Origin of the sequence: Thermoclostridium caenicola (assembly GCF_900142095.1) — a bacterium.
Classification (GTDB): Bacteria; Bacillota; Clostridia; order DSM-8532; family DSM-8532; genus Thermoclostridium_A; species Thermoclostridium_A caenicola.
Window position 1 is genome coordinate 57,672 of sequence record NZ_FQZP01000007.1, and the last position, 43,230, is coordinate 100,901.

30 protein-coding genes, 1 pseudogene and 1 riboswitch (1 of these 32 cut by a window edge) are annotated in these 43,230 nt (G+C 52.3%); of the genes and pseudogenes, 8 read left to right on the plus strand and 23 right to left on the minus strand.

Going from position 1 to position 43,230, the window contains the following annotated elements:
- From F3H12_RS03685 to F3H12_RS03700, 4 genes are all read right to left on the minus strand, one after another.
- Positions 1-312: the 5' portion of a GNAT family N-acetyltransferase gene (locus F3H12_RS03685; protein WP_149678008.1), read on the minus strand. The gene continues 216 nt to the left of window position 1, outside the view; the window shows 312 of its 528 coding nt (coding positions 1-312); it begins with the start codon at positions 310-312; its stop codon lies beyond the left edge, outside the window.
- Between the two features lie 241 nt (positions 313-553).
- Complete coding sequence (locus F3H12_RS03690; protein ID WP_149678009.1) at positions 554-2,227, minus strand: extracellular solute-binding protein; 1,674 nt, start codon at positions 2,225-2,227, stop codon at positions 554-556.
- 64 nt (positions 2,228-2,291) lie between these two features.
- Complete coding sequence (locus tag F3H12_RS03695) at positions 2,292-3,167, minus strand: carbohydrate ABC transporter permease (RefSeq protein WP_243133180.1); 876 nt, start codon at positions 3,165-3,167, stop codon at positions 2,292-2,294.
- A 38-nt stretch (positions 3,168-3,205) separates the two neighbouring features.
- On the minus strand, positions 3,206-4,180 hold the full coding sequence (locus F3H12_RS03700; RefSeq protein WP_149678010.1) for an ABC transporter permease: 975 nt from the start codon (positions 4,178-4,180) through the stop codon (positions 3,206-3,208).
- 374 nt (positions 4,181-4,554) lie between these two features.
- Here F3H12_RS03700 and F3H12_RS03705 point away from each other — a divergent pair, with 374 nt between their 5' ends.
- Positions 4,555-7,707, plus strand: a complete 3,153-nt coding sequence (locus tag F3H12_RS03705; protein WP_188118353.1) for a glycoside hydrolase family 2 TIM barrel-domain containing protein — start codon at positions 4,555-4,557, stop codon at positions 7,705-7,707.
- 59 nt (positions 7,708-7,766) lie between these two features.
- Positions 7,767-9,314: a sialate O-acetylesterase gene (locus F3H12_RS03710; protein ID WP_149678011.1), complete on the plus strand. Its 1,548-nt coding sequence runs from the start codon at positions 7,767-7,769 to the stop codon at positions 9,312-9,314.
- Here F3H12_RS03710 and F3H12_RS03715 read toward each other — a convergent pair.
- From F3H12_RS03715 to F3H12_RS03745, 7 genes and pseudogenes are all read right to left on the minus strand, one after another.
- A complete protein-coding gene (locus F3H12_RS03715; RefSeq protein WP_149678012.1) occupies positions 9,311-9,502 on the minus strand; it encodes a hypothetical protein in 192 nt (63 codons plus the stop codon). The two genes, F3H12_RS03710 and F3H12_RS03715, sit on opposite strands and share 4 nt — an antisense overlap.
- A 3-nt stretch (positions 9,503-9,505) precedes the next feature.
- Entirely contained in the window at positions 9,506-9,778 is a 273-nt protein-coding gene (locus F3H12_RS03720) for a GNAT family N-acetyltransferase (protein WP_188118349.1), read from the minus strand.
- Between the two features lie 131 nt (positions 9,779-9,909).
- A pseudogene (locus tag F3H12_RS03725) lies at positions 9,910-11,278 on the minus strand (aldehyde dehydrogenase).
- Positions 11,279-11,429: 151 nt separating this feature from the next.
- Positions 11,430-11,936, minus strand: coding sequence for a hypothetical protein (locus F3H12_RS03730; protein WP_149678015.1), 507 nt, complete (start codon positions 11,934-11,936; stop codon positions 11,430-11,432).
- A gap of 186 nt (positions 11,937-12,122) precedes the next feature.
- On the minus strand, positions 12,123-13,298 hold the full coding sequence (locus tag F3H12_RS03735; RefSeq protein ID WP_149678016.1) for an ABC transporter permease: 1,176 nt from the start codon (positions 13,296-13,298) through the stop codon (positions 12,123-12,125).
- On the minus strand, positions 13,264-14,433 hold the full coding sequence (locus F3H12_RS03740) for an ABC transporter permease (protein ID WP_149678017.1): 1,170 nt from the start codon (positions 14,431-14,433) through the stop codon (positions 13,264-13,266). The genes F3H12_RS03735 and F3H12_RS03740 overlap by 35 nt, the downstream gene beginning before the upstream one ends.
- A gap of 13 nt (positions 14,434-14,446) precedes the next feature.
- The gene (locus tag F3H12_RS03745) at positions 14,447-15,379 is read right to left on the minus strand and encodes an ABC transporter ATP-binding protein (protein ID WP_149678018.1); all 933 of its coding nucleotides are present in this window, start codon (positions 15,377-15,379) and stop codon (positions 14,447-14,449) included.
- A 139-nt stretch (positions 15,380-15,518) separates the two neighbouring features.
- Here F3H12_RS03745 and F3H12_RS03750 point away from each other — a divergent pair, with 139 nt between their 5' ends.
- Both F3H12_RS03750 and F3H12_RS03755 read left to right on the plus strand, forming a co-directional pair.
- Positions 15,519-16,661 (plus strand): sensor histidine kinase, encoded by a 1,143-nt coding sequence (locus F3H12_RS03750; RefSeq protein ID WP_188118350.1) that lies wholly within the window; start codon positions 15,519-15,521, stop codon positions 16,659-16,661.
- Positions 16,662-16,664: 3 nt separating this feature from the next.
- A complete protein-coding gene (locus F3H12_RS03755) occupies positions 16,665-17,285 on the plus strand; it encodes a response regulator (protein ID WP_149678020.1) in 621 nt (206 codons plus the stop codon).
- A gap of 252 nt (positions 17,286-17,537) precedes the next feature.
- Here F3H12_RS03755 and nifJ read toward each other — a convergent pair whose 3' ends face one another.
- Positions 17,538-21,068, minus strand: coding sequence for a pyruvate:ferredoxin (flavodoxin) oxidoreductase (gene nifJ, locus F3H12_RS03760; protein ID WP_149678021.1), 3,531 nt, complete (start codon positions 21,066-21,068; stop codon positions 17,538-17,540).
- A 794-nt stretch (positions 21,069-21,862) separates the two neighbouring features.
- Between nifJ and F3H12_RS03765 the strand changes: the two genes are divergently transcribed.
- Positions 21,863-23,122 (plus strand): 6-phosphofructokinase, encoded by a 1,260-nt coding sequence (locus F3H12_RS03765; RefSeq protein WP_149678022.1) that lies wholly within the window; start codon positions 21,863-21,865, stop codon positions 23,120-23,122.
- A gap of 75 nt (positions 23,123-23,197) precedes the next feature.
- Here the strand turns inward: F3H12_RS03765 and F3H12_RS03770 are convergent, their stop codons facing one another.
- The 3 genes from F3H12_RS03770 to F3H12_RS03780 all read right to left on the minus strand — a co-directional run bounded on the left by F3H12_RS03770 (position 23,198) and on the right by F3H12_RS03780 (position 27,760).
- Positions 23,198-24,373, minus strand: a complete 1,176-nt coding sequence (locus F3H12_RS03770; protein WP_149678023.1) for a tetratricopeptide repeat protein — start codon at positions 24,371-24,373, stop codon at positions 23,198-23,200.
- A 297-nt stretch (positions 24,374-24,670) separates the two neighbouring features.
- Positions 24,671-27,409: a preprotein translocase subunit SecA gene (secA, locus tag F3H12_RS03775; protein ID WP_149678024.1), complete on the minus strand. Its 2,739-nt coding sequence runs from the start codon at positions 27,407-27,409 to the stop codon at positions 24,671-24,673.
- A gap of 36 nt (positions 27,410-27,445) precedes the next feature.
- The gene (locus F3H12_RS03780) at positions 27,446-27,760 is read right to left on the minus strand and encodes a YerC/YecD family TrpR-related protein (RefSeq protein ID WP_149678041.1); all 315 of its coding nucleotides are present in this window, start codon (positions 27,758-27,760) and stop codon (positions 27,446-27,448) included.
- A gap of 266 nt (positions 27,761-28,026) precedes the next feature.
- Here F3H12_RS03780 and F3H12_RS03785 point away from each other — a divergent pair, with 266 nt between their 5' ends.
- The 3 genes from F3H12_RS03785 (at position 28,027) to F3H12_RS03795 (ending at position 32,201) form a co-directional block, all read left to right on the plus strand.
- Positions 28,027-30,306, plus strand: a complete 2,280-nt coding sequence (locus F3H12_RS03785) for a HelD family protein (RefSeq protein ID WP_149678025.1) — start codon at positions 28,027-28,029, stop codon at positions 30,304-30,306.
- Positions 30,307-30,451: 145 nt separating this feature from the next.
- Positions 30,452-31,648, plus strand: coding sequence for a bifunctional glutamate N-acetyltransferase/amino-acid acetyltransferase ArgJ (gene argJ / locus F3H12_RS03790; RefSeq protein ID WP_149678026.1), 1,197 nt, complete (start codon positions 30,452-30,454; stop codon positions 31,646-31,648).
- Positions 31,649-31,718: 70 nt separating this feature from the next.
- Positions 31,719-32,201, plus strand: a complete 483-nt coding sequence (locus tag F3H12_RS03795; RefSeq protein WP_149678027.1) for a chemotaxis protein CheW — start codon at positions 31,719-31,721, stop codon at positions 32,199-32,201.
- 21 nt (positions 32,202-32,222) lie between these two features.
- Here the strand turns inward: F3H12_RS03795 and F3H12_RS03800 are convergent, their stop codons facing one another.
- The 8 genes from F3H12_RS03800 to rpsO form a co-directional block, all read right to left on the minus strand.
- Complete coding sequence (locus F3H12_RS03800) at positions 32,223-33,977, minus strand: sensor domain-containing diguanylate cyclase (protein WP_149678028.1); 1,755 nt, start codon at positions 33,975-33,977, stop codon at positions 32,223-32,225.
- Between the two features lie 52 nt (positions 33,978-34,029).
- Entirely contained in the window at positions 34,030-36,201 is a 2,172-nt protein-coding gene (locus tag F3H12_RS03805) for a cell division protein FtsA (protein WP_188118351.1), read from the minus strand.
- 76 nt (positions 36,202-36,277) lie between these two features.
- On the minus strand, positions 36,278-36,913 hold the full coding sequence (nth, locus tag F3H12_RS03810) for an endonuclease III (protein ID WP_149678030.1): 636 nt from the start codon (positions 36,911-36,913) through the stop codon (positions 36,278-36,280).
- A 73-nt stretch (positions 36,914-36,986) separates the two neighbouring features.
- Positions 36,987-37,670 (minus strand): endonuclease III, encoded by a 684-nt coding sequence (nth, locus tag F3H12_RS03815; RefSeq protein ID WP_243133181.1) that lies wholly within the window; start codon positions 37,668-37,670, stop codon positions 36,987-36,989.
- Complete coding sequence (locus F3H12_RS03820) at positions 37,652-39,127, minus strand: glycogen synthase (RefSeq protein ID WP_149678031.1); 1,476 nt, start codon at positions 39,125-39,127, stop codon at positions 37,652-37,654. Before F3H12_RS03820 ends, nth (F3H12_RS03815) begins: the two co-directional genes overlap by 19 nt.
- Before the next feature lie 113 nt (positions 39,128-39,240).
- The gene (locus F3H12_RS03825) at positions 39,241-40,032 is read right to left on the minus strand and encodes a folate family ECF transporter S component (RefSeq protein WP_149678032.1); all 792 of its coding nucleotides are present in this window, start codon (positions 40,030-40,032) and stop codon (positions 39,241-39,243) included.
- Between the two features lie 69 nt (positions 40,033-40,101).
- Positions 40,102-40,204: riboswitch (THF riboswitch) on the minus strand.
- A gap of 150 nt (positions 40,205-40,354) precedes the next feature.
- A complete protein-coding gene (locus F3H12_RS03830; RefSeq protein ID WP_149678033.1) occupies positions 40,355-42,487 on the minus strand; it encodes a polyribonucleotide nucleotidyltransferase in 2,133 nt (710 codons plus the stop codon).
- A 227-nt stretch (positions 42,488-42,714) separates the two neighbouring features.
- Positions 42,715-42,978 carry a 30S ribosomal protein S15 gene (gene rpsO / locus F3H12_RS03835; RefSeq protein WP_149678034.1) on the minus strand — a complete coding sequence of 88 codons (264 nt, stop codon included), beginning with the start codon at positions 42,976-42,978 and terminating at the stop codon, positions 42,715-42,717.
- Between the last annotated feature and the right edge of the window lie 252 nt (positions 42,979-43,230).

A 43,230-nucleotide genomic window follows, 5' to 3' on the forward strand; every position in this document is an offset into this window, starting at 1 on the left:
CAGGGCTGTCCCAACTCCCATGTTCTGGTAGTCCTTATGGACCATAATGCCCAAAGTGGCGCTGTGACGCATGCGTGGGCTGGGGGATACGGACAGGGCGGCGGATCCGATAACCAGTTCCTCACCGGGCCGGATCTCGGTCACGGCAACAAAATGATGCGTATTGCTATCCTGACGCACTATGAACTCCTCGGTCCTGCTGACCTTCTCGGAAGGGATCGCCAGCAGGTTTTCAAAAACGCCGGGCATCCGCCTGATCTGGTTGATTCCTTTTGCGTCGCCTGCTTCAATGGGTCGAATGTAAAAATCCATCGCACTCCCTCCCTAGATATAATTGAAGCCATTATAACACCTTTTGGCAGATGCGTACAATCCTGTTACAATCATTGCCGTAAACCATTGCAGCAATTGCCAGCCAATCAAAAACCATGTCGGAAGCCAAAGTAAAACACCGGGTTACGGCTTTTGTCCTTTCACTTTCAGGCAAAAAAAGATGGGGAATCACCATCTGCAATTCCCCATCTCGTTTTTATAATGGAGGCTAGTCTAAGGCTTATTTTTCATAGAACTGGGCAAACTTGGCGGCACGCTCGTCGATGATCGCCTGTCCGCCGGAGTTCAGGTAGTCCTGCATACCGGCATCCCATACGGCGTCAAACTGATCGGGCGGGCAGCACACGGCCTGAACGAGGAAGTTGTCACGCTTTGAAGCGAGGGCCGGACCCATACCCTCTTCAGCCTTGATCTCGCCAACGTTGAACTGAGGAATGATACGGCCGTCCTTCTTTGAAAGTTCAAATGCCCTTTCAATGTATCTCGCATCAACACCGGCATAGTTGAGGGCCAACGACTTGGCGTTCAGCTCGGGATCACCGAGATCCAGACCGTTGATGGTGATGGTATAGTCGATATTGTTGGGCGAGTTCATGATTTTCTCACCGGTAACAGCAAGCGTCTTAATGGCGCCGTCCGGCATGACTTCATGGGTTACGCCCTCTTCACCAATCTGCAGGAACCTGCGGTTTTCAAGCTTGCTTATCCAGTCGAGATACAACAGGGATGCAAGCGGCTCGTCGTTGGTGCTGGGGAAGAATATCTTACGATCAATAGGATTGGCAAGGAACTTCCTGTAAACGCCTGCGTCGTTCTTGAACGGAGCAACTGCGATATACGCGGCATCCGGACCAACCAGCTTCTGCAGGTTGGCCTGAATACCCTCTTCGCCATTACGATAAGGATAGTCCCAGTTGTGGATGAAGGAACCGACATAACCGGCCTTCATCAGGTTATCCTCTGTGGTGTCGCCTGCACCATAGAGGTTGAAGTCCTGCCAGATGAGGCCTTCATTGTACCATTTGTTGAGTACCCTGACACCTTCCTTGATGCCGGGATACAGGATGTGTCTGTCGTCAAAGCCGTTTATGTAAGCTTCCTTGTCGGTCATGCTGTCGGGAACGAATGCAGCCAGAAGATGATCTGCGCGCCAACCGATATCATAGCTGATGGAGAAAGGAATCATTTGTTTTGCTTCAGATCCCAGGAGCAACTGGGCGTTGTTCTTGAAAGCCCTCAGCATGTTCTCGAATTCCTCGAGAGTGGTGGGTTCGGGAAGATTCAGCTTCTTCAGCCAGTCCTCACGCACGAAGGTATTGATGCGCGCGTTATTGAACAGCAATGCTTCAATGGCCCATACGGTACCGGTCTCAGGATCTTCGTTCCAGAACAGGTTTCTCTCTGTGAGCAGTCCGTACAGGTTGGGCAGCAGATCCTTATACTCCCTGAGATAAGGTCCCATATCCAGAACACCGCCCATGTTGGCGTAGGTCTGGATGGTCGGATAGCTGTAGGTTACGCAGATATCGGGAGCATCGCCTGCGGCAAGCAGGTTGTTGATCTCCTCCACCTCGGTCCAGCGGCCAACCGGAACGAACGTCACTTCTACATTGTGATCACGGAGCATGCCTTCCTTGATGAAATTGGTGTAGAAGTTGTTTTCCGGAGGCGTACCGCCATCATTACCGCGGTCATAGACCTCAACGGTGATGGAACGGGTCTTTGTGAACTTACGATCGACAAGTTCAGCGTCCTGTGCCGATCCGGCTGATGTGCTTTCAGCAGGTGCCGACGTATCCGGAGAAGGAGACGTAGAAGCCGGCTCACTGCCGCAGCCTGCCAGAAGCCCGACCAGCATGAAGCAAACGAGCAGGATGGAAATCGTTCTTCTCATAAGAATCCTCCTTTTATTTTTTAGACACATTTGAATACATTGTGTCCGGGGCACGGATTGATAGTTATTCCTTTATGGCTCCAAGGGTCGCACCTGTGATGAAGTATTTCTGCAGCCAGGGATAGACAAACAGGATGGGCACAGTGGCAAACATGACCGTAGCGGCTTTGAGGGTCTCGGAAAGTCCCGGTGGCGAAAATCCCTCCTGCGTTGCCACTTCGATCTTGGTCATACTGTTGATGATGTTATAGAGCAAGAGCTGAATGGGATAATACTTCTTTTCCTTCACAAACATCAGCGCATCGGAAAAACCGTTCCAACGCCCTACCGCATAGAAGAGGGCAAGGGTGGCGATAACCGGCGTGGACATGGGCAAGTAGATGCTCACCAGTATCCGAACCGGTCCTGCGCCGTCCAGTTCCGCCGATTCCCGCAGGCTGTCCGGTATATTGTAGAAAAAGCTGCGCATGATGATCATGTTGAACACGCTCAGACAATAGGGAACAACCAATACCACCGGTTTGTTCAGCATGTTCAGGTCCTTGAGCAGCAGGTACATGGGGATGGTACCTGCATTGAAGTACATGGTGAAAATAATGATGGTATTGATAAGGCGACGTCCCTTGAGATGATCATAGATGAGCGGATAGGCGCAGATGGTGGTCATGAACAGGGACAGGCATGTGCCGACAACCGTCAGAATGGCAGTCCATACCAGGGACCAGGTATATTTGCTGTCGCTCAAGACCATCTTGTATGCTTCAAAATTGAGACCAACGGGCCAGAGCCAGACCTTGTTCTTTATCAGCGCTTCGGAAGAGCTCAATGAACGTGCCAATACATTCAGCATCGGCAGCAAGCAAACCAGTATCAAGAGGAAACAGAGGAAGGCGACGATAAAATCGCCGAATCTTGTCTTTCTGGATTTAATCATGCTCATGCTGTACAACCTCCTCAATGCAAGGGCGTTCCTCGTCCTTACCAGACACCGCGCTCACCGAATTTCTTGGCAAGAGCGTTTGCCGCGAACAGGAAGATAACACATACTACGGACTGGAACAGCCCAACCGCTGTGGCCAGCGAGAACTGGAGTCCCTGGATACCATATTTGTAAACAAAGATGGAGATAACGTTGGATACATTGTTGACCATGTGGTTGCTCAGGGCATAAGGCCTGTCGAACTCGCTGCCCAGGATTCGCCCCAGGCTCAGGATAAGCAGGGTCACAATGGTAGGGCGAATGCCCGGCAGAGTGATATGCCACATCTTTCGGAAACGGCCGGCGCCATCCATCTCGGCAGCCTCATACAATTCAGGATTGATGGCTGTGATGGCTGCAAGATAAATAATGGTATTCCAGCCTACGCTCTGCCAGATTCCCAAAAAGATATAGGTGATCACCCAGTATGTGGGATCGTTCAGAAATTCGACACGCCCCAGCCCTAACGCGTCCAGCGCATTGTTCACCAGTCCGGTGGAAGGCGCAAACAATTGCTTGGCCATACCGGCGATGATGATCCAGGAGAGGAAGTGCGGCATGTAGGCAATGGTCTGGGTCACACGCTTGTATCTCGGGAACGGCAGCTCATTAAGCAGCAGCGCAAGGATGATCGGTGCGGGGAAACCACAAAGCAGATCCAGGAAGTTGAGCATGATGGTATTCCGCAATGCATTCAGGAAATCCTTGTTGCTGAAAGCCTTGATGAAATACTCAAATCCGTTGTTGGCTGCCCAGGGCATCTCCCAAACGGACTGGACAATGCTGTACTTCTTGAATGCTATCAGGATATAGTGCATGGGTATGTACTTGAAGATGATGAAGTAGGTCATGGGAAGAAGCAGCAGCAGGTAAAGCGTCCAGTAACGTTTAAAATAAGCAAGAGCCTTGTAGCCCCTTCCGGGTGAGCTTTGCAAGGAAACCGTTTTCACTGTCGTATCCCCTTTACTTTCCATATTTTGAACGCCCGGGGCAGAAAATACCTTGATATCCAGCCAGGCTTGCACCAGCTTTGGCACACAATTTTGTGGCCTTCCCTTGAATTAAGATTACCACGAACCCTGCCAAGTGTCAATACTAGGATACTAAAATATCACACATAATTAACAATAATAAAAACGGTCTAAAAGCGCTTTATTGCGCATAATGCACAAAAATACTTTTTCGCTCATATTCCTGTATACTAAAATATCTTGTTTTTTCCAGGCTGAAGGCCTATAATGAGTTCAACCGGCCAGTGCTTGAGTTCCCCTTCGGCACAAAGTAAGAACCAGAAGCTTTACTATGCATCTCAGGCCTTCCTAATCTGAGCAAGAAGAGTGTGAGCTTTATGTTGCTGCGATTCAATGACGGATGGGAATTTGCCAAGGGTGAGCCGGTCCACTTTGCACCGGTGGAGCTTCCCCACGACTGGTTGATTGCCGATACGTCCAATCTGTACCAAAGCGGAGTCGGCTGGTACAGGCGCGAGCTGGACGCAGGCTTTTTGAAGGAAGGCCAGCGGCTCTTCCTGAGGTTTGACGGCGTCTATATGGACAGCACGCTCTATGTCAACGACCAATACGTCGGCGAATGGAAATACGGCTACACCGCCTTCGAGTTCGATATCACCGAGCACATCCACAAAGGGCCCGGCAATATACTGCTGTTCAGAGTCAACTACCAGACACCCTGCGAACGCTGGTACACCGGCGCGGGCATTTACCGGGATGTCTTTCTGAAAGTTAAAAATTCCTGCCATTTCGTATCCGACGGCATTTACATCACCACTTTCCTGAAGGATGGACGCTGGCATTATGAAGTGGACGCCGAGGTTGAAACAGGCGGCAGACCTTATGAAGTACGGCACACCCTGCTGGGTGCCGAAAACGGGATCAAGGCGTGGGACGTGGACGCTCCGCACCTGTACATGCTGCGCTCGGAGTTGATCGTGGACGGCGAAGTGACGGATATCGAGGAAACCCGTTTTGGCTTCAGGACCATCGCTTTTGACCCCGATGAAGGCTTTTTCCTGAACGGACGGCACATGAAGCTGAAGGGCATCTGTCTGCATCATGACCTGGGGGCCCTGGGCGCCGCTGTCCACCCGGACGCCATACGGCGGCAACTGACCCTCTTCAAGGCCATGGGGGCAAATGCCATTCGGACTGCCCACAATCCGCCGGCCAAAGTCTTCATGGACATCGCTGATGAAATGGGGTTCCTGGTGATGTCGGAACTCCTGGATGTCTGGCGGCAGCCCAAAAACCCTTATGATTACGCACGGTTTTTTGATGCATGGATAGAGAAGGACGTGGCTTCATGGATACGCCGCGACCGGAATCATCCGTCGGTCATTATGTGGAGCATCGGAAACGAGATCCCCGACACCCACAACGATGCCGAAGGCGGAGTCGAAACACTGCGAAGGCTCATGGCTCTTGTCAGGCAGCATGATCCGAAGGGGCATGCACCCATAACCCTCTGCTCCAACTACATGCCCTGGGAAAACACGCAAAAATGTGCCGACATCATTAAACTTATCGGGTACAACTATGGCGAAAAACTCTACCATGAGCATCATTTGGCGCATCCCGACTGGATCATCTACGGCAGCGAAACCTGTTCCACCGCGCAGAGCCGGGGTATATACCACTTTCCATTAAGCAAATCCATTCTGTCCGACGACGACCTTCAGTGCTCGGCCCTGGGCAACAGTGCCACCAGTTGGGGAGCAAAAAGCGTTGAGGCCTGCATCAGGGCAGATCGCGACGCATCTTTTTCCCTGGGGCATTTCATTTGGGCCGGGCAGGATTATATCGGAGAACCTACTCCCTACCACACCAAGAATTCCTACCTGGGCCATGTGGATACGGCAGGCTTTCCAAAAGATTCCTATTACCTGTTCCAGGCAGCATGGACCGACTATAAAAAAGCGCCCATGGTGCACCTTTTCCCCTACTGGGATTTCTCCCCGGGCCAGATGATCGATGTGCGGGTGTGCTCCAACGCACCCTGGGTGGAGCTGTTTCTCAATGGTAACAGCCTGGGGAAGCGGGCTTTGGGAGACAGCATCGTGACAGACTGGCAGATACCCTATGAGCCCGGCACCTTACGCGCTGTCGCCTATGATGAAAACCATTGCATGGTTGCGCAGACCTGCAGGCAGTCCTTTGGCGACGTGGAAAGCCTCAGGCTCAGCAGCGAAACCTTCGGAGAACTGATGTTTGTCACTATCACAGCCGTGGACAAGGAGGGTCGCCTGGTGGAAAACGCGAACTGCCGGGTCCGGGTCTCTGTGTCCGGCGGAAAATTACTTGGTCTGGACAACGGCGACGCCACCGATTACGAGCAGTACCAAACCGACAACAAGCGACTTTTCAGCGGGAAACTCCTGGCCATCATCAGGCTTCAGGACGGCTCAACACCGCAAATCACGGCTACAATTGACCCCTCCGATATTCCCGTTCGCAAGATAGAGTTGACCGCCCGGGGATACACGGTGACGGCCAGGGTATTCCCGGAAAATGCCACCTACAAAGATCTTTACTGGCGGCTCACCGATGCCGGCGGCATTGATAGCCCTTTGGGCAGTCTGGAAGTCTCGGAGAACGGCCTGAGCGCTACCGTAACCCCCAAGGGGGATGGGGACGTTTATGTGCGGTGTGCCGCGAAAAACGGGCGCGGGCATATCACGCTCATCTCTCAGTGCAAACTGACCATCACCGGTATGGGCAAGCCGTTTCTGGATCCCTATGCTTTCATATCAGGCGGGTTATACAATTGCAGCAACACGGAACTGACAAACGGCAATGAGCGCGGTGTAGCCACGCTCAGGGATGGCGAAAGCCATGTAGGCTTCAAGGATCTGGACTTCGGAGATTATGGCTCCGACGAGCTTACCCTGTGGCTTTTCCCGCTGGATAAGGATCCTTTCACCTTCGAGGTATGGGAAGGGATGCCCCTTGAAGGAGGATCCCTCCTCCTGACGGCATTTTATGACAAGGGCTCCATCTGGAACACCTATCAGGAGGTCACCTATAAGCTGCCGCGCCGGCTTCGGGGCATCACCACACTATGCCTGGTATTCAGGCAAAAAGTCCATATCAAGGGTTTCAGGTTCAGAAAATTTGAAAAAGCCTTCCAAAGGCTTCAGGCTGCGGAATGTGACCATATTTCCGGGGATTCGTTCCTCATCAGGGACGGCGCTGTTGAGCAGATCGGCAACAACGTGACCCTGGTCTATGATAACATGGATTTCGGGGAAACTGGTGCAGGCCGTATTGAGCTATGCTGGCGGACGCATCTTTCAAAAAACCCGATCACCATCGTCTTTTCAGGCGATGGAGAAGAACTCCGGCAAATGGTTGAGATCAGTCGGGCGGACAACTGGGATACCCGCGTTTTCACACTGGACAGCAGGGTTTACGGAAAAAAAACAGTCTCTTTCATCTTTCTGCCCGGATGCAGCCTGGATCTGGCCTGGTTCCGTTTCCTTGAGTAGCCGTTTCGGCAAATGGAATCCCGAAATTTATTGAAAACTTTTCCGAAAGGACGGTTAGCATGAGCGTTATACTTCCTCAACTCATTTCCGACGGCATGGTGCTTCAAAGGCATGCCGAGGTTAAAATCTGGGGAAAGGCCGATAGGCCCGTTACCCTCACGTTTTTAGGAAAGCAATATAAGGCATTTCCCGATGCCTCCGGCCATTGGGAGATCCTTCTGCGTGACCTGGCTCCCGGAGGGCCCCATACCATGTTTATCAATGAGATCACCATCCGGGATGTTTTCATCGGCGATGTATGGCTTTGCTCAGGCCAGTCCAACATGCAGATCCCCATGGCCCGGGTCAGGCATATGTATCCGGAGGAGATAGCCTCCCCCAATCCCAACATCCGGCAGTTCACGGTTCCCCAGCGCTTCAATTTCCATGGGCCCCAGGATGATCTGGAAGGAGGCCGGTGGGCCGCCGCGACACCTGAAACCATCCAGGATTTCTCCGCCGTGGGCTATTTTTTTGCCAAACGCCTTTATGAACGCTATCACGTCCCCGTCGGACTGATCCTGTCGGCTGTGGGCGGCACTCCCATCCACGCCTGGATGAGCAAGGGCGCTTTGGCGGATTTTCCGGAGCTCATTAAGGAAGCCGAACAGTGCGCGGACGACGGTTATGTGGCAAGGGTTCAGGCCAAAGAAGCCAAACGCTGGGAAAGCTTCTTCAATGGAATCGATGCCTCCGATCCCGGGCTTCATGAAAAATGGCATGCGCCCGAGTACGACGACGGGGACTGGGAGGAGCGGCAGCTTCTCGAGCCCTGGCCCGGCTGCGGTTCGGTATGGTTCAGGAAGACCCTTTACATCCCGCCCGAGCTTGCGGGAAAAAAGGCCACCCTTTTTCTCGGAACTTTACTTGACTGGGATATGGTCTATGTCAACGGACAGCCGGTGGGAAACACCACCTACAGATATCCTCCCAGGGAATATGTGATACCCGCGCTGCCTGAGGGGCGCTGCGTGATAGCCATCCGCGTCATCAGCAAGGACGGCGGGTGTTTCACACCGGGAAAGCAATATCTGCTGGTCACCGACGCCGGATCCGTCAATTTAAACGATACCTGGCGATTCCGCCGCGGCGCGACGACGATCCCTCCCGCTCCGGAGGTCTTTTTCCAATACAAGCCGACCGGTCTCTACAACGGTATGATAGCCCCCTTGCGGCGTTTCGCCGTGAAAGGGGTGATCTGGTACCAGGGCGAGGCCGATGCCGAAAACCCTGAAAGATACGCGGAAAAATTCAGAAGGATGGTTAACATCTGGCGTGCGGATTGGGGTCAGGAACTCCCCTTCCTGTTCGTGGAACTTCCCCATTGGGAAGGCGGACCCAACTGGCACCTGATGAGACAGCAGCAATGGCTTGCGCTGGATATTCCAAAAACCGCCATAGCAGCGGCCTTTGACCTGGGCGAGCACAACGATCTGCATCCCCAGGGCAAGCAAATAGTGGGCGATCGTCTGGCCCGCTGCGCCATGCGCCTGGTGTACGGTGAAAAGCTTCCCCACTCCCCCTTTGAGATCGCGGGCAAGCTGGATCTCTCACATCATCAGTCTTAACCGATGTATTTTGCCAGGAACGGGCAGGGGTTTTCCTCATTCCAGAATAGCGGGAAGACTTCCAGCGGATAAAACCCGTTTTTGAAGTAAAAAGCCCGGGTTCGGTCATAGGGCTCATAATCGGCCGAAGCGTCGAGGGTTTTGACGGTGATGAACTTGAACCCGTTTCTCCGGCCATAATCTTCCACCGCCTATAGCAAGGCGCCGCCCACCCCCTGCCTATGGTATTCCTTCAGCACACCCAGGTTATACATGTCCATGGTATACGCATTTTGTATTTTCAATGCGATGAAGCCGATGGCCCTATCCCCGTCAAAGGCGGCGAAAAAAGGCATCTCCCTGTGTGTCACCGACTTTCTGTCGATATCCTCCGGCGGACTGAACCATTCCGGCAGCGCATGCATGATCTCAAGGGTGATGCTGGTTTTCTGGTCTTTATTGTGAATTTCTCTTACTTCAAACAATTCAGATACCTCCATTTACGTTAAACTGGACGGTCCGTTCCATATAGCAGACGCTGAAGGGCAGATACGGGAACAGTAAATACCTGGGATATGTCAGCCTGAAGCCGCCATTTTCCCCTTGTAGTGGCAGGCTACATGAACTTCTTAAGCAAACCCAGCTTATCCCTATATGGCGGGTACCTGAGCCTGATGTCCGGCCAAATGGACTTTTTCATGATGCTTTTGTAGTGGGTAAAGGTATCGAAGCTCCATTTTCCGTGGTAGCTTCCCATCCCGCTTTCTCCCACGCCGCCAAAGGGCATGTAGGATGTTGCAAGGTGGACAATGGTATCGTTGATACACCCGCCGCCAAAGGAAATGCTTTTGATGATCCGCTTTTCCACATTTTTGTCGTTGGTGAAAAGATACAGCGCCAGAGGTTTGGGACGGCTGTTTACTGCTGTAATCACTTCATGGATACCCTCAAACTCCAGGACCGGCAGGATGGGGCCAAAGATTTCCTCCTGCATGACCGGAGATTCCCAGCTGACCTGATCCACAATGGTGGGCGCTATCTGAAGCGTCGCCTCATTGACATCACCGCCCACCAGGATTCTCCCGTCGCTGAGCAGCCCTTTCAGGCGGTTGAAGTGCTTTTCGTTGATGATTCTGGGATATTCGGGGTTCCGGCATGGTGTGTCGCCGAAAAACTCGGTTATGGCTTTTTCCATGGCCATGATAAGCCTGTCTTTTACATCCCTGTGAACCAGCAGGTAATCGGGCGCAACACATGTCTGCCCGCTGTTCAGGCATTTGCCCCAGATAATCCTTCTTGCCGCAAGTTCAAGGTCTACATTCTTATCCACGATACACGGGCTTTTCCCGCCCAGTTCCAGCGTGACCGGGGTCAAATGCCTGGATGCGGCTTCCATCACGGTCCTTCCGACGCCGACGCTTCCTGTGAAGAAGATGTAGTCGAACTTCTGTTTCAGAAGCTCCTGGTTGGCCTCCCTTCCGCCCTCAATGACGGCAATATATTCTTCCGGAAAGCATCCGCCCAGTATTTTCGCAATCAGGGATGAGGTATGGGGCGAATAGGACGAGGGCTTCACTACCGCGCAATTTCCTGCGGCCATGGCTCCGATGAGGGGCGCGAAGGCCAGCTGAAAAGGATAGTTCCACGGGGACATGATCAACACAACGCCATAGGGCTCCGGCACCCTATACGAAGAGGATTTGAAATGCATGATGGGTGTCCTTACCCGCTTTTTCCCCGCCCATTTGGGAAGATGCCTGATGGCATCATCCAGTTCGGCATAAACGATACCAAGTTCAGTGGCATAAGCTTCAAAAGCCGACTTGTTCAGATCCTGCTTCAGGGCATCCAGAATGTCCTGTTCATGGGCCTTGATGGCAGATTTCAGCTTCCTGAGGGTATCCATCCGAAACGAAATATCCTTGGTGCCATCGCTTAAAAAAAAGGGCTCTCTGCCGCTCGATGACAGAATTTATGTTGGTCATGGCAATTTCTCCTCATGATACCGGCAGCAAAATGCGACATGTTCATAATGCTCATGGATTTAGGGCCGGGCCACACACTGATTCGGTTTACTCTTATTATACACCCACAGTCTGAATACCGGATACCAGATTCGAAAGCCGTTTTCACCGGTTATACGTTCTTTCCGGAGTACCGCCGTTTGAACCATAACATAGCAAAAATAAAAGCTGCGCCTGCTGAACTGATCAGCATGATCATCAAACGTCTGTTGAGGGTAGAATCCTTATATTTCAATACGTAATCGGTTATATCGTATACTGTCTCATAGGGTATACCCTCTGCTATGAGCACACCGCTGAAATCAGGTCTGGAGTAATCGGCATAGGACGCAAACCGGTAACGAGGAAAAGCAAAATGTTTATAGTAAGAAACCGCATAGTTCATTTCAGTGCCATTTTCCAGCCGGAACCGATATATAAAGGCTTTGCCGTTGTTATTGCACTTGCTATCGAGCAGCGCAAAGTCCACTATATCCGCTCGATATAACTGGCCCGCTCTTTTAAGGGTGTCTCCACACAAGTCGCTCTCCCGCAGCGGGAAAAAGAGCGCTGACACCAATATTGCCATAACCGCCAGACCCATTATACAGCAAATAGCCATGATACGACCCGTTTTCATGACAATCCCCTATAAACCACTACAGGTAATGCTTCAATGCCATATGATAAACAGGCAATAAGCCAGGAAAAGCTCAAATCCTCCTTTACGGATCTACCTGACCAATATATGTCCTGTTCAAGCATAGATACTGGTCAATCCTTCTACAGGATAATGATATATATGCAAATATGTGCTTATCCATCATCAGGCTTCCCATGTCTGGCGCTTCTGCTTGATGATCACCAGGGCTACTGCCAGGATGGCCACCCCTATCCCCAGCTGCATGCCCATATAGCCCAGGAATGGCTTGAATGTTTCCAAAGCAATGCTCCCAAGATTGATGATCTCGTTATTAAACCTCACATACCAGTATACAGGAAAGATCTGTGCAAAGGCCAGGACCTTTTCCCCTAGCATGAACTGAGGAACAAAAACACCGCAGGTAAAGCACATACCCAGGCTTACGACGTTGGTGACTGCCGACAGGGCATTGCGGCTGTTAAGCGTACTGCCGACCATGAAGCTTATGCTCAGGGCTACCAGGGTAAAGACAAAGGCGTTGAGGGCCATCAGCATAACCGGCTTTGCCAGCATGGTCCTGCCATACATCACAAAGCCCAGGATCATCATGACCATCCAGCAAACCACGGCATAGATAAGATTTCCCCATAGGATCTGCATGTTCTGCTGCCTGAGGGGAACCGATGAACAGAGGGTCCTGCTGCGCAGGTCCTTCTGATTGAAGACCATCATAAAGGTTCCAATCCCCAGGATCAAGAGGCTCAGGAGCACATAGGACATATAGTTGAAAAACGAAGTGATGTTGTCGCCGACATTAATATCTTCCACCTTGCTCCTGATTTCCACAGCCGTTTCAACCGACAGGTCGTCAATGACCTGTGCGACCAATTCCTGCTGAGAGATACCAGGAATATTGGCCAGGTAGAACCTTGCCGTATTCAGGAACTTATTGATATTCATGTCCAGATACACCGATGAAAAAGAGGCTGGCCGGCTGGTCTTTTCCAGTTCAATCGGTCTGCCTGCCATAAAGTCTTCGGTGAACCCTGAAGGTATCCTGAGAATGTAATCCACATCCTCAAAGAAAAGGGCATCCTGCAAGGAAGTCCTGTCATGCTTCACATCCACCATATTTGCATACCGCTCAAGATAAGCTTTGAGCCCCTCGGTCAGGATGGAGGAATCAGCCTCGTCCACAAAAGCCAACTTAACTTTGGCGTCGGAAAACACGGTGTCTGCAGGAGTAGCCGCGCCGCTGCTCAGCAGGGAAGCGGCAAGTCCAATAAACACAGCGAGATAGATCAGCAACTGGGATAAGTTCTTCTTAATTATCCTCCTGTATGCTCGGAATACTGGCATAGCGATCCCTCCTTACGGTCAGATAGGTCAGAAGCAGGAACACGGCTGAAAAGGCCAACAGCAGGGCAATGTTCAAAGCAAACCTATGATAGGTGTCATAGTAGTACAGGGCATAGAGGGCATCCGTGATGAGGTTGGCCGGGTTAATATAGGCCAGCATCGGAACAGCTTTGATGACGATATACTTGAAAGGTGCGAAATAAAGACCGGCAAGCCCTGACATGAGCATGGACAAGCCAATCAGCACACCAATTTTCAGTCCCAGGTTCCGCTTGACAAGGCCGCTTACCAGGGTCCCCAATGTCAAGCCGGCCAGCGCACCGACAAGACAGGTCAGAAGGATATAGCCCGCCTGGTTGCCGAAAGGCACCTTCAGAACCAGGATCATATACAGAAGCAGGAGGGACAGTTCCACGAACTGTATGATCCAGGCAGCCAGTATACCGGCGAGAAGTGTTTTCATCTTATGAACCGGGGCAAGGTTGATACGGGCTCCGTTGGCGGATTGGTCGGCCTGTACCTCGCCGATAACCCTAAGACCCCAGAACGCTCCATACAGGCTGGCCATGGCCAAAAGGGCATAATAGTAGGTTACGGTGTTATCTGTCTTGTTTTTTCCCAGGGGCAGTTCGGTTAAATAATCATCGGCCGGAAAACGCGTTAACGTGTCGCCATTGGCCGGTATATCGAAGTTTCTCAGAATAACCGTCCCGTAGGAAGCGCTAATCTGGCGGTACTGGTCCAGAAAGCTTTTAATAATGGACTGGTGCATGCCTGACTGCTTCACCACAAGCTTAATATCGGGATCCAAAAGGATGATGCCGTGGACCTTCCCCTGTTCCAGAAGCGTTTCAGCTTCATCGGAAGAAACAAGCTCTACGGACAGCAAAGGCTCCTGCTCATCCCGCTTTTCAGAGACCGATACGAGAGCTTCCTGAAAAGGCTTGTTATTCCGGTATGCCTCATTATCTACTACGGCAACCTTTGCGCTTGTGAAACTGACGGCATTGTTTAAGTTGGAAAACGCTGTAAAAAACAGGGTTGAAAGCACGATAGGAAAAAGTATTGTCCAGAACAGGACAACTTTATCCCTCAGCAAACATTTCAGCCGATACTTAAAAACATGTGTGAACATATTGCTCCCTCCCTCAATCCCTGAGCTGTTTTCCGGTAAACTCCAGGAACACGTCGTTCAGGGTGGGCAGTTGCGAGTATACGCTGCCATAATCCACGTTTTCCTTTCTGAGCAGATCCATCAGGTTCAGCAAATTGCTCCTGCCTTTCGCAAAAGTGACGGTCAGGTTGTGGTTTTCGTACTCCACCTGGCTGGCATTGGGAAGGCGCCGTATAGTTTCCAGCTGGGTTTGGTTCAGTTCAACCGATCCCACTGAAACAATTTCTCCGATATTGATCATGGATTTCAGTTCTTCCTTTGTTCCTGTGGCGATGATCCTGCCCTTGTCTATGATCATGATACGGGTGCAGATCTGCTCCACTTCCTCCATGTAGTGGGAGGTATAGACGATGGTGGCTCCCTGCTTGTTGAGCCTCACGATTCCTTCCAGGATATTGTTGCGGCTCTGGGGATCAACAGCCACGGTAGGCTCGTCCAGGATGATGAGCTTCGGTTTGTGGGCGATGCCGCAGGCGATGTTCAATCTTCTCAACAGGCCCCCGCTGAGCTTCTTGGGATAAAAGGAGCGAAAATCATTGAGGCCGACAAATTCAATGGCTTCTTCCACCAAACGCTTCCTCTCCGCCTTGTCTTTAACATATAAACCGCAGAAATAGTCGATGTTTTCATAAACCGTGAGTTCGTTGAATACGGCCACGTTCTGCATGATGACCCCGATATCCCTCTTGATATCATAGGCATCAGGCCGCATGGGTTTTCCGAAGATGGATATATTGCCCTTGTCATACTTGAGAAGCGCCAGGATGCAGTTGATGAGCGTTGTTTTACCCGAGCCATTGGGTCCCAGCAAACCGAAGATTTCACCCTGCTGCACCTCCAGGCTCAGGTGATCCACCGCTATCAGATCGCCATACCGTTTGACGAGATTCTCCACCTTGATGACCATAGCCATTCCTCCTTTACAGTTTCATTTTAGGAAAAGGCACAGGGTGGGATGAAGTGACAGGAAGAAGGATTTCAGATGACAATTGTCACATTCTTATCACTTGTACTGCTTGGCTCCGTTATGATAAAACAGGTATATGATGATGGAGCGTGGCAAACCCCAACCCCATAGCATGATGCCGGTATCGGCCAACACGCTGTTCGACAAGCTGGTTCTGTTTTTATGCTGCCTCGCTGTCTACTTCCTTGTGACGGCTGATTTTTCCTATGTTCCCGTACTGGTAGTCGTCACCTTCAGCGCCTTCAACGCCTATTTTGAAAAGCGGATCCTGGTCCGTGTTACAGCCGGGGCTTACCTTATTGCGAGCCTCTTCATTCCCGATTGGTTCTATTTCATCCCCGTCATGATGTATGATGCCCTCCTGTGGGAAAGCCCATGGATTCTTCCCCTGATCATCATGCCCGTCATTTCCCACGGAAACGTGCTTCCCGTTATGGGTATGGTCTGCATTGCCATTTTCATTGGAATGGCCTGGTTCATGCAATGGCGCACATCCCGGCTGATCCATCTGGAAAGGGAATATCGGAGGCTCAGGGATACCGCCAAGGAGATGCTCCTTGAACTGGAAGCCAAAAACAAGGAACTGCTGGAGAAGCAGGACTATGAAATCAACCTGGCCACCCTGTCCGAGCGGAACAGGATCGCCAGGGATATCCACGACAATATCGGGCACGTGCTTTCCAGCACTCTGCTCCAGGTGGGCGCCCTGTTGGCCATATGCCAGGATGGGGCCATCAAGGAAGGCCTTATGACGCTCAAGGAAACCCTGTCGGGCGGCATGGACAGCATCCGGCAGAGTATTCATAACCTGCATGACGCCTCCATTGATCTGCATGCCGAGATTTACCGGATCATCAGGGAGTTTGCCTTCTGCCCCGTCCATTTCACCGATGATCTGGTAAACAGGCCGCCGCTTCCTGTCACCTACTGCCAGCTGTCCGTTGTGAAGGAGGCCTTATCCAATATTGCCAAGCATTCCGATGCTACCGAAGCGAGGATCATCCTTCGTGAGCATCCGGCCCTTTGCCAGCTGATCATCCGCGACAATGGCAGCAAGCCCGCACAAGGCCTGAACCTGGCCGCGGACGGTGAATGGCAGCCTGGAAATTCCGGCATGGGACTTAAAAACATCCATGAACGTGTGGCAAAATTAAAGGGGACTGTCCGTATCCGAAATGAAAAGGGATTTGAAATCTTTGTTTCCATACCGAAGGAGTCATAAGCCATGAAAGTTGTGGTCGTAGACGATGACAAACTGGTGGGCGTTTCCCTGAAAACTATTCTGGAAGCCAGCGGCGAGGTACAAGTTGTGGGTATCGGCTGCAGCGGCCAGGATGCCATCGATCTGTATAGGCACCATAAACCGGATATTCTCCTGATGGATATCCGCATGTCCAGCATGAGCGGGTTGGACGCCGCCGAGATCATCCTTGCATCCGATCCGGCAGCCAGGATTCTTTTCCTCACCACCTTCTCCGACGACGAATACATCATCCGTGCCCTGAAGATGGGGGCCCGCGGGTACATCCTGAAGCAGAACTATGAGAGCATCGTCCCTTCCCTGAAAGCCGTTTACAACGGGCAAAGCGTGTTTGGAGACGATATCGTCTCCAGGATTCCTGACATGCTGCAGAAGAACCGTAAACCCGATTTCTCAAAATACGGCATCAGCGAAAAGGAAGCCGAGATCATCGCCTTAGTGGCCGAGGGCATGAATAACAAGGAGATCGCCTCCGCCCTATACCTCAGCGAAGGCACCGTGCGCAACTACCTTAGCGTCATCCTGGAAAAGCTCCAGCTTCGGGACCGGACTCAGCTGGCGGTGTTTTATTATAAGAACCAATAAGAAGAATTTCTGAAACGCTTACGCGTTATACCTGTACGCGTTAATCACTTCTACATGAATGTTTGACTCGGCTAATTTTCATCTTCAAAAACATTGTAAATCTGCCAAGAGAACAGGATTATGCCATCAATATCACCCTTAACAATAACTGCAAGAAGTCTTACCGGCTTCCCCAAAAACAGTATCCGAACATGAAATCAATCAGCAAAAAGCCGCCCCGTTGTGGGGCGGCTTTATCAGCTTTTGAGCTTATCAGCCCATAGCAGCCATTCTCTTATAGGTTTCGTACCTCTCCCTGGCATCGGCTTCGGCCTTGGCAAAGAGCTCGTCGGCGATTTCCGGGAATGTCTGCTTCAGGGATGTGAAGCGTACCTCGGTGTTCAGGAAGTCCTGGAAGTTGCCGGTAGGCTCCTTGGAATCCAGAACGAACGGGTTCTTGCCCTGGGCCTTGAGCTCGGGGATGTAACGCCAGAGGTGCCAGTATCCGCATTCCACGGCGAGCTTCTCCCTGGTCTGGGTGCGGGACATACCGCCCTTGATACCGTGGTTGATGCAAGGCGCGTAAGCGATGATGATGGAAGGTCCTTTGTGGGCTTCAGCTTCCATGACAGCCTTCAGGAACTGGTTCATGTTGGCGCCCATGGCCACCTGAGCCACGTATACATAGCCGTAGGTGGCAGCGATCATACCAAGGTCCTTCTTCTTCACCTTCTTACCGGAAGCGGCAAACTTGGCCACCGCAGCGGTAGGCGTAGCCTTCGAGGACTGACCGCCGGTGTTGGAATAAACTTCGGTGTCAAATACGAGGATGTTGACATCTTCGCCGGAAGCAAGCACATGGTCCAGTCCGCCGTAACCGATGTCGTAAGCCCATCCGTCACCGCCGACGATCCATACGGACTTCTTCACCAGATAATCGCGCTTCTTCAGGACATCTTCTACAAGATCTGCGCACTTCTCGCAGGGCTTGAAGTTTTCAAGCACCTTGAGGAGCTCTGCGGAAGCCTTCTTGGATCCTTCGCCGTCATTCTTGTTGGCGATCCAGGCCTCAGCGGCAGCCTTAACTTCAGGAGCCACATCAAGCGCGATCAGCTGCTTCAGATTATCCTCGATCTTGTCGCGGATCTGGTTGATACCAAGCAGCATACCAAGACCATATTCCGCATTGTCCTCGAAGAGGGAGTTCGCCCAGGCCGGACCCTTGCCTTCCCTGTTGGTGCAGTAAACGGTGCTGGGAGCGGAGCCACCCCAGATGGAGGAACATCCGGTAGCATTGGCGATCATCATCCTGTCGCCGAAGAGCTGTGTGATAACCTTCAGGTAAGGTGTCTCACCGCAGCCTGCGCATGCGCCGGAGAACTGGAGCAGCGGCTGAGCAAACTGGCTGTTCTTGACCGTGTTCAGCGGTGCCAGATTGTCCTTGTATGTGACGTTCTTATTGAGGTAATCCCAATTCTCCACTTCGCCCATCTGGCTTTCGAGCGGCTTCATAACGAGAGCCTTTTCCTTGGCAGGGCAGATATCGGCGCAGTTGCCGCATCCTGTACAATCCAGTACGGAAACCTGCATCCTGTATTCCAGGCCCTTGAATTGAGGTCCAGTTGCAGGCTTTGTAACCATGCCGGCAGGAGCGCCTGCTTTTTCTTCCTCTGTCAGGAGGAAGGGACGAATAACCGCATGCGGGCATACGAAAGAGCACTGGTTGCACTGGATGCATTTATCAGGCTGCCACTCGGGAACGGTAACGGCAATACCGCGCTTCTCATAGGCGCTGGTGCCCATCGGGAAGGTACCATCCTCGCGGCCGACAAAGGCGCTGACAGGCAGCGTGTCACCCTTCTGGGCGTTCATGGTATCAACGATCTTGCGGATGAACTCAGGCCTGTCCTCATTCTCGGCAACCTTTTCATCCTGTGCCGTCTTCCAGCTTTCAGGCACATTGACCTTCACCAGGGAATCGATGCCCCTGTCGACGGCCTTGTAGTTCATCTCGACGATCGCCTGGCCCTTCTTACCGTAGGAATTGACGATCTCATCCTTCAGATACTTCACGGCATCCTCAATGGGAATCACGTTGGCCAGCTTGAAGAAGGCAGCCTGCATGATCATGTTGATCCTGTTGCCCAGGCCAATCTCCCTGGCAATATCCGTAGCGTCAATGATATAGAAATTGATGTCGTTGTTGGCAATCTGCCTTTTCAGCTCTGCAGGGAGCTTTTCATCAAGCTCTTCCGGTTTCCACTGGCAGTTGAGGACGAAGGTTCCGCCCTTCTTGAGACCTGCAATCAGGTCATACTTGCCCACATAGGCCTGATTGTGGCAGGCGATATAGTCTGCCTCATCGATGAGATAGGTGGAACGGATCTTGTTCTTTCCGAAGCGCAGGTGGGATACGGTGATACCACCGGACTTCTTGGAGTCATAGGAGAAGTAGCCCTGTGCATAGAGCTCGGTCTTGTCACCGATGATCTTGATGGCGCTCTTGTTGGCACCAACGGTACCGTCGGATCCAAGGCCCCAGAACTTGCAGCGGATGGTGCTGGGATCCTCGGTCACGATCCACTCATCCACAGGAAGCGACAGATGGGTTACGTCGTCTTCTATACCAATGGTGAATCCATCTTTAGGCTTATCCTGCTTCAGGTTCTTGAACACGCTGAGGATCTGGCTTGGTGTGGTGTCCTTGGAGCCGAGACCATAACGGCCGCCTACGATAACGGGTGCGTTCTCAGCTTTATAATACAGGGACTTGACATCCAGATACAGAGGCTCGCCGATGGCGCCGGGTTCCTTTGTCCTGTCAAGAACGGCGATCTTCTTGACGGTCTTGGGCATCTCGTTGAAGAAGTACTTGGCCGAGAAGGGCCTGTACAGGCGCACTTTCAGAAGACCCACTTTTTCGCCCCTGGCCCGGAGATAATCCACAACCTCTTCAATAGTCTCCGTGACAGAGCCCATGGCGACAATGACATGCTCGGCCTCAGGATCGCCATAGTAATTGAAAGGCTTGTAATCTCTTCCGGTCAGCTTGGAGATTTCCTTCATGTATTCTGCTACTACATCCGGAATAGCTTCATAGAAGGGGTTGCTGGCCTCCCTGGCCTGGAAGAAGATATCGGGGTTCTGAGCGGTACCCCTTGTAACCGGATGCTCGGGATTGAGGGCGCGGTTTCTGAATTCCTCAATAGCCTTCCAGTCGACAATTTTCTTCAGGTCCTCATAATCCAGCACTTCGATCTTCTGGACTTCGTGGGAGGTTCTGAAACCATCAAAGAAATGCAGGAAAGGAACGCGTCCTTTGATGGCGGAAAGATGGGCTACACAGCCAAGGTCCATAACTTCCTGGACACTGCCTGAAGCAAGCAGGGCAAAGCCTGTCTGCCTGGCAGCCATAACGTCGGAATGATCGCCGAAAATGGAAAGCGCATGGGATGCGACAGCACGGGCTGAAACATGGAACACGCCCGGAAGCAGTTCCCCTGCGATCTTGTACATATTCGGAATCATCAGGAGCAATCCCTGGGACGCGGTATATGTAGTCGTCAATGCGCCAGCCTGAAGTGACCCATGGACCGCGCCGGCTGCTCCGGCTTCGGACTGCATTTCAACAACCTTGACAGGCTGCCCGAAAATATTCTTTTGCCCGCGGGCTGCCCACTCGTCGGTTGATTCAGCCATAGGTGAAGATGGAGTGATGGGGTAAATTGCCGCAACTTCGGTAAAGGCATAGGCCGCATATGCCGCCGCGGTATTACCGTCCATCGTTTTCATTTTTTTTGCCATGGTTTACCCTCCTTGTACTTGTAAAAGATAAAGTATGTACTTTGTATACATAACTTTTCGCAAATTCAGGTCCCGCGCAATCGTTAATATTATATCATACTTTCAGTTATGGACAACAGTCGGGAACAACAAATTTTTCAATTGGCCCAGTCTGATGCGAACCTGCGGATAGTTGTGACAGCCTTCTTTGAAGGCATTCAGGCAACGAGAGGGATCCGCAGAAACCTTTCTTCTCTGAGAAGATGGTGTCATTGTCGGATAAGCATGATATCCGCGCAAACCGCGATCAGGATCAGGCTGATGAACAGGATGATGATACTCAGAATCCTTATGCGCTTTTCCATAACCATTCCCCATTGCCGAACCGGCACTGGTCCTTGAACGGATCAGGAAACATTCTGTCGCCTGCTTTTTCCTTGCAGTATAGCCATTCCCTGCCAACATGCCGATTCCGGGATACGGCACGGAAGGCAAGTCCATTATAGCACGCCTTTACCCAAACTGTAAACGGCGGCAGCAATCCTTGCGATGCGCTTTTTAAAAGCCCGGCCGGATTTGGCAGGACACGTTCTTTCTTCCGGATACACCGTGTTTTAAGCTGTTGGATTTGCGCTTGTCATTGCGCTTGAGGGTACTTTATGGTATATTTAAGTCTGAATTTTTATACCGTATGGCCGTATTCTTCCCGACAAGCCGGATATACTGGCTTTCAGGCAGGATGTGCGTGACGGTGGCCAGATACTTTCCTATGTCTCAAATAATGTAATTAACATAAATGATAGGAGGAAAAATTCATGGCACAACTGGTAGGAAATGCGATATTCGGTCAATCCGGCGGACCCACTTCCGTCATTAATGCCAGCGCTGCGGGCGTTATCACCGAAGCTCTCAAGACAGGCTGCATCAACAAGGTTTATGGTGCCGCCCATGGTATCCGCGGCATACTGGAAGAGAAATTCTATGATATGTCGATGGAAGATCCGAGGGAACTGGAGCTTCTGAAGACCACACCTTCATCGGCACTTGGTTCGGTGCGTTACAAGCTGGCCGATCCGGACAAGGACCCCACCGACTACAACAAGCTCCTTGAGGTATTCAAGAAGTACAATATCCGTTACTTCTTCTACAACGGCGGCAACGACTCCATGGACACCTGCAACAAGGTCAGCAAGTTTATGCAGAAAGCCGGCTACGAGTGCCGCGTCATCGGCGTTCCCAAGACCATTGACAACGACCTTTATGCCACCGACCATTGCCCCGGTTATGGCAGCGCCGCCAAGTATGTGGCCACTGCCACCATGGAAGTTTATCATGATGCCCGGGTTTACGACACACCCATGGTCTGCGTGCTTGAAGTTATGGGACGCAATGCGGGTTGGCTCACCGCTGCCACCGCTCTGGCCGCTTACAAGGGAGAAGGCCCCGATCTGATTTATCTCCCTGAAATCGTCTTTGACATGGACAAGTTCATTGCAGACTGCAAGAAGGTATATGAAAAGAACAACGGTAAGCTCATCGTGGCCGTTTCCGAAGGTATCCGCGACAAGGACGGCAGGTACGTCTCCGAGTATGGCTCCGATCTGGCCAAGGAAAAGGACTCCTTCGGTCATGCTCAGCTCGGCGGTGTAGGCCAGGTTCTTGCCTCCGTGCTGAAGAAGGAACTCAAGTGCAAGGCCAGGGCCATTGAGTTCTCCCTGCTCCAGAGATGTGCCGCTCATTGCGCATCCGCAACCGACGTGGAAGAGGCTTTCACTGCCGGACAGAAGGCTGTGCAGTTTGCCGTTGAGGGCGCAACAGACTGCATGGTGGCTTATGAGAGAACCACCGATGCGAACGGCAACTACAAGTGCAATTACGTGCTGGTCAACCTTTCCGAAGTGGCCAACACCGAGAAGAAGATTCCGAGGGAATGGATCAACGAAGACGGCACCGGCCTTACCCAGGCCTTCATCGATTATGCGCTCCCGCTCATCCAGGGCGATTCCCGTCCGCCCATGGAAGATGGGCTGCCTCGCTTTGCCAAGCTGAAAAAGGTGCTTGTAAAAGCCGAATAACAAGGCATGATGAAAGGCGGTTGAACAGATGTTCAACCGCCTTTTCTGCTGCCTTATCGATGCCTTGTTCATCCATCAATGCTTAATGGTCTTGCCTGCCTCAATTTCACTGATCCTGGCACGGGCATACCTGCCATACTCCGTATTGGGCGCAACCTCCACAATGGTTCTGAAGCATTTCAGCGCTTCCTCCCGGGCTTCGTCCCTGGAAGGATACTCGGAAAGGGCAATGGCCTTACCGCCGTAGTAATAGATCGGGAGCATGTTTTTGGGCTTACTGTTCTCATCAAGCTCTTCCATGATTTTAATGGCCAGCTTGAACTCGTCCGCCGCCTGCCGGTACACGTCCTTGCTCTTTCTGGAAGCGTTGCCGTTGTACAGGTTCCTGGCCGACTCATAGATCTGGTCGATGGCCTTGGGTTTGCATTCATCATAGAGCAGCATGATTTCATTTTCTATTTCGGAGGGAATGGAAAGCCCGTCCAGCTTCTCGATCTCCATTATCAGATCCCTGTACTTTCCGGCGGACGCAAGCTTGTCCAGCTGCCTGAGCGTTTTGCTCCATTCCTGGTACTGAACCAGTTCATTGCGAAGCTGGCTTTCCTTCTGGTTAGCGGTTTCCAGGCTCGATGTCAGCTCGTTGACAATCTGGTTCAGGCGCTCATTGTCTTCCTTGAGAACCTTGATTTGCTGCTCGCCGTCCACCCTTGGGCTGATTTGGAGCAATGGTTTATCAGCCGGCACCAAAAGCCACAGAACACCCATGGCGATGATACCGACCACAAATCCCAGTATGTACTTCAAATAATAAGGAGCCGCCTTTTCCGGCGACAATCCCCGGCTGATCCATGAGGCAAGCTGGCTTTTTTCCCGCTTCTTGCTCCTGACATTGCCGGGTGTTTTTCCTTCTTCCTTGCCATCCAGCCTGTCCAGGTAATGCTGCGCCCGGATGCTATTGTCGTCCATTTCGATGACCTTGTTGAACATGATGCGGGCGCTCTCCTCGTCCCCGAGGCTGTCATAGCATACGCCCATCAGGTTCATGGCTTCATAAAATGCGGGATATATGGCAATGGCTTTCTTGAGCGCGATGATGGCCATATCCTCATTTTGGCCGGCCACATCCTCAAGCGCCTTATTGTACAACTCTATGGCATGCTGCATGTCCTCTGGAATCTGGCCGAGCTTTTGCCGCAAATTGGCCAAATCGATAGGCCTGAAATGCTTCATTTCTTCCCTGATATCAAACATAAAACCCCTCCAAAGAACATTATAGCCTTATCATGCACTGATTTCCATCAATATTACATATCCTGTCAGCATGATTCCGGGTTTTATCCAATTCTCATTTATTGTATCACTATTCGTAAGATTTTCACAATAGGCGTCGAAGGCCTCTACGGATATCTTATGCAAAAATACGCTTGCAATCCTCCGGAAAAATTGTAAAACAGGCCATTTGCAGCCTTGTCCGCCGATTTCGCTAACAAAAGATAAAAAACGGGGAAATCCTCCCCGTTTCTACCTCTTCCCATATCGTCCTTCGGCCTACAAATTGCTTCCGCAGCATTTCTTGTACTTTTTGCCGCTGCCGCAGGGGCATGGATCGTTTCTGCCCACCTTGGCCGTTTCGCGTTTTTTGGGCTGCCTGGAAGCCTGGGACTCGCCATGGGTGGCCGAAGTCTCCCTGGCCACCTGCTGCCGCTGTATGACAATGTTCTCCTTTTTGATGTGGAAAAGCATCTTGACCGTGTCCCTCTGAATGCTCCGGATCATCTCTTCAAACATGTCGAAGCCTTCGCGCTTGTACTCAACAACGGGATCCTTCTGTCCGTATGCGCGGAGACCGATGCCATACTTGAGCTGATCCATGGCGTCTATGTGATCCATCCATTTCTCGTCCACAACTCGCAGAAGCACACGGCGTTCCAGTTCCCGCATGAGTTCCTCGCCAAACTCGGCTTCCTTCTGTTCATAGAGCTCACAGGCCTTCTGGCGGATCATCTCCTTCAGTTCGTCGGTCCTGACGGTTTCCAGATCGATGCTCTCCAGCTTCAGGTAGCCCTTGGGCAGAAGAATATCCTCCGCATAGGCTATCATTCCTGCCAGATCCCAGTCGTCGGCCGGTACATCATCGCTGCAGTACATGTCCACGATATTCCTGGACACGGCATCGATCATGTTCAGGATATTGGACTTCAGGTTCTCGCCGTTTAAGACCTTGTACCGCTCGCCATAAATGACCTCGCGCTGCGTGTTCATCACGTCGTCATACTGGAGAACGCTCTTTCTTCGCTGGAAGTTGATGCCTTCAATCCTCTTCTGGGCGCTCTCGATAGCATTGGACAGCATTTTGGCTTCGATGGGCTGATTCTCCTCAAGTCCCAGCATCTCCACCATCCGCATCATTCGTTCGGAGCCGAAGAGGCGCATCAGGTCATCTTCCAGGGAGATATAGAACCTGGATTCGCCGGGATCGCCCTGGCGCCCCGAACGGCCTCGCAGCTGGTTGTCGATGCGGCGGGACTCATGGCGCTCGGTACCGATGATTTTCAGGCCGCCGGCCTTGATGACCAGTTCCTTCTCCCTGTCGGTTTCAACCTTGAACTTTTCATACAATTCCTTGTATATCTTCCTGGCCTTGAGGATCTCCTGATCATCGGTCTCATTGAAGCTGACCGAAGCCATGATGAGCTTTTCATCCATGCCCATCTTCCGCATCTCCTGCCGGGCCAGGAAATCGGGGTTACCGCCCAGCTTGATGTCGGTACCACGACCGGCCATGTTGGTGGAAATGGTGACGGCGCCGAGCTTGCCGGCCTGCGCTATGATTTCCGCTTCCTTGTCATGATACTTGGCATTGAGGACGTTGTGCTTGATGCCGTGCTTACGGAGGATACCGCTCAAAAATTCCGAGGTTTCAATGGAGATGGTGCCCACCAGCACGGGCTGACCCTTTTTGTGGCTTTCCAGAATATCCTGTACCACGGCGTTGAACTTGCCGTTCTTGGTCTTGAAGACCACGTCGGGATGATCGATGCGGATAACCGGAAGGTTGGTGGGAATGGGAATGACATCCAGTTTGTATATGGCGCGGAATTCCTCTTCCTCGGTCTGAGCCGTACCGGTCATACCCGCCAGCTTGTGATACATCCTGAAAAAGTTCTGGAAGGTGATGGTGGCCAGGGTCTTGCTCTCCCGCTCAACCTTGACCCCCTCTTTCGCCTCGATGGCCTGGTGGAGCCCGTCGCTGTAGCGGCGGCCGTACATGAGGCGGCCTGTGAACTCGTCAACGATGATGATCTCCCCGTCCTTGACGACATAGTCCACATCCTTTTTCATCAGGCCGTGGGCCTTCAGAGCCTGGTTGACGTGGTGGGAAATGGTCATATTCTCGATATCCGAAAGATTTTCTATATGAAAATACTCTTCAACCTTTTTGACACCCCTGGCTGTCAGGGTAGCGGTATGCGCCTTCTCGTCAACAATGTAGTCGGCGTCCACCTCGTCGCTGAGCTGCCTGTCGTCGGTCTCCCTGAAGACCACCTTTTTCAGTCTCCGGACCAGCCGATCAGCCTGTTCATACAGCTCAGTGGATTCCTCGCCCTGACCTGAAATGATCAGAGGGGTTCTGGCCTCGTCGATGAGGATGGAGTCCACCTCGTCCACAATGGCATAATGCAGGCCGCGCTGCACCATATGCTCCTTGTAGACCACCATGTTGTCGCGCAGGTAGTCAAAGCCGAGTTCGTTGTTTGTGGCATAGGTGATATCGCAGTTGTAGGCTTTCCTCCTGGCGTCGTTGTCCATATCATGGACGATGACACCCACGGAAAGCCCGAGGAAGTTATAGATCTTGCCCATGAGTTCGGCCTGGTACTTGGCCAGGTAATCGTTGACGGTTACAAGATGCGCTCCCTTTCCTTCAAGGGCGTTCAGATAAAGGGGAAGCGTTGCCGTCAGGGTTTTACCCTCACCGGTTTTCATCTCGGCGATTCTTCCCTGGTGAAGCACGATGCCGCCCATGAGCTGCACTCTGAAATGCCGCTCCCCGATAACCCTGGTAGCGGCTTCTCTCACTACTGCGAAAGCCTCGGGGAGAATATCGTCAAGGGTCTCCCCTTTGGCCAGTCTGGCTTTGAAGATATCTGTTTTTGCCCGGAGTTCGGCATCGGAAAGTGCCTTCATCTCAGGCTCCAATGCCTCTATCGCATCCACAATGGGTGTGATGCGTTTCAGTTCCCTTTCGGCATAAGAGCCGAAAATCTTTTCAAGAAATTTTGCCATCTATTTCAGTCCATCCTTTCATGACGGGGCAGAGCGTCAGTCCTTCTTCTCGCTTTCCTTTTCCTTCAGGCGTTCCAGGACCAGCTTGTAACCATCCGCACCATAAAAAAGAGCCCTGTTGACCCGGCTGATGGTCGCCTCGCTGGCTCCCGTTTTTTCCCGTATTTCCCTGTATGTTTTCTTATCCATCAACATGCTGGCTACTTCAAAACGCTGTGCAAAAGCCTTTATCTCGGCAACCGTGCCAAGATCTTCGAAAAAATTGTAGCATTCCTCGATGTTCCTAAGTGTCAGAATCGCTTCAAAAAGCCTGTCTGTCGCTTTGTCCTTGAGTTTATGGTTCAAAGCCATCATCTCCGGTACACATTTTCGGCGGATATTCACAGAAATATCCTTCAGCATATAATTGCATCAGCCCATTCCTTTTATTATCTCACTGAACAGGCTCAAATGCAAATCCTTCCAATCCATGCTGAAACACCGGTATGCCGGTCAATGCTCCCAGCTTAATTTTACACTATTTTTTGGTATGTTGTAAGTCTGTAATATTCTCCATGAGTTTGATACAATCTTTACACATAAAATAAGTACAAGTCAAGGAACCGCAGGAGGAGATTATGCACCCGGATTGGAAGGCTGAATCCGAACACCTGGAAGAAATCCTCGCATTCATTTCCGCACAATTAAAAAAGAAACTGGCTGAAAAGGAATACCTGATCCATCAGCAGGCCGACATCAACAGGAACATGTGGGAAGACTCGGGGGCCATGCTGGACCTGGAGAGCATCTCGGATTTCATGCAGCATATCGGTTTTTTGAAGCAGAATATGGCCTGGTCCAAGCAAACCATGAAGGATATCGTCCGCCTGGATCGCCAGTTCTCTTCCCCCTATTTTGGCAGGATCGATTTCGCCGAGTCGGGATCCGAGCCGGAACCGATCTATATCGGCATCACTTCCCTCACCGACGAGGACACCATGAAGATCCTGATCTATGACTGGCGGGCCCCTGTCTGCAGCATGTTTTACGACTATGAGACAGGACCGGCCTCCTATTTGTGCCCCGCAGGACGCATCAGTGGGGAAATCACCCTGAAAAGGCAGTACAAGATCGAAGGTGGTCGCCTGATCTATTTCTTTGATTCCAGCCTGGCCATCGGGGATGAAATCCTGCAGGAAATGCTGGCTTCCAATGCGGGAACCAAGCTCAAGAATATCGTTTCCACCATTCAGAAGGAACAGAACACGGCCATACGCAATGAGACATCAAGGGTTCTTGCCATCCAGGGCGCCGCAGGCAGCGGCAAAACATCGGTGGCCATGCACCGGGCCGCCTATCTTCTGTATCGTCACAAGAAACACATCAAGGCCGAAAACCTGGTCATCCTGTCCTCCACCGATATCCTGGGTGACTATCTGTCCGATGTACTGCCGGAACTGGGCGAGGACGAAATCAAGGGCGTAACCTTCCATGCCATTGTCAGAAAATATATGCCCTTGGGCTACCAGCGCATGCAAACCCACCCGCAGCTGCTGGAGCAGGTTCTGAAAATCGCCAACACAAATTACGGCAGGAAAATGCGCGAGGCCATCCGGTTCAAATCGTCCATGACCTTTGTAAAAATCATGGATCGCCTGGCCCAATTTGCCGTAGATCACCTTTTCCCCTTCGAAGATATCCGGTTCCGGGGTCAGACCTTCCTGACAGGGGAAGAACTATCCCGGCTTTTCCACCACGATTTTGCCGGCATGCCTCCCGCTGCACGGCTCAAGAGAATGGAAAACAGGGTCAGCGATCTGTTCCGGGCTTTAAAAAAGAAGCACCAGCGGCAAAAGGCCGAAGAACTTCAGGATGAAGACAGTCACCTCAACAGCAGGGAAGCCAGGGCTCTGTCCAGGGTAAAGCTTGGACAGGAGATCGGGCCCCTCCAGGAACAGCTCAACAGGATGTTTTCCGTGAACACCCTGTCCCTTTACAGGAAGCTTTTTGAGGAGGATGAAGTCTGGAACGCCTGCACGGATGCCCTGGAAACCCCGGGAAGCGCCATTGTCCACGCGGTGAGAAGCTACACCCTTGAAAACCTGGATGCCGGCCTTCTGGGTTTTGAAGACGCCGGGCCAGTGCTTTATCTTTCCCTGCTTTTGGGAGAAACCGCACCCGATACGTCCGTGAAGCATCTGATCGTGGACGAGGCACAGGATTACTCGCCGCTCCAGTTCAAGGCGCTCGCCAGGCTTTTCCCCTCCGCCGGGATCACCATCCTGGGCGATATCAACCAGAACATCAGTCCCTATGCATCCGGAGGAGATCTGGAGGCCATCGCCCGGCTCATCTCACCGGACGACTATGAATACATGCGGCTCAGCAAAAGCTACCGTTCCACCGTTGAAATCAACCGCTTCTCGGCCGGCTTTGCCGGGATGGCGGAAGGCGAATGTTTCGGCCGTCACGGCGAAAAGCCCGAACTGATCCTGTGCGGGGATTTCCAGGGGCTTTGCCGCGCCCTGAAGGAAACTTTGAACGCGCTGAACGAAAAGAAGTACAAAACGGTGGCCCTCATCACCAGGACCCAGGCTGACGCAGCCATGCTCTATGACGCGCTTTCAGGGCACCTGGAAAAATCCCCTGTACCCTTCAGGCTTATGGATGAGGATTACGAGTATGGCCTTGAAGGCGTCATGGTCATGCCCGGCTATCTGGCAAAGGGCCTTGAGTTTGACGCAGCCATGGTGGTCTTTCTCAGGGCGGACGATTATACCGATCCGCATGAAAACGGGCTGCTCTACACGGCCATGACCCGACCGCTGCACCGCCTTTCCGTCTTCTGCCCCTTTGACAGTCTGCCCGATGCGCTCCACAAGGTTTCTCCCGACCTCTATACGTTAAGGCAGTCCTGAAGCATCATTCGGTCTCCAACCCACAGCCATTAGGGTTTGCCGGCGGCGCGGCATCCTTTTCTTGCCTGCCGGCTTTGCTTCATGTATAATTAATCCATTCAATGCGTATTCGCTTCATTCGCATACAGTATTGGAGGATGGTATCATGGCAAAGACGGGTGTAACTGCCGCTTTGGGTTTCCGGGCTGCAGGCGTGGCATGCGGCCTTAAGAAAAACGGTGAAAAGGATCTGGCTCTTGTTGTTTCCGATGTTCCTGCCACATGCGCGGGCATCTTCACGAAAAACGTGGTGAAGGGACATTCCCTGAAATGGTCCCAGAAGATGATCAGCCGCGGCACGGCGCGGGCCGTCGCCATCAACAGCGGTTGCGCCAACGCCTGCGTGGGAGAGGCCGGCGACCGGGACGCCCATGAGATGGCAAAACTAGTTTCCCGCCTGGTTCAGTGTGAGGCCGAGGATGTGCTTCTGGGTTCCACAGGCGTTATCGGTTACAGGCTGGATCTGGGCAAAATAGCAGCCGGTCTGGAGGAAGCCTTCAGGGCGCTCTCCACTGATGGAGGCAATGAAGCGGCACGGGCCATCATGACCACCGACACATTCCCCAAGGAGGCCGTCCGGGTATATGAGCACGGCGGTCATACCATCACCATTGGCGGCATGGCCAAGGGCTCGGGCATGATCCATCCCAATATGGCCACCATGATTTCCGTCATTACTACAGACGCCTGCATCAGCCGCGAGATGCTGGACAGGGCCCTCCGCGATGCGGCCGACATGTCCTTCAACCGCATCTCGATCGACGGTGACACCAGCGTATGCGACAAGGTATTAATCCTGGCAAACGGCCTGGCAGGCAATCCGGTGATTGACGGCGAGGGACCCGCCTATGATGCCTTCGTAAAAGCCCTGAAGGAAGTCTCGGTTGAGCTTGCGAAGATGCTGGCCAGGGACGGCGAGGGCGCAACCAAGCTGATAGAAATCAATGTGAAGCATGCTCCTGACAGGGAAACCGCCCATCTTATCCTGAACGCTATCGCCAAATCGCCCCTGGTGAAGACGGCCATCTTCGGCAGCGATGCCAACTGGGGCAGGATTATGACCGCAGCAGGCTATTCCGGAGCAAACTTTGATCCCGGCAAGGTGGACATCCTCCTGGGTAACGTTCTGGTCTGCAAAAACGGCTGTGCTGTCCCCTTTGATGAGGAGGAGGCTTACAAGGTGCTCCAGACTTCTGAAGTGGTCATCACCCTTGACCTGAACCAGGGCACGGTGGACGACAGGATTTGGACGTGTGATCTGACCTACGATTATGTCAGGATAAATGGCTCCTACAGGTCATGAATTCCTTGTTACAGCAAAGGTTTAGTGGGTAAATAAATGAAGTGAGGAAGAAAAATGAGGGGGGCCTGTTATGGCAGTCCAGCAGCTTGTCAAATTCAGTGTTGCCGATCAGAATTTTGGTATCAGCATAAACCAGATATACCAGATCATCAAACCCCAGGAGGTTTTCAAAGTTCCCAACACGCCTCCGTTCATTGAAGGACTTATCAATCTCAGGGGCAGGGTGCTCACCGTGTTCAACCTCAGAAAGCGGTTTAACCTGCCTGAAAAGGCCAATGACGAGAACACGAAGGTGCTCATCGTCAATATGGACGATATGCTCCTTGGCTTTACGGTGGACAATGTGACCGAGATCGTCCGGATTAACGACGAGGACATCGAGGAAACCCCGCCAACCCTGAAAGATTTTGATCACCGCTTCCTGTCAGGCGTTGGAAAGCTGGGCGATAAGCTGATTCTTCTCCTTGATCTCAGGAAAGTGCTGACACCCGACGAAGCCCTGCAGGTCCAGGAGATCGTCGAGCAACACGCCGCTCATGTGCTCGGTGAATAAACATTTTACATAGGTGAACAGTCAGCCGGCAGTATCCTCTTCCATACTGCCGGTTTTTTTATGGGCGACACATACCCGGTTCCTTCCCTGGCGCTTTGCTTCATACAGCGCGTCGTCGGCGCTCTTGACAAGGTTCATCTGGCTGTCTGCGGTTAAGGGGAAGGAGGATACGCCGATACTGATGGTGACCGAAGCGCTGATCACCCTGTCGGAGATGATCATGGCGCTGACACCCGTCCGGATGTCCTCGGCCTTTTCTACGACCTGTTCCAGCGTGGTATGGGGCATGAGGATCACAAATTCCTCACCGCCATAACGGGCAAAGATATCTTCCTTTCTGAGCTTCTTCTTGATGAAGGCGGCGATGCTTTTGAGCACCAGGTCGCCGAACAGATGGCCATGGGTATCGTTGATCCTCTTGAAGTGGTCTATGTCAAACATCAGGATGGACAGGTCATAATTGCCTTCCTGGGCTTTCTTGAATTCGATTTGCAGATTATCCTGAAAATACAGACGGTTGTATGCGCCGGTGAGTCCGTCCAGCGTGGCCAGATCGTGCATCTGCTGGTGCAGCCGGGCGTTTTCAATGGCTATGCTGACCTGCTGGGCAATGATCTCGAGCAGTCTCACATTGTCATTGTGGAAAGCATTGGGCAGGCTGTGCTCAATGAGGACAATGCCAAGCACATTCCCTTTTGCGATGAGCGGCACACAGATCAGGGACTGAATCTTTCTCCCCCTGGTGAACGGATACTCATCCGGATCAACCTGGTTGTCGATCATGGAATGGCCATCCTTCACCGCAGGCTTTAAAACATCGCTGTTGATATAGTCCGATACGATGGCCAGCTCCTTCTTGTCAAAAATGCTGGAAACCTGCACCTTCAAATGGTTCTGCGGCCCATGGCACAGGGCGATGGTGGAATGGGATACGCCCATGACACCGATGATAACGTCATTGACGAATTTCAACAGCTCGTTCATGTCAAAGATGGAGCTGATGGCCTGCGATATCTGCTGAAGGGTATAGAATTCTGCAAGGCTGGCCGTGAGTTTGTTGTTGGCCTCCTCCAGCTGCTCGTTGGTCTGGATGATTTTCTCGTAATGGCTTTGGATCTCCTTCTTGGCCTGCTCCAGCTGAACATACTTGTCGCCCAGCCGGTCGATAAGAATCTGGTTCTCCTCCTGGCTTCTGACATACTCTCTCTGGACGCGGCCCAGAATATAGCCGTAGCAGGTAAACAGCAGGTATTGGGCAGTTATGGCTATTGGCAGCATCAGATCATGGCTGAATACCCCCTGCTGATTCACACGGCTGAAGGCATTCAATACAATGAACTGGGACAGCGCCTGGGTCAGCCAGCTTAAAAGGATGAACGGGACGGATTCCTTGAAACCGCGGGACAAGATAATGGAGGAGATGGGCAGCAACACGACAAAATAGAAAATGAATCCATGATACATCATGCTGAGGAAGATAGCCATGATGGCAATTTCCAGGTATTTCGCCACCCTGTATATCAGGCTTTCCGCCTCATTCTTTGTGGGAGACAGTTTGATCTTGAGCACTCCGGCAAGGATGAAAGCCACCCATATCAGCAACTGAGTGGCCAGTAAACCGAACTCAGGCCTGGCCTGCGTCGAAATGAGCCTGGCGGTCAGGTCTTCTGCAATCAGCATCGCCAGGACTACCCAGCCGAACTTTGTAATGTTTCCTTCCTGCCTGAAACAGCTGCCCAGTGTATTGGTCAAATGGTTTTTCTCCAATGTTTCCAAAGTGAACCTCCAAGATTGGGGATATCTTTCCCGTGCAGTTTATCGGCGCTCATTACTCCCGCCAGTATATTTCGATCACATCGCCTTCACGGATGACATCGGTGTAACCTGCATCCCGTCCATTCAGTTTCAGCACAATCGTTCCCTTCTGCCGTGAAAGATCCAGGTCGATATGATTGAAAACATCCACAAAAATCGCGCGGCCTTGCTTTATCGGCAGCTGAATTCTCTGCCCGTTGACGATGACGCTTATGCCTTCGCCGGATACGGCAGGCCGTGTATGAAGGTACGAAGCTTCGCTGAAATCCGTCGTGTCCCGGGCGCTTGTCGCAGCAACCACCGGTTCAGGCTCCGGCTCAGGTTCCGGTTCGAACACCGGTTCAGGCTCCGGTTCGGGTTCCGGTCCGAATACCGGTTCAGGCTCCGGTACCGGTTCCGGATCGGCTGCAGCCTTCAGGCGGCATACAAGGGTTTCCCCGCCGCGAAGCCTGTAGGAGCCATCAACAACTTTTCCGTCCACTTCCAGGGTAAATTGTTCCAAATCTATTTCGAATTTTCCGGCAATGTCTGAAACAGTATAATCCATAGATATATCGACACGATCGCCGTCTTTGATTAGCGTGCCTGCATCCACGGGCTGTCCGTTAATTCTGATGCTTTGCGGTATAAAATGGGTCTCGTCGTTAATCCTGAGCGTGACAGGCGGGAAATCGCCCAACAGGTCGGCACAGACGGCCTGGGCGTCCTTTCCTCTCTCGGCAGGGATAACGGTCAGGCTGTCTCCCGGCGAAACAACGGCCGTAAGGGATTCCTGAACATCATTGACCATGATCAGCGCGGGCTTTCCTATGCCTCCTGCCAGGGTTCTGCTTTCACCGTTGAGGAAGAAGCGCAGCCTTTTTCCAGATTTGCAGATCAACTGCTCCGGATTGAAGCCGGCAAGTGCCAGAACATCCGCCACGCGTACCCTTTGTGAATTGAAAACCTTCACGGATTGTCCGTTGACCGAAACCGTATAAAAATCCGTTCCCCTGTGCAATCCCGTGGTGACCAGAATACCAAGGGGGGTGATGCTTTCGGGACCGGATGGCATTTCTCCTTCAATGACGATATTTTTAGCAATGCTCCGGTTGCGGACGGCAACGCGTTCCCTCGGCAAGCCGATTTTTTCGGCAACGGCTTCGCACAGTCCCGGAGTCTGGCTGCCTCCACCTACCAGGAAAACGGCATTGGGAGCCTTGCCCCCGTTGCAAACAAGGATTCTTTGGGAAATAGTTTCAGCCAGCTGAGCCACAACAGGCCTTATGGCGTTTTCAACATCTTCAGGCTTTATGGTTACCTGGTTGTCAAGCACGTCAGTAAACCGGATATCGGTTTCCCCTGCGCTCAGGGCCAGTTTGATGCTTTCAGCCGTATTGAAATCAACCAGGAAGTTCTGAGCAATGGCTTCAGTGATCTCGTCACCCGCAACGGGCGCCATGTCATAGGCCACAATGGTGCCCGATTTTGTAACGGCAATATCGGAAGTGCCGGCCCCAACATCCACCAGGGCCAGGTTCAGAAGTCGAAGCTCTTTCGGAATGGCCACGTTCAGGGCTGCAATGGGTTCCAGTGTCAGATAGGTCACTTCCAGGCCTGCCCTTTCCATGACGGTGTACAGGCTCTCCACCACCATCTGGGGCAGGAACGTGGCTATCACCTCAACACCGGCTTTTTGCCCCTTATGACCTGTGAGGCTGGATATGGCATAATCATTGAGATAATAGCTGACCACGCTGTGGCCAACGCAATAATACTGGTCAGTTTCCTGCTTGTCAGGCGCACCGTCGATCTGAAGCTGAGCCTTCTGAATGGCCTCCATTTCCATGGCGCTGACCAGATGGGAATCGATTTCCCTGCCTTCCTCAAGCTCTCTTTCCACCTTGACCCGGCAGGTTTTCAGAACGCGCCCGGCAGCGGCGATGGATACCTTGTCCAGGGAGAAACCTGTCTTCTGCTCAAGCGCCTCACGGACCGCGGATACGCCTGAGGCTACCTTGGCAATATCGTGAATCTGGCCGTCCATCATGGCACGGCTTTCGTGCACCAAGACCTCAGCCGCCCGGATAACAAAGCTTTGGCCCTGCTGAATGCCAACCAGACCAATAATGGTCCTGGTCCCTATATCCAGGACAAAGATGGCATCCTCGGGCATGGCTTTTCTTTTTCTTCTGCGCTTGGGCATGACAGTTCCCCGGCCTTCCTTCAATCGCATTCGATCTGTGCCTGTCGTTTTATGGTAAATTAAAGCATTCCTTCTCTTATTCTATATTTTTTTTGAAGAATTCGCAATATGGCATAACGCTGCACGCCTCGCACCGGGGCTTCCTGGCGGTACAGGTTCGCCGGCCATGCCAGATCAGAAGATGATGGGATTTGGACCATCTGTTTTTTGGAATGAGGGCGGTCAGCTGTTCCTCGGTCTGATCCACCCGATCGCTGTGAGCCAGCCCAATCCGGTTTGACACCCTGAAAACATGGGTGTCCACAGCCAGCGCCGGAATATTGAAGGCATTGCTCAGCACTACATTGGCCGTTTTCCGCCCTACGCCGGGCAGGGATGTCAAATCCTCCAGGCTGGCGGGGACCTGGCCGGAAAAACGGGTAACCAGCTCCCTGCACATGGCCAGGATATTTTTTGCCTTGTTCCGGTACAATCCGATCTCCCGGATCTCCTGTTCCAGCTGCTCCTGGGTCAGCGACAGAAAGCTTTCCACATCCGGATAGCGTGCGAACAGGCTTTCGGTAATGCGGTTGACCGTCCTGTCAGTGGACTGGGCGCTCAGCATGGTAGCAACCAGGAGCTGGAACGGCGTTCTGAAATGGAGTTCACATTTGGCCTGGGGATAGGTCTCCTCCAGGATATCCAGTATTTTAATCGCCTTGGCTCTGCTCATTCTGCGGGAACTCAAGTTGCTGACCTCTTTCCTTTTGCTTTGTCAGGAACATCCGGAATCCTGTCCCTGCTTTTCATCCATCCTGTCGGTTATCAACCGGGCTTTCCGTGCGGCGAAGATCTTGCCGGGCCGCGCACAGATGGGCCACGCCGCATTGCCGGCACCTGGGGTTTCGAGCTGTACAGACCCTGCGCCCGTGAAGGACCATGCTGTTGTGGGCGCGGATCCACCATTCTTCGGGGATGAGCGCCTGCAATACCAGCTCGGTTTTCTGAACTTCCCTTTCCTTTGCCAGTCCGAGCCTTTGGGCCACCCGGTGAACATGGGTATCCACCGCTATGGCGGGAATGCCGTAGGCATAGCTCAGGATGGCATTGGCCGTTTTCCTCCCCACGCCCGCCAGCTCCATCAGTTCCTCCCGGGTCCTCGGAACCTCGCCACCAAACTTCTCCACGAGGGTTCTGCACATGGACAGAATGTTTGAAGCTTTGGCGCGGCAATAATGGATCCGGCTGATCTTCTGTGCCAGGACATCCCGGGAAAGCTTCAGAAAATCATCGGGTGAACGGTATTCCTCAAAAAGCGATTTTGTAACCTCATTGACCTTCCTGTCGGTATCCTGGGCAGCCAGCATGGTTGCCACAAGAAGCTGGAAGGTGTTCTCATGGTTCAGTTCGCTCCCGACTTCAGAATAGTCCCTTGCCAGAAGCTTCAATATTTCAAGAGCCCGTTTCCGGCTCATGTGTCCTGATTGCATACTTCGGTCCTTTTTTTCCTTCTGCCTGCCCTGTTTCCTTTGTTCCTGACGGCAGCCGCTTCCCTGTACAGAACCAGGTATGCCTGCGCGGACTGATCCCAGCTGGAGTCGTATGACATCGCACGCTTAACCAGCTTCTTCCACCCGTCCCTGTCGGATGCATACATCCTGAGGGCTTTGGATATGGCCCTCGTAAAGGCATTGGCAGAATCCGCACCGTATGTAAATCCGGTACCCTCTCCGGGGTGGGCTGCTTCGTCCCGCACGGTATCAGCCAGTCCGCCAACCCTGTGAACAACGGGAATTGCGCCATAGCGCATGGCTATCAGTTGCGCAAGGCCGCAGGGCTCATAGCGCGACGGCATCAGGAACAGATCGGAGGCCGCATAGATTCTCCGGGCCAGTTCGTCGTCAAAATCAATGCACACGGCCACACGGCCCGGATACATTTCTTCAAGCCGTTTCAGGGGCTGTTCGTATTCCGGGCTGCCCTTGCCCAGGATCACCATCTGCCCGCCTTCCCTGACAATTTTCTCAGCAGCCGGGATCAGGAGATCGGTCCCCTTAATCCGATCCAGGCGGGATACCACGCCGCAAAGGGCGCCTCCCCTCCCGTCCAGCCTCAGGAGTTTTCTCAGTTTCTTTTTATTCTCGCGCTTTGCACCGGGATTTTCAACCGAATAATTCTGGAAAAGAGCTGGATCGGATGCCGGATTCCAGGCATCATGGTCGATGCCGTTGGGTATCCCGGAAAGCCGCTTCCTGTGAACACCGACAAAACCTTCGAGTCCGAAGCCGTTTGCGGTCATTTCGCGGGCTCCGGTCACGCTGACGGCGTTAAACCTGTCCGAATAGCCAATGCCTGCCTTCATGGGGTTGAAAGCGCCGTAGAATTCCACGCCATCGGGTGTAAACGCGGCATCTCCAACGCCATAAAGCTTAAAAATGTCATATCCGCAGGTGCCCTGGTAGGCCAGGTTGTGGATGGTAAATACCAGGGCGGTTTTCGTCAGGGCGGGGATCTCCTCTTCCCGTTCCCGGATCAGCATGGCCAGGGGCGCCGTGTGCCAGTCATTGAGATGGATGACTTCCGGTATGAAATCCGAGCCCTTCAGCCACTGGAAGACTGCCAGGCAGAAGAAAGCGAAGCGCTCGGCATCATCCTGATAGCCATAAACCGAAGGCCTGCTGAAATACCGCTCGCTGCCGACCAGAAGGGTCGGTACAGGCGTTCCCTCAGCTTCCTTCAGGATGCAGATTTCCTCCTTTTCACCCATTCTTACCGGAAATTCGGCAACAACCCTCGTCTCGGCACGGATTTCCCGGTGTGCGGGTATAACCAGGCGGATATCAGCCCCCAACGCTTTCAGTTGCCGGGGCAATTCGCGGGCCACATCGCCAAGGCCGCCCACCTTGATGAGCCCGGCGGCTTCCGCCGCAACGAAAAGAACCTGCATATGCTTCTCGCCACTCCCATCATACGAAATCTGGTTATACCCGTAATTATACCATTGCCACCCTTTATCTGGCAAATGCGCGTGGGGAATGAACGGGAAGGCTGTTCGCTTTTTTACCGGCTTGGTACGGGTTCAACCACAAAATACCTGTTATAGATGGACAGGAGGAAAGTAACCAGATAGGCCTGGACAAGAACCACAAAGGCCTCCTTGATAAGCCTGGGAATCAGGAAAACCAGAAAGTCGATGGCAGCCAGTTCGGGAAATACGGCCCGGAGGATCCAGGTGTTCAGGGTGGTCACCAATAACCCGGATACGCCGACAGTCAGCAATACCCTGAAGAATTGCTCATTGACCTGCCATTTGCTGTTTAAGCGCTTTATCAGCATATTGAGCAGGTACAGGGCAAACCCGATACCGGCAAAGACCACAAGTCCGGATGCGGCCAAATCCCTGTTCTTTCCGATACTGTCCAGAACCCGGCCCCAGAATGAATCGGGCCACACCGAAAGGACCAGAAGGTTAATCCCGCCAATCAGTCCGATGCAGGCAAAAAACAGCAGATAGCATCGGCCGGCCTTTATGGAATCGGCCTTGCCGGTCCAGCGCCACAGAAAACCTGCCACAACCCCTCCGGCGATGGCAGTCAGCGTGAGCCAGGGAATGAACGGACCTTCAGGCTTTATCAGATAACCAATGATATCCTGGATTCCGGAAGCCAGTCCACCATAGACGGGGCCGAAGAGGATCGCGGCCATCCTGGTAAATATACCGGAGAAACTGATTCGCGTGGCCATAATACTGCCTATGTAGAGCGAATAGCTGAGATTTCTGATGACAACTGCCAGGGTGATCAAAAGACTGACGTGGGCAATTCTTCTGATAGCATCTCGGTTTTTGGACATAAAAAAGTCTCTCCTTTCATGCTACCCTTTTAACAGATGGCATCGCACAAATAAGAAAGACTTATTTGTAACAGCGGATGCGGTATTATATCGCAAACCATGTTTCCATGGTTTTTCGTTCAGAGACTCTACTCCCATTCTCTGACACTTGACGCATAATACCTGCTCTGTTAAGGGTATTTAGTTTTATATAGTCAAGCATCCGGGTTCCCATAACGGCATCCCGGATGCCCAATAACCCGATTGGGACCCCTTGAGCGGAAACCACGCAAGGGTTGCAGCAATCCGTTAGCTGTTTCAGGCATTCCGCCGCCGAATTGGCTTATTTCCTGTCCCCCTTGTTGTTGGCGTTATTGGTGGCGGCTTCTTCGAGAAGGACATCCTTTCTCGACAGGTTGATCCTTCCCTGCTTATCGATTTCGATGACCTTTACCTTGATTTCATCGCCTACGTTGACAACATCTTCGACCTTCTTGACGCGCTTGGTGTCCAGCTTGGAGATGTGCACCAGGCCTTCCTTGCCGGGCAGGAATTCAACAAACGCACCGAACTGCATGAGCCTTGTTACATGGCCGTTATAGACCTGTCCCGGTTCCACATTGCCGGCAATGCCTTCAATCATGGTGATGGCTTTCTTGCCGGCTTCCTCATCGGTGGTTGCCACATAGACCGTTCCGTCATCCTCAATATCGATCTTGACGCCGGTCTCGGCGATGATCTTATTGATGATTCTGCCGCCGGGGCCAATAACCTCACGTATCTTGTCCACTTCAATCTTGGTCTTGAATATCTTCGGCGCATAGGGGGACAAATGCTTGCGCGGCTCGGAAATAACGGGCAGCATGCATTCGTCGAGGATCTGAATGCGGCCTTTTCTGGTGATCTCAAAGGCCTGCCTGATGATATCGTAATTCAGGCCATCCACCTTGATATCCACCTGGATGGCGGTGATACCCTTCTTGGTGCCGGCCACCTTGAAGTCCATATCGCCGAAGAAGTCCTCGATGCCCTGAATATCCATAAAGGTTATGAACCGATCCGGATTCTCCTCGTCCACCACAAGGCCACAGGAAATACCGGCAACAGGTGCCTTGAGCGGCACACCTGCATCCATGAGGGCCAGTGTGCTGGCACAGACGCTGCCCTGGGAAGTGGAACCGTTGGACATCAGGACTTCAGAAACCAGCCTGATGGCATACGGGAACTCTTCCTCGCTGGGGATGACGGGTTCGAGAGCCCGCTCCGCGAGGGCGCCATGCCCTATCTCGCGCCTGCCGGGGCCCCTGGACGGGCGCGCCTCTCCGACGCTGAATGCAGGGAAGTTGTAATGGTGCATATAACGCTTGGATTCTTCCAGATCAACACCATCAAGCATCTGAACGTCTCCCAGGGGTCCCAGGGTGACGTTGGTAAGCACCTGGGTCTGACCGCGCTGGAACAGCGCCGATCCATGGGTCCTGGGCAGCAGCCCAACCTCGGCGTGCAGCGGGCGGATCTCCATCAGGCTTCTGCCGTCGACGCGCCTGCCCTCGTCAAGGATCAGGCTTCTGACTATCTTCTTCTGCAGTTTGTACAGTGCATCGGCGATTTGCTGCTTCTGCTCGGGGAAGGTTTCAGCAAGCTTCTCCTGAACGGCATTGCAAACCGCTTCCACGTTCTGATCCCTGGTGGTTTTGTCATCGTTCATGATGGCGGCCTTCATGTCGTCGTAGGCCATTTCATAAACGGTATTCCATATATCTTCGGGAACCACGCACGGATCATAGGTGATCTTGGGCTTCCCGACCTCTTTGACAATGCCTTCAATAAACTCGATGATGCGTTTGATTTCCTCGTGACCGGCCTTGATGGCCTCCAGCATCACATCTTCCGGAACCTGGTTGGCGCCGGCTTCTATCATGATGATCTTTTCCTTGTCTGCCGACAGGGTGACATACATATCGCTTTTCGCGCGTTGCTCCGTATTGGGGTTGATGACGACCTTTCCGTCAACCAGGCCCAGTATGACACCGGCAATGGGGCCGTTGAACGGAATATCGGAAATGGACAGCGCCACTGAGGTTCCGATGATGGATGCAAACTCAGGGGAATTGTCCTGGTCTACAGAAAGAACGGTATTCACTACAGCCACATCGTTCCTGAAATCTTTCGGAAAACGCGGACGTATCTGCCTGTCAATGACGCGGGCTGTCAGGATAGCTTTCTCCGTGGGCTTGCCCTCTCTTCTGATAAAACCTCCGGGGATCTTTCCGACTGAATACAGCCTTTCCTCATAATCCACGCTGAGGGGGAAGAAATCGATTCCTTCCCTGGGCTGCTTGGCCATGGTGGCTGTAGACAGGATCGCCGTATCGCCATAGCGCACCATCACGGCACCATTGGCCAGCTGGGCAAACTGCCCGACTTCTACTGAAAGCTTTCTGCCTGCAACATCCAAACTGAAAACTTGCTTCATGTACTTGATTCTCCTTCCCTTTTTTCCCTATTCTGCAAAGCTGTACCCCCAAAACCTTTAAACAATCGGTTTCTGAGGCTTGCCCGCATTAATTTAATCAGGGACAAAAGGTCAGGGAACAGGATTCCATATTTGGAATCGTCTTCTCTGATCTTCTGTTGCCCGTGATTAAATTAAGCGGGTACTATTATTATTTCATAAAAACGGGCGGAAAAACCCGCCCATTTTTACTTTCTGATGTCCAGCTTAGCGATCAGTTCACGATATCGGGTGATGTCCTTCCTCATCAGATAATTCAACAGCCCTCTTCTCTGTCCAACCATCTTCAGAAGTCCCCTTCTGGAGTGGTGATCCTTCTTGTGGACCTTCAGGTGCTCATTGAGATGGTTGATTCTTTCGGTGAGAAGGGCTATCTGTACTTCGGGAGACCCCGTATCGCCCTCATGAAGAGCATATTTTGTCATAATTTCTTGCTTCTTCTCTTTGTCCATCGCTATAACTCCTTTCTTTCTTTAAAAGCCGGATGCCCAGTAAATGGCCGGAGCAACCATAAACCGAGTCAAACGGTTAGATGTACTGTTGTATTTTAGCATACAAAGGTTACCATGTAAAGCGGGTATCGGTTTTATCCATCAGACAACCCCTTCCCCTCATTTGAAAAAGTAAATTCCACCCCTTGAAGGCAAAGAGCGGAATTTAGTTTTGCAAAAGCATATAAAAAGTATAGTGGAATTAAGTTTTTC

What these genes read in the sequence shown, in the direction of transcription:
- F3H12_RS03820 (WP_149678031.1), bottom strand. Translation starts at nt 39,127, where the DNA reads ATGCAGGTTCTTTTCGTTGCGGCGGAAGCCGCCGGGCTCATCAAGGTG.
- F3H12_RS03705 (WP_188118353.1), top strand. Translation starts at nt 4,555, where the DNA reads ATGTTGCTGCGATTCAATGACGGATGGGAATTTGCCAAGGGTGAGCCG.
- argJ (WP_149678026.1), top strand. Translation starts at nt 30,452, where the DNA reads ATGGCAAAGACGGGTGTAACTGCCGCTTTGGGTTTCCGGGCTGCAGGC.
- F3H12_RS03750 (WP_188118350.1), top strand. Translation starts at nt 15,519, where the DNA reads ATGATGGAGCGTGGCAAACCCCAACCCCATAGCATGATGCCGGTATCG.
- F3H12_RS03825 (WP_149678032.1), bottom strand. Translation starts at nt 40,032, where the DNA reads ATGTCCAAAAACCGAGATGCTATCAGAAGAATTGCCCACGTCAGTCTT.
- nth (WP_149678030.1), bottom strand. Translation starts at nt 36,913, where the DNA reads ATGAGCAGAGCCAAGGCGATTAAAATACTGGATATCCTGGAGGAGACC.
- F3H12_RS03805 (WP_188118351.1), bottom strand. Translation starts at nt 36,201, where the DNA reads ATGCCCAAGCGCAGAAGAAAAAGAAAAGCCATGCCCGAGGATGCCATC.
- F3H12_RS03830 (WP_149678033.1), bottom strand. Translation starts at nt 42,487, where the DNA reads ATGAAGCAAGTTTTCAGTTTGGATGTTGCAGGCAGAAAGCTTTCAGTA.
- F3H12_RS03770 (WP_149678023.1), bottom strand. Translation starts at nt 24,373, where the DNA reads ATGTTTGATATCAGGGAAGAAATGAAGCATTTCAGGCCTATCGATTTG.
- F3H12_RS03740 (WP_149678017.1), bottom strand. Translation starts at nt 14,433, where the DNA reads ATGTTCACACATGTTTTTAAGTATCGGCTGAAATGTTTGCTGAGGGAT.
- F3H12_RS03745 (WP_149678018.1), bottom strand. Translation starts at nt 15,379, where the DNA reads ATGGTCATCAAGGTGGAGAATCTCGTCAAACGGTATGGCGATCTGATA.
- F3H12_RS03730 (WP_149678015.1), bottom strand. Translation starts at nt 11,936, where the DNA reads ATGAAAACGGGTCGTATCATGGCTATTTGCTGTATAATGGGTCTGGCG.
- F3H12_RS03690 (WP_149678009.1), bottom strand. Translation starts at nt 2,227, where the DNA reads ATGAGAAGAACGATTTCCATCCTGCTCGTTTGCTTCATGCTGGTCGGG.
- secA (WP_149678024.1), bottom strand. Translation starts at nt 27,409, where the DNA reads ATGGCAAAATTTCTTGAAAAGATTTTCGGCTCTTATGCCGAAAGGGAA.
- F3H12_RS03735 (WP_149678016.1), bottom strand. Translation starts at nt 13,298, where the DNA reads ATGCCAGTATTCCGAGCATACAGGAGGATAATTAAGAAGAACTTATCC.
- F3H12_RS03755 (WP_149678020.1), top strand. Translation starts at nt 16,665, where the DNA reads ATGAAAGTTGTGGTCGTAGACGATGACAAACTGGTGGGCGTTTCCCTG.
- nth (WP_243133181.1), bottom strand. Translation starts at nt 37,670, where the DNA reads ATGCAATCAGGACACATGAGCCGGAAACGGGCTCTTGAAATATTGAAG.
- F3H12_RS03780 (WP_149678041.1), bottom strand. Translation starts at nt 27,760, where the DNA reads ATGGCTTTGAACCATAAACTCAAGGACAAAGCGACAGACAGGCTTTTT.
- F3H12_RS03765 (WP_149678022.1), top strand. Translation starts at nt 21,863, where the DNA reads ATGGCACAACTGGTAGGAAATGCGATATTCGGTCAATCCGGCGGACCC.
- rpsO (WP_149678034.1), bottom strand. Translation starts at nt 42,978, where the DNA reads ATGGACAAAGAGAAGAAGCAAGAAATTATGACAAAATATGCTCTTCAT.
- F3H12_RS03785 (WP_149678025.1), top strand. Translation starts at nt 28,027, where the DNA reads ATGCACCCGGATTGGAAGGCTGAATCCGAACACCTGGAAGAAATCCTC.
- F3H12_RS03795 (WP_149678027.1), top strand. Translation starts at nt 31,719, where the DNA reads ATGGCAGTCCAGCAGCTTGTCAAATTCAGTGTTGCCGATCAGAATTTT.
- F3H12_RS03710 (WP_149678011.1), top strand. Translation starts at nt 7,767, where the DNA reads ATGAGCGTTATACTTCCTCAACTCATTTCCGACGGCATGGTGCTTCAA.
- F3H12_RS03695 (WP_243133180.1), bottom strand. Translation starts at nt 3,167, where the DNA reads ATGAGCATGATTAAATCCAGAAAGACAAGATTCGGCGATTTTATCGTC.
- nifJ (WP_149678021.1), bottom strand. Translation starts at nt 21,068, where the DNA reads ATGGCAAAAAAAATGAAAACGATGGACGGTAATACCGCGGCGGCATAT.
- F3H12_RS03700 (WP_149678010.1), bottom strand. Translation starts at nt 4,180, where the DNA reads ATGGAAAGTAAAGGGGATACGACAGTGAAAACGGTTTCCTTGCAAAGC.